Origin of the sequence: Microbacterium sp. LEMMJ01, assembly GCF_002114135.1 — a bacterium.
Taxonomy (GTDB): domain Bacteria; phylum Actinomycetota; class Actinomycetes; order Actinomycetales; family Microbacteriaceae; genus Microbacterium.
The window spans coordinates 1-54,055 of the sequence record NZ_NCTV01000007.1 but is presented as its reverse complement, the minus strand read 5'-3'; the positions used below and the strand labels follow the sequence as shown (position 1 = coordinate 54,055).

61 protein-coding genes, 1 tRNA gene and 1 riboswitch (1 of these 63 cut by a window edge) are annotated in these 54,055 nt (G+C 70.7%); of the genes, 17 read left to right on the top strand and 45 right to left on the bottom strand.

Annotation, left to right across the window (positions count from 1 at the left end; all coding sequences use genetic code 11):
• The 17 genes from thiD to infC form a co-directional block, all read right to left on the bottom strand.
• On the bottom strand, positions 1–722 hold the beginning of the coding sequence (gene thiD / locus B7W94_RS00430) for a bifunctional hydroxymethylpyrimidine kinase/phosphomethylpyrimidine kinase (RefSeq protein WP_085603562.1). 1,426 nt of this gene lie to the left of the window's left edge; 722 of the gene's 2,148 nt are visible here — the first part of the coding sequence; the start codon lies at positions 720–722; its stop codon lies off the left edge, out of view.
• Positions 719–1,567, bottom strand: a complete 849-nt coding sequence (thiM, locus tag B7W94_RS00425; RefSeq protein ID WP_085603559.1) for a hydroxyethylthiazole kinase — start codon at positions 1,565–1,567, stop codon at positions 719–721. The genes thiD and thiM overlap by 4 nt, the downstream gene beginning before the upstream one ends.
• Positions 1,558–1,651: riboswitch (TPP riboswitch) on the bottom strand. (Overlaps the previous gene by 10 nt.)
• Before the next feature lie 7 nt (positions 1,652–1,658).
• Positions 1,659–2,630 carry an NAD-dependent epimerase/dehydratase family protein gene (locus B7W94_RS00420; RefSeq protein WP_085603556.1) on the bottom strand — a complete coding sequence of 324 codons (972 nt, stop codon included), beginning with the start codon at positions 2,628–2,630 and terminating at the stop codon, positions 1,659–1,661.
• Between the two features lie 241 nt (positions 2,631–2,871).
• Positions 2,872–3,591 carry a DUF402 domain-containing protein gene (locus B7W94_RS00415; RefSeq protein ID WP_085603553.1) on the bottom strand — a complete coding sequence of 240 codons (720 nt, stop codon included), beginning with the start codon at positions 3,589–3,591 and terminating at the stop codon, positions 2,872–2,874.
• 59 nt (positions 3,592–3,650) lie between these two features.
• Positions 3,651–6,191: a phenylalanine--tRNA ligase subunit beta gene (gene pheT / locus B7W94_RS00410; RefSeq protein WP_085603550.1), complete on the bottom strand. Its 2,541-nt coding sequence runs from the start codon at positions 6,189–6,191 to the stop codon at positions 3,651–3,653.
• On the bottom strand, positions 6,191–7,231 hold the full coding sequence (gene pheS / locus B7W94_RS00405) for a phenylalanine--tRNA ligase subunit alpha (protein ID WP_085603547.1): 1,041 nt from the start codon (positions 7,229–7,231) through the stop codon (positions 6,191–6,193). Before pheS ends, pheT begins: the two co-directional genes overlap by 1 nt.
• A 49-nt stretch (positions 7,232–7,280) precedes the next feature.
• Positions 7,281–8,207 (bottom strand): amino acid ABC transporter permease, encoded by a 927-nt coding sequence (locus B7W94_RS00400; RefSeq protein ID WP_085603593.1) that lies wholly within the window; start codon positions 8,205–8,207, stop codon positions 7,281–7,283.
• The gene (locus B7W94_RS00395; RefSeq protein WP_062636670.1) at positions 8,204–8,851 is read right to left on the bottom strand and encodes an amino acid ABC transporter permease; all 648 of its coding nucleotides are present in this window, start codon (positions 8,849–8,851) and stop codon (positions 8,204–8,206) included. Before B7W94_RS00395 ends, B7W94_RS00400 begins: the two co-directional genes overlap by 4 nt.
• 84 nt (positions 8,852–8,935) lie before the next feature.
• Positions 8,936–9,850, bottom strand: a complete 915-nt coding sequence (locus tag B7W94_RS00390) for a glutamate ABC transporter substrate-binding protein (RefSeq protein WP_085603544.1) — start codon at positions 9,848–9,850, stop codon at positions 8,936–8,938.
• A 46-nt stretch (positions 9,851–9,896) separates the two neighbouring features.
• Positions 9,897–10,643 carry an amino acid ABC transporter ATP-binding protein gene (locus B7W94_RS00385; protein WP_025105274.1) on the bottom strand — a complete coding sequence of 249 codons (747 nt, stop codon included), beginning with the start codon at positions 10,641–10,643 and terminating at the stop codon, positions 9,897–9,899.
• A 262-nt stretch (positions 10,644–10,905) separates the two neighbouring features.
• On the bottom strand, positions 10,906–11,868 hold the full coding sequence (locus B7W94_RS00380; RefSeq protein ID WP_085603541.1) for a TAXI family TRAP transporter solute-binding subunit: 963 nt from the start codon (positions 11,866–11,868) through the stop codon (positions 10,906–10,908).
• A complete protein-coding gene (locus tag B7W94_RS00375) occupies positions 11,865–13,238 on the bottom strand; it encodes a sensor histidine kinase (RefSeq protein ID WP_085603538.1) in 1,374 nt (457 codons plus the stop codon). Before B7W94_RS00375 ends, B7W94_RS00380 begins: the two co-directional genes overlap by 4 nt.
• A gap of 3 nt (positions 13,239–13,241) precedes the next feature.
• The gene (locus B7W94_RS00370) at positions 13,242–13,913 is read right to left on the bottom strand and encodes a response regulator transcription factor (RefSeq protein ID WP_025105277.1); all 672 of its coding nucleotides are present in this window, start codon (positions 13,911–13,913) and stop codon (positions 13,242–13,244) included.
• 24 nt (positions 13,914–13,937) lie between these two features.
• Positions 13,938–14,750: a TrmH family RNA methyltransferase gene (locus B7W94_RS00365; protein ID WP_062764629.1), complete on the bottom strand. Its 813-nt coding sequence runs from the start codon at positions 14,748–14,750 to the stop codon at positions 13,938–13,940.
• A gap of 88 nt (positions 14,751–14,838) precedes the next feature.
• Positions 14,839–15,225, bottom strand: coding sequence for a 50S ribosomal protein L20 (rplT, locus tag B7W94_RS00360; RefSeq protein WP_025105279.1), 387 nt, complete (start codon positions 15,223–15,225; stop codon positions 14,839–14,841).
• A gap of 32 nt (positions 15,226–15,257) precedes the next feature.
• The gene (gene rpmI / locus B7W94_RS00355; protein ID WP_025105280.1) at positions 15,258–15,452 is read right to left on the bottom strand and encodes a 50S ribosomal protein L35; all 195 of its coding nucleotides are present in this window, start codon (positions 15,450–15,452) and stop codon (positions 15,258–15,260) included.
• 72 nt (positions 15,453–15,524) lie between these two features.
• Positions 15,525–16,139, bottom strand: coding sequence for a translation initiation factor IF-3 (gene infC, locus B7W94_RS00350; protein WP_102209100.1), 615 nt, complete (start codon positions 16,137–16,139; stop codon positions 15,525–15,527).
• Positions 16,140–16,396: 257 nt separating this feature from the next.
• Here infC and B7W94_RS00345 point away from each other — a divergent pair, with 257 nt between their 5' ends.
• Positions 16,397–16,795: a DUF1844 domain-containing protein gene (locus B7W94_RS00345; RefSeq protein WP_025105282.1), complete on the top strand. Its 399-nt coding sequence runs from the start codon at positions 16,397–16,399 to the stop codon at positions 16,793–16,795.
• An 18-nt stretch (positions 16,796–16,813) separates the two neighbouring features.
• On the opposite strand, the gene B7W94_RS00340 is transcribed toward B7W94_RS00345, so the two are convergent.
• The 6 genes from B7W94_RS00340 to B7W94_RS00315 form a co-directional block, all read right to left on the bottom strand.
• Positions 16,814–17,611, bottom strand: a complete 798-nt coding sequence (locus B7W94_RS00340) for an SseB family protein (protein WP_085603535.1) — start codon at positions 17,609–17,611, stop codon at positions 16,814–16,816.
• Positions 17,595–18,341, bottom strand: coding sequence for a bifunctional 1-(5-phosphoribosyl)-5-((5-phosphoribosylamino)methylideneamino)imidazole-4-carboxamide isomerase/phosphoribosylanthranilate isomerase PriA (gene priA / locus B7W94_RS00335; RefSeq protein ID WP_025105284.1), 747 nt, complete (start codon positions 18,339–18,341; stop codon positions 17,595–17,597). Before priA ends, B7W94_RS00340 begins: the two co-directional genes overlap by 17 nt.
• Positions 18,342–18,453: 112 nt before the next feature.
• Complete coding sequence (hisH, locus tag B7W94_RS00330; RefSeq protein WP_085603532.1) at positions 18,454–19,089, bottom strand: imidazole glycerol phosphate synthase subunit HisH; 636 nt, start codon at positions 19,087–19,089, stop codon at positions 18,454–18,456.
• Positions 19,086–19,703: an imidazoleglycerol-phosphate dehydratase HisB gene (gene hisB / locus B7W94_RS00325; protein ID WP_085603529.1), complete on the bottom strand. Its 618-nt coding sequence runs from the start codon at positions 19,701–19,703 to the stop codon at positions 19,086–19,088. The genes hisH and hisB overlap by 4 nt, the downstream gene beginning before the upstream one ends.
• Positions 19,700–20,794, bottom strand: coding sequence for a histidinol-phosphate transaminase (locus tag B7W94_RS00320; protein ID WP_172400031.1), 1,095 nt, complete (start codon positions 20,792–20,794; stop codon positions 19,700–19,702). Before B7W94_RS00320 ends, hisB begins: the two co-directional genes overlap by 4 nt.
• A 59-nt stretch (positions 20,795–20,853) precedes the next feature.
• Positions 20,854–21,222 (bottom strand): LysM peptidoglycan-binding domain-containing protein, encoded by a 369-nt coding sequence (locus B7W94_RS00315; protein ID WP_085603526.1) that lies wholly within the window; start codon positions 21,220–21,222, stop codon positions 20,854–20,856.
• Positions 21,223–21,505: 283 nt separating this feature from the next.
• Here B7W94_RS00315 and lexA point away from each other — a divergent pair, with 283 nt between their 5' ends.
• Entirely contained in the window at positions 21,506–22,192 is a 687-nt protein-coding gene (gene lexA, locus B7W94_RS00310; protein ID WP_025105289.1) for a transcriptional repressor LexA, read from the top strand.
• Between the two features lie 82 nt (positions 22,193–22,274).
• Here lexA and metE read toward each other — a convergent pair whose 3' ends face one another.
• Together metE and B7W94_RS00300 are read right to left on the bottom strand one after the other, a co-directional pair.
• A complete protein-coding gene (metE, locus tag B7W94_RS00305; RefSeq protein WP_085603523.1) occupies positions 22,275–24,584 on the bottom strand; it encodes a 5-methyltetrahydropteroyltriglutamate--homocysteine S-methyltransferase in 2,310 nt (769 codons plus the stop codon).
• 21 nt (positions 24,585–24,605) lie between these two features.
• The gene (locus B7W94_RS00300; protein ID WP_062764648.1) at positions 24,606–25,553 is read right to left on the bottom strand and encodes a methylenetetrahydrofolate reductase; all 948 of its coding nucleotides are present in this window, start codon (positions 25,551–25,553) and stop codon (positions 24,606–24,608) included.
• A 184-nt stretch (positions 25,554–25,737) separates the two neighbouring features.
• On the opposite strand from B7W94_RS00300, the gene B7W94_RS00295 reads away from it, so the two are divergent.
• Complete coding sequence (locus tag B7W94_RS00295) at positions 25,738–27,600, top strand: S9 family peptidase (protein WP_085603520.1); 1,863 nt, start codon at positions 25,738–25,740, stop codon at positions 27,598–27,600.
• Positions 27,601–27,610: 10 nt separating this feature from the next.
• Here the strand turns inward: B7W94_RS00295 and smpB are convergent, their stop codons facing one another.
• The 3 genes from smpB to ftsE form a co-directional block, all read right to left on the bottom strand.
• The gene (gene smpB, locus B7W94_RS00290; protein ID WP_050722832.1) at positions 27,611–28,087 is read right to left on the bottom strand and encodes an SsrA-binding protein SmpB; all 477 of its coding nucleotides are present in this window, start codon (positions 28,085–28,087) and stop codon (positions 27,611–27,613) included.
• Between the two features lie 68 nt (positions 28,088–28,155).
• Positions 28,156–29,070, bottom strand: coding sequence for a permease-like cell division protein FtsX (gene ftsX / locus B7W94_RS00285; RefSeq protein WP_025105294.1), 915 nt, complete (start codon positions 29,068–29,070; stop codon positions 28,156–28,158).
• A complete protein-coding gene (ftsE, locus tag B7W94_RS00280) occupies positions 29,067–30,173 on the bottom strand; it encodes a cell division ATP-binding protein FtsE (protein ID WP_025105295.1) in 1,107 nt (368 codons plus the stop codon). The genes ftsX and ftsE overlap by 4 nt, the downstream gene beginning before the upstream one ends.
• A 173-nt stretch (positions 30,174–30,346) precedes the next feature.
• Here ftsE and B7W94_RS18295 point away from each other — a divergent pair, with 173 nt between their 5' ends.
• Entirely contained in the window at positions 30,347–31,702 is a 1,356-nt protein-coding gene (locus B7W94_RS18295; protein ID WP_085603517.1) for a DUF2510 domain-containing protein, read from the top strand.
• 57 nt (positions 31,703–31,759) lie between these two features.
• Here the strand turns inward: B7W94_RS18295 and prfB are convergent, their stop codons facing one another.
• Positions 31,760–32,869, bottom strand: coding sequence for a peptide chain release factor 2 (gene prfB, locus B7W94_RS00270; RefSeq protein ID WP_025105296.1), 1,110 nt, complete (start codon positions 32,867–32,869; stop codon positions 31,760–31,762).
• 122 nt (positions 32,870–32,991) lie between these two features.
• Here prfB and B7W94_RS00265 point away from each other — a divergent pair, with 122 nt between their 5' ends.
• The gene (locus B7W94_RS00265; protein ID WP_085603589.1) at positions 32,992–34,233 is read left to right on the top strand and encodes an MFS transporter; all 1,242 of its coding nucleotides are present in this window, start codon (positions 32,992–32,994) and stop codon (positions 34,231–34,233) included.
• A 12-nt stretch (positions 34,234–34,245) separates the two neighbouring features.
• Here the strand turns inward: B7W94_RS00265 and B7W94_RS00260 are convergent, their stop codons facing one another.
• Genes B7W94_RS00260 through B7W94_RS00245 form a run of 4 tightly spaced genes read right to left on the bottom strand, consistent with a single transcriptional unit; the run spans position 34,246 to position 35,689 of the window.
• Complete coding sequence (locus B7W94_RS00260; RefSeq protein WP_253247342.1) at positions 34,246–34,674, bottom strand: pilus assembly protein TadG-related protein; 429 nt, start codon at positions 34,672–34,674, stop codon at positions 34,246–34,248.
• Positions 34,675–34,682: 8 nt separating this feature from the next.
• Complete coding sequence (locus B7W94_RS00255) at positions 34,683–35,117, bottom strand: TadE family protein (RefSeq protein ID WP_085603514.1); 435 nt, start codon at positions 35,115–35,117, stop codon at positions 34,683–34,685.
• The gene (locus B7W94_RS00250; RefSeq protein ID WP_025105300.1) at positions 35,107–35,508 is read right to left on the bottom strand and encodes a TadE/TadG family type IV pilus assembly protein; all 402 of its coding nucleotides are present in this window, start codon (positions 35,506–35,508) and stop codon (positions 35,107–35,109) included. Before B7W94_RS00250 ends, B7W94_RS00255 begins: the two co-directional genes overlap by 11 nt.
• Position 35,509: 1 nt before the next feature.
• Positions 35,510–35,689 carry a hypothetical protein gene (locus tag B7W94_RS00245; protein ID WP_085603586.1) on the bottom strand — a complete coding sequence of 60 codons (180 nt, stop codon included), beginning with the start codon at positions 35,687–35,689 and terminating at the stop codon, positions 35,510–35,512.
• Between the two features lie 106 nt (positions 35,690–35,795).
• On the opposite strand from B7W94_RS00245, the gene B7W94_RS00240 reads away from it, so the two are divergent.
• Together B7W94_RS00240 and B7W94_RS00235 are read left to right on the top strand one after the other, a co-directional pair.
• Positions 35,796–35,975 carry a hypothetical protein gene (locus tag B7W94_RS00240; protein ID WP_085603511.1) on the top strand — a complete coding sequence of 60 codons (180 nt, stop codon included), beginning with the start codon at positions 35,796–35,798 and terminating at the stop codon, positions 35,973–35,975.
• 10 nt (positions 35,976–35,985) lie between these two features.
• On the top strand, positions 35,986–36,258 hold the full coding sequence (locus B7W94_RS00235; protein WP_139833207.1) for a hypothetical protein: 273 nt from the start codon (positions 35,986–35,988) through the stop codon (positions 36,256–36,258).
• Between the two features lie 24 nt (positions 36,259–36,282).
• On the opposite strand, the gene B7W94_RS00230 is transcribed toward B7W94_RS00235, so the two are convergent.
• From B7W94_RS00230 to B7W94_RS00215, 4 genes are read right to left on the bottom strand one after another with little or no spacing between them, the layout of a single operon-like run.
• Positions 36,283–36,579, bottom strand: a complete 297-nt coding sequence (locus B7W94_RS00230) for a DUF7882 family protein (RefSeq protein ID WP_085603505.1) — start codon at positions 36,577–36,579, stop codon at positions 36,283–36,285.
• A 40-nt stretch (positions 36,580–36,619) separates the two neighbouring features.
• Positions 36,620–37,558, bottom strand: a complete 939-nt coding sequence (locus tag B7W94_RS00225) for a type II secretion system F family protein (RefSeq protein WP_085603502.1) — start codon at positions 37,556–37,558, stop codon at positions 36,620–36,622.
• A complete protein-coding gene (locus B7W94_RS00220) occupies positions 37,555–38,412 on the bottom strand; it encodes a type II secretion system F family protein (protein WP_085603500.1) in 858 nt (285 codons plus the stop codon). The genes B7W94_RS00225 and B7W94_RS00220 overlap by 4 nt, the downstream gene beginning before the upstream one ends.
• Positions 38,409–39,131 (bottom strand): ATPase, T2SS/T4P/T4SS family, encoded by a 723-nt coding sequence (locus B7W94_RS00215; protein WP_367379559.1) that lies wholly within the window; start codon positions 39,129–39,131, stop codon positions 38,409–38,411. Before B7W94_RS00215 ends, B7W94_RS00220 begins: the two co-directional genes overlap by 4 nt.
• Before the next feature lie 164 nt (positions 39,132–39,295).
• On the opposite strand from B7W94_RS00215, the gene B7W94_RS00210 reads away from it, so the two are divergent.
• From B7W94_RS00210 to B7W94_RS00195, 3 genes are read left to right on the top strand one after another with little or no spacing between them, the layout of a single operon-like run.
• A complete protein-coding gene (locus B7W94_RS00210; RefSeq protein WP_273190858.1) occupies positions 39,296–40,414 on the top strand; it encodes a tyrosine-type recombinase/integrase in 1,119 nt (372 codons plus the stop codon).
• On the top strand, positions 40,404–40,739 hold the full coding sequence (locus tag B7W94_RS00205) for a helix-turn-helix domain-containing protein (protein ID WP_056207187.1): 336 nt from the start codon (positions 40,404–40,406) through the stop codon (positions 40,737–40,739). The genes B7W94_RS00210 and B7W94_RS00205 overlap by 11 nt, the downstream gene beginning before the upstream one ends.
• Positions 40,740–40,744: 5 nt before the next feature.
• The gene (locus B7W94_RS00195) at positions 40,745–42,691 is read left to right on the top strand and encodes a hypothetical protein (protein WP_253247341.1); all 1,947 of its coding nucleotides are present in this window, start codon (positions 40,745–40,747) and stop codon (positions 42,689–42,691) included.
• A 7-nt stretch (positions 42,692–42,698) separates the two neighbouring features.
• On the opposite strand, the gene B7W94_RS00190 is transcribed toward B7W94_RS00195, so the two are convergent.
• From B7W94_RS00190 to B7W94_RS00165, 6 genes are all read right to left on the bottom strand, one after another.
• Positions 42,699–43,010: a DsbA family protein gene (locus B7W94_RS00190; protein ID WP_056207192.1), complete on the bottom strand. Its 312-nt coding sequence runs from the start codon at positions 43,008–43,010 to the stop codon at positions 42,699–42,701.
• 10 nt (positions 43,011–43,020) lie between these two features.
• Positions 43,021–43,545: a signal peptidase II gene (locus B7W94_RS00185; protein WP_082483053.1), complete on the bottom strand. Its 525-nt coding sequence runs from the start codon at positions 43,543–43,545 to the stop codon at positions 43,021–43,023.
• Entirely contained in the window at positions 43,542–44,150 is a 609-nt protein-coding gene (locus tag B7W94_RS00180) for a cadmium resistance transporter (protein WP_056207194.1), read from the bottom strand. Before B7W94_RS00180 ends, B7W94_RS00185 begins: the two co-directional genes overlap by 4 nt.
• The gene (locus B7W94_RS00175) at positions 44,150–46,066 is read right to left on the bottom strand and encodes a heavy metal translocating P-type ATPase (protein ID WP_056207196.1); all 1,917 of its coding nucleotides are present in this window, start codon (positions 46,064–46,066) and stop codon (positions 44,150–44,152) included. Before B7W94_RS00175 ends, B7W94_RS00180 begins: the two co-directional genes overlap by 1 nt.
• Positions 46,063–46,422 carry a Cd(II)/Pb(II)-sensing metalloregulatory transcriptional regulator CmtR gene (gene cmtR / locus B7W94_RS00170; protein ID WP_056207198.1) on the bottom strand — a complete coding sequence of 120 codons (360 nt, stop codon included), beginning with the start codon at positions 46,420–46,422 and terminating at the stop codon, positions 46,063–46,065. Before cmtR ends, B7W94_RS00175 begins: the two co-directional genes overlap by 4 nt.
• 93 nt (positions 46,423–46,515) lie before the next feature.
• Positions 46,516–46,992, bottom strand: a complete 477-nt coding sequence (locus tag B7W94_RS00165; RefSeq protein ID WP_085603494.1) for a Flp pilus assembly complex ATPase component TadA — start codon at positions 46,990–46,992, stop codon at positions 46,516–46,518.
• A gap of 101 nt (positions 46,993–47,093) precedes the next feature.
• Between B7W94_RS00165 and B7W94_RS00160 the strand changes: the two genes are divergently transcribed.
• The 6 genes from B7W94_RS00160 to B7W94_RS00135 all read left to right on the top strand — a co-directional run bounded on the left by B7W94_RS00160 (position 47,094) and on the right by B7W94_RS00135 (position 50,787).
• Complete coding sequence (locus B7W94_RS00160; protein WP_085603491.1) at positions 47,094–47,486, top strand: hypothetical protein; 393 nt, start codon at positions 47,094–47,096, stop codon at positions 47,484–47,486.
• Positions 47,487–47,580: 94 nt separating this feature from the next.
• Positions 47,581–48,378, top strand: a complete 798-nt coding sequence (locus B7W94_RS00155; protein ID WP_085603488.1) for a glycosyltransferase family A protein — start codon at positions 47,581–47,583, stop codon at positions 48,376–48,378.
• A complete protein-coding gene (locus B7W94_RS00150; protein WP_085603485.1) occupies positions 48,375–49,217 on the top strand; it encodes an endonuclease/exonuclease/phosphatase family protein in 843 nt (280 codons plus the stop codon). The genes B7W94_RS00155 and B7W94_RS00150 overlap by 4 nt, the downstream gene beginning before the upstream one ends.
• Positions 49,214–49,795, top strand: coding sequence for a hypothetical protein (locus B7W94_RS00145; RefSeq protein WP_085603482.1), 582 nt, complete (start codon positions 49,214–49,216; stop codon positions 49,793–49,795). Before B7W94_RS00150 ends, B7W94_RS00145 begins: the two co-directional genes overlap by 4 nt.
• Positions 49,796–49,862: 67 nt before the next feature.
• Positions 49,863–49,944, top strand: a tRNA-Leu gene (locus tag B7W94_RS00140).
• 78 nt (positions 49,945–50,022) lie between these two features.
• On the top strand, positions 50,023–50,787 hold the full coding sequence (locus B7W94_RS00135) for a DedA family protein (RefSeq protein WP_085603479.1): 765 nt from the start codon (positions 50,023–50,025) through the stop codon (positions 50,785–50,787).
• A gap of 12 nt (positions 50,788–50,799) precedes the next feature.
• Here the strand turns inward: B7W94_RS00135 and ku are convergent, their stop codons facing one another.
• Positions 50,800–51,612, bottom strand: a complete 813-nt coding sequence (ku, locus tag B7W94_RS00130; RefSeq protein WP_025105313.1) for a non-homologous end joining protein Ku — start codon at positions 51,610–51,612, stop codon at positions 50,800–50,802.
• Positions 51,613–51,669: 57 nt separating this feature from the next.
• Between ku and ligD the strand changes: the two genes are divergently transcribed.
• Positions 51,670–53,649 carry a non-homologous end-joining DNA ligase gene (ligD, locus tag B7W94_RS00125; RefSeq protein WP_085603476.1) on the top strand — a complete coding sequence of 660 codons (1,980 nt, stop codon included), beginning with the start codon at positions 51,670–51,672 and terminating at the stop codon, positions 53,647–53,649.
• Between the two features lie 12 nt (positions 53,650–53,661).
• Here the strand turns inward: ligD and B7W94_RS00120 are convergent.
• Positions 53,662–54,055, bottom strand: a 394-nt coding sequence (locus B7W94_RS00120; protein ID WP_441338621.1) for a cation transporter dimerization domain-containing protein, incomplete at its 5' end; no start/stop codon positions are given.

Below are 54,055 nucleotides of genomic sequence, written 5' to 3'. Positions count from 1 at the left end.
ATCGCCTTGAGGTCGGCCTGGATGCCCGCGCCCCCGGACGGATCACTGCCGGCGATGCTGAGCACGTGCGGCACCGCCCGCCCGAGCCAGCGTCGACGGAAGGCCGCGGCGGCTGTCCGGGGGTCGCCCGCCGCGCACAGCGCCGACACCACCGCGATCCCGGCCGCGCCGGCCGCGCGCAGCGCCACCGTGTCGTCGAGCTCCACCCCGCCGATCGCGACGCACGGCAGCGCACTGCGCGCGGCGAACGCGGCGAAGCCGTCGATGCCGAGCGGGGCCGGGTGGTCGGGCTTGGTGCGCGTGGGGCGGATCACGCCGACCCCGAGGTAGTCGACCGTGCCGGGCGGCAGCGCGGCGACCTCCTCGAGGTGCACGGAGGTGTTCGCGGTCAGCCCGATCAGGGCCTCCGGGCCGAGGAGCTCGCGCGCGCGGAGCACCGAGGCGTCCGCCTGACCGAGGTGCACCCCGTCCACCCTGGCGCCGCGACGACGGGCCTCGACGGCCGCATCGAGGCGATCGTTCACGACGAGCAGCGCGCGACCGTCGATGGCCGCGGACAGAGCGAGGAGCTGCACGACGGTCTCCTCGTCCGTCGCCTCCTTGTCGCGCAGCTGCACGATGCGGACGCCGCCGGCCACCGCTTCGCGGACGGTCGCGACCACCCCGCGTGCGCCGCACAGCGACCGATCGGTGACGAGGTAGAGGGACAGGTCGACGGTCATCGGGTCTCCTCCTCGACGCGGGCGCGGTCCCGGAGATCCGCCGGGGTCACAGCGGACAGCGCATCGAGCAGTCCGACGGCGAAGCTGCCCGGTCCGCGGGAGGTCTCCGCCGCCTGCTCGGCCGCGACCGTGTAGACGAGGGTCGCCGCGGCCACCGCCGTCAGCGCATCGGTCCCGGTACCGCGGGACGCCCCGAGGAAGGCCGCCATCACCGCGCCCAGCGCGCAGCCGCCGCCCGTCACCCGCGTGAGCAGCTCGTGCCCGTTGGCGATGCGGATCACCCGTTCCCCGTCGGTGAGGAGGTCGACCGGGCCGGAGACGGCGACCACGGAGCCGTACCGGTCGGCGAGCTCGCGCGCAGACGAGGCCGCCGCCTCGGTGCCGTCCGTCGCATCGACGCCGCGGCCGCCGCTGCTGTGCCCGGCGAGCGCGAGGATCTCCGACGCGTTGCCGCGGATGGCGGTCGGGCGCCGCGCGGCCAGCTCGTGGGCCAGCGCCGTCCGCACCGGGAGCGTGCCGATCGCGACGGGGTCGAGCACCCAGGGCGTGGCGGCGGCGAGCGCTCCGGCCACGGCTTCCCGACTCGCCTCCCGCTGCTCCGGGGTCGGCGTCCCGAGGTTGACGAGGAGCCCCGAGGCGGCACCCGCGAACGGTCCGGCTTCGCCGACGATGTCGACCATCGCCGGCGCCGCGCCGAGCGCGAGCAGCACGTTGGCGGTGAACCCCGTCACGACGGCGTTCGTGAGGCAGTGCGTCAACGGCGGCGCAGCCCGGACCTCCTCCCGCAGCCTTCCCGCCGTGACGGCGAGGTCGAGGACGGATTCCGGACGCACAGGATCGCTCATTGCGACATCCCTTCGCTAGTACGAACTAGATCAGGTTCGACGGGTGTGATCTCAGCCGCGGATGCGGCACCCCGTGTCACTGCCTCGCAGTCTAGCGAGCGAAGGCGTCGAGCAGCGCCCGCTCCTCCGTCCGCGTGAGTCCGGCGCGGCGCTCCCGGTCCACGCCCCGTTCGCGCTCATCCGCCACGACGCGTTCCAGCGTCTCTTCGAGAGGCCGGATCCTGCCTCCGCTGCGCCGGTACCGCGCGTTCGAGCGGGTCATGAATCCGCTCATGTCGGGCGGCAGCCACAGCGGGAGCGAGCGCGGCCCCGCCCAGTACGCGACACCCTCCGCGACGAGACGCTCCTCCGTGCCGACGATGACCGGACCGGTGTGCCCGGTGGAAGCGCGCACCGTACGCAGCACGTCCTCCAGGTCGCGCACGTCGCCGATCGCGTTGACGGCGCCGGTGACAGTGGCGGACATGACGAAGGCGGCGACGTCCTCGACGTCGATGACCTCCGCCGTGCGCCCGTCGAGCGGCGGGAGCAGCACCGGCTCGTCCAGGGCCCGGAGGAACGCCGCGGCCCAGTAGCCGAAGCGATCGCTCGGGTCGCCGTCGCCGACGATGAGGCCGGGACGGACGAGGAGCGCGCGGTCGCCGAGGCTCTCCTGCACGGCGTCCTCCGCCGCGACCTTCTGCCGCGCGTAGTCGTCGTCCTCACCGGCCTGCGCCGCCGGGTGGCGCGGGGCCGACTCGTCCGTCCCGACCGTCTCGTCGTCGCGGTACACCGACATCGACGAGATGTACGTCCACCGGGCGGCACGGTCGCCGAGTGCGCGGACCGCCCCGGAGACGTGATCGACGCGGGAGGAGACGTCGACGACGTGGTCCCAGTCCGTCCGCGAGACGACGTCATAGGCGTCCTCGTCGTCGCGGTCGGCGAGCACGAGGGTCGCTCCCGGTGGCGCCGGGCGCCCGCCGCGGGCCAGGCAGGTCACCGACGCCCCCGCCCCCAACGCGTGCGCGGCGATGCGCCCCGACAGCCATCCGGTTCCCCCCAGGATCAGCACATCCGTCATGTGCCCATGTCATCAGGATCGACGACTCGGGGAAAGGGCCTCCGCTCAGAGCGGAGCGACACAGGCCACCCCGCGAGCACAGGCCCTCACGCGAGCACAGGCCCTCACGCGAACACCGCCCACCACGCGAGCTCAGGCCCTCACGCGAGCACAGGCCATGGGCGCTGCTGTCGCCTGATGCTGCGCGAACGCCTGATGCCGCGCGGCCTCGGCGCCGTCGCGGAGGCCGGCCCCGAAGCGGTCAGGGGACGACGATCTCGTCGAGGCCGTCCAACACCGGGATCGTCCACGACGGGTCCGGTCGCCAGTCGATCCACTCCCGATCGAACGGCCAGTCGCCGGCATGGAACGACGCGATGGCCGCGACCGCGTGCCGCTCGATCTGCGCGGCCTGCGCGGCGGTCAGCCGTCCCTGGTCGACGGCGGCGACCAGCTCGTCCTCGTCCTTCATCGCCACGCGCCCGTCCTGTGCGATCTCGACGTCGAGGACGTGATCGGAGGTGTAGGTGGCACTGTCGGTGCGCAGGTGCGCGTTCTCGAGGTTGACGTACCAGCCGGCGAAGTCCCACGTCGTCCCGGTGACCGAGCTCCAGAACAGCCAGACCGACCACGGCACTCCCGCGGGCGCGATGCGCAGGATGCCGTTGCCCCACCACTCCTCGACGATCCGGCGCCGGGGCTCCCGCCACCGCCGATCGAGCGGGACGGTCCGGACGCGCTCCCCGTCCCGCGTGCCCTGACCTTCCTGCTGCGTCCCGGCGGCGAGCCACGCGACGAGACCGCGCTCATCGTCACGGACGACGCGCATGGGGGTGACGGTCGCCGCCTCCCCCGTGGTCCACCCCGGCTTGCGGTAGTGCCAGTCGAGCTGCGCACCCGGCGAGAGGAACGGCCCCTCCCCGAGCGATCGCGCTCCGGCGGGGACCGAGGGTGGCGTGGGCTGCAGGAGGAGGCTCGTCATCCGGCCACGCTATCGCGAGAGCGCACGGCTCCCCGGAAAGGAGCCGTGCGCTCTCCCGATCAGTCGCGGAGGGCGGCGCCGAAGCGCTCCGCGGCGACGGCGACGCCCGCCATCTTCACCTCGGAGGCCTCCGCGGCGGTCAGCGTGCGGTCGTCGGCCCGGAAGCGCAGGGCGAACGTCAGCGACTTCGATCCCTCGGGCACGCCCTCGCCGCGGTAGTCGTCCACGAGCCGGACCGACTCCAGCAGCGCGCCGGCGCCCTCGATGAGAGCCGCGCGGACCTCGCCCGCCGGCACCTCGGCCGGCAGCGTGAGCGAGACGTCCTGCGTCGCGGCCGGGAACGTGGACAGCGACGCCGCCACGATGCGTCCTCCGGCGAGCGTGAGCAGCCGGTCGAGGTCGAGTTCCAGCACGGTGGCGCGGCCGGGCAGGTCGGCCTCCTCCGCGACGGCGGGATGCAGCTCGCCGACATAGCCGATCTCCTCGCCGGCGGCGACCAGCGCACCGGTGCGTCCGGGATGGAGCGCGGCGCGCTGCGTCTGCACGACGTCGATCTCGATGCCCGCGGCGGCCCCGATCACGCGGACCGCGTCGAGCGCCTCGACGAGCCCGGCGGCCTCGGCGGCACGCCCCGGCTGACGCGGCGACACATTGCCGGTCAGCAGCACCGCGACGTGGCGCTCCTGCGGGGGGATGGAGGCGTCGAGCTCGGCGAGCACCTCATCCGACGGCCGGACACCCAGCGGCGGGACCTCGGCGGTGCCGTACTCCACGCCGGGCTCCGGGACGAACACGGCCCCGGTCTCGAACAGCGCGAGATCCGTGAGCCCGCGCGAGATGTTGCGGTGCGCGGTCTGCAGCAGACCCGGGATGAGCGAGCGCCGCAGGAACGGCACCTGGCCGTCGAGCGGGTTCGCGAGGCGGATGCTGGGCAGGTGCTCACCGGACGCGGAGCCGTGCAGATCGTTCTGCGCCTCGGTCGTGAACGGGAACGCCGGAGTCTCCACGAACCCGGCGGCCGCGAGAGCGTTCGCCACGCGGCGACGCCCCTGCTGGTGGGCCGTGAGGCCGCGGCCGGACGGCGGCGTCGGCAGCACCGCGGGGATGCGGTCGAGTCCGTGGATGCGGGCGACCTCCTCGGCGAGCGTCCACTTGTCGGTGAGGTCCGGGCGCCAGGTCGGCGGGATGACCGTCCACCCGCCCTGGGTCCCTTCGCCGTCCGCCTGGGTCCCTGAGCCTGTCGAAGGGCTGACCTCCGCCCCGATCGTCGTGAGCGCCCCGGTGATCTCGTCGTCGGTGTAGTCGACGCCGATCAGCCCCTGCACGAAGCCGCGCGGGAGCTCGATCTCGGCGACGAAGACCTCGGCGAAGAGCGCGCCACCTTCCTCCGTGAGCGTGCCACCGGCGAGCTCGACCATGAGGTCGGCCGCGCGCCGTGCCGCGACGAACGGGATCAGCGGGTCGACGCCGCGCTCGAAGCGCTTGGACGCCTCGCTCGGGAGCTTGTGCCGGCGGGCCGTGCGGGCGATGGTCGTCGCGTCGAAGGTTGCCGCCTCGATGAGCACGTTCCGCGTGGTGTCGCTCATCTCGGTGGTGCCGCCGCCCATGACACCGGCGAGGCCGATCGGACCGGAGTCGTCGGTGATGAGGAGGTCTTCGACGTGCAGCTTCCGCTCCACGCCGTCGAGCGTGGTCATCTTCTCCCCCGGCGTCGCGCGCCGGACGGTGATGCCGCCCGTGAGCTTGTCGAGGTCGTAGCCGTGCAGCGGCTGCCCGAGCTCGAGCATGACGTAGTTCGTGATGTCGATGAGCACCCCCAGCGACCGCATGCCGGCGAGGCTCAGGCGCGCGATCATCCACGGCGGGGTGGGCCGCGACGGATCGACGTCGCGCACGACCCGGGTGACGAACTCGCTCGCGCCGACCTTGCCGCGCACCGGCGCCTGGTCGTCGACCACGGCCGTGTGTCCGGAACCGGGCTGCAGCTCGGCGAAGTCACGCTCGGCGGGGTCGCGGAAGGCCGCCCCCGTGGCGTGGGAGTACTCACGGGCGACGCCGCGCACCGAGAACGCGTAGCCGCGGTCCGGCGTGACGTTGATCTCCACCGCGACGTCGTCGAGGCCCAGCAGCGCGATCGCGTCCGTGCCCACGGGCGCATCGATGCCGAGGTCGCTCAGCACGACGATGCCGTTGTGCTCGTCGCCGAGACCCAGCTCGCGCGCGGAGGCGATCATGCCGTCGGAGACGTGACCGTAGGTCGTGCGGGCGGCGATCGGGAACGGACCGGGAAGCACGGCGCCGGGCAGGGTCACGACGACCTTGTCCCCGACGACGAAGTTGTGCGCGCCGCAGACGATCCCGCGGACGCCGCCATGCTCGGGGCCGACGTCGACCTGGCACCAGTTGATCGTCTTGCCGTTCGACTGGGGCTCCGGCTCGAGCGAGACGACCTGGCCGACCACCACGGGACCCGTGATGTCGAAGCGGTGCACGTCCTCCTCTTCGAAGCCGACGGTCACCAGCGCCGCGAGGACGTCCTCGGGCGTGGCATCCGCTGCCAGATCGACGTACTCACGCAGCCACGAAAGCGGGACGCGCATCACACCACCATCCCGTACTGCTCGCTGAAACGGACATCGCCCTCGGCCATGTCGCGCATGTCCTGCACATCGCTGCGGAACATCAGGCCCCGCTCGATGCCCATGCCGAACGCGAAGCCGCTGTACACCTCGGGGTCGATCCCGGCCGCGCGCAGCACGTTTGGGTTGACCATGCCGCAGCCGCCCCACTCGATCCAGCGCGCGCCGCCCTTGAAGGTCGGGTGCCACAGGTCGAGCTCGGCGGAGGGCTCGGTGAAGGGGAAGTAGTTCGTGCGGAAGCGGGTCTTGGCCTCCGGGCCGAAGAGCTGCTTCGCGAAGTGGTCGAGCGTGCCCTTGAGGTGCGCCATCGTGATGCCCTTGTCGACGACCAGGCCCTCGAACTGCGTGAAGACGGGGAGGTGCGTGGCGTCGAACTCGTCGGTGCGGTACACGCGGCCCGGGCACAGCACGTAGATGGGGACCTCGCGGTTCAGCATCGACCGCACCTGCACCGGGCTCGTGTGCGTGCGCATGACGAGGTGGCGCGAGGTCGGGTCGACGTAGAAGGTGTCCTGCTCCTGACGGGCGGGGTGATCGACGTCGAAGTTGAGGGCGTCGAAGTTGAACCACTCGTGCTCGAGCTCCGGCCCCTCCGCGATCTCCCACCCCATGCCGACGAAGATGTCCTCGACGTGGTCCTGCAGGAGAGCGAGCGGGTGCCGGGCGCCCACGCGCGTCCGCGACGGGACGGCGGTGATGTCGACGCGCTCGGCCTCCAGGCGCGCGGCGACCTCGGCGGCGGCCAGCTCGGCCTCCTTCGCCGCGAGCGCCTGGTTCACACGACCGCGGCCCTGACCGACGAGCTTGCCGAACGCGGCCTTGTTCTCGGGGGCGACCTGGCGCATCGAGGCGTTCAGGACCGCGAGCGGCGATCCCTCCGCGACGTGCGCCGCACGGGCGGCTTTCAGCGTGGCGGTGTCGGCGGCCGCGTCGATCGCCGCGAGGGCGTCGGCGACAGCGGCTTCGACCGCTTCGGGGGTGATTTCCGGAGACTCTGACACGGGAGTCGAGTCTACCGGCGCGGGACGGGCGCCCCGCGCCGGTAGCCGCTCAGAGGCCGGAAGCGCCGGAGTTGTTGGCGTCGAACTTGCCCAGCCCGCGCTGCGCCACGATGAGCGACGTGTTCGTCTCGCCGTCGTGCTGGCGAGGGTCCGCCTCGTCCGGTCCGGCCTTGGCCGAGCGCTTCGCCCGACGCTGCAGGCGGTAGGCGATGTAGGACAGCACCAGACAGACCGCGACGTACATCGAGCCGCCGACGATCGCGGCGGGGATCAGCGGCGACCCGTAGGGCGCCTGATTGCCGATCTGGTTGATGACGTACAGCAGCTCCTGGTACGTGATGATGAAGCCGAGCGCGGTGTCCTTCAGCGCCACCACGAGCTGCGCGATGATCACGGGCATCATCGCTCGGACGGCCTGCGGGATGAGGATGAAGTACATGACCCCGGTCTTGCGCAGGCCGATCGCGTAGCCGGCTTCCTTCTGTCCGCGCGGCAGCGACTCGATCCCGGCACGGAGTACCTCCGCGAGCACGGAGCCGTTGTAGACGATGAGCGCGATGACCACCGCGTAGTACGGGGGCATCCGGATGCCGATGACCGGGAGGCCGTAGTACAGCAGCATCATGAGGATCAGGACGGGGATCGCCCGCATGATCTCGATGATCCACCGCACGGGTTCGCGCACCCAGGCGTGCTCGGAGAGGCGGCCGATGCCGAGGACGAAGCCGAGGACCAGCGAGCCGACACCGGCGACGGCGAAGGCGGAGAGCGTGCTGAGCAGGCCCTCCCCGAACCGCACCCAGACCGCCGAGTAGGTGAAGATGTTCCACTTCTCCGCGGAGAACTGGCCGGTGGCGTACAGGCGCCAGACCACCCAGCCGAGCACGGCGAGGACGACGAGGATCGTGACGGCACCGATGATCCGGTTGCGGGCGACCGCGCGGGGGCCCGGGACGTCGAACAGGACGGAACTCATCGCGCGATCCTCCACTTGTTCTCGAGCACGCGCTGCACCCAGCTCAGGAGCAGCACGAGCACGACGAAGATGACCATGACCCAGAGCAGCACGACGAGGGCGTTCTCGCCCCGCTCGCTGAGTGCCGCCCGGATCGTGCCGAGGTTGACCACCGAGAAGCCGGCGGCCACCGTGGTGTTCTTCATGAGGGCGATCAGCACGCTCATGAGCGGCGGGACCACGGACCGCGTGGCCTGGGGCAGCACGACGAAGCGCATGACCTGGCCGAAGTTGAGGCCGATGGCCCGTGCCGCCTCCGCCTGTCCGACCGGCACCGTGTTGATGCCGGCGCGGATCGCCTCCGCGACGTACGTGGCGGTGTAGATGCCGAGGGCGATCGTGGCCAGCAGCAGGGAGTTGACCCGCTCCCCCAGCAGGATCGGAAGGCAGAACGCGAAGAAGAACATCACCAGCGTGAGCGGGGTGTTCCGGATCCAGTTCACGTACACGGCGCCCACGCCGCGCGCGATCGGGACCGGGGACACGCGGGCCGCTCCGACGATGAGTCCGAGCACCACGGCGATGAGGCCACCGCCGAGGAACAGCGCGATGGTTCCCCACAGCGCTTCACCCCAGAGGTCGAGGTGGTCCGAGATCACTCCCACTGCTGTGCCTTTCGGTTCGTTTCCGCGTCAGATCGACGCCGAGGAGGACGGGGGCGGCCGACGGACCGACCGCCCCCGGAGAGATCAACCGACCGGGTCGACCTCGGGCTGCTCGGCCTTCACACCGGAGGCGCCGAGGTTGTTGTCGAAGATCTGCTGCCAGATGTCGCCGCCGTCGGTGAGCTGCGTGTTGAAGTACTCGACGAGCGCGTCGTCGCCCTTCGCCACGCCGATGCCGTAGCGCTCCTCGCTGAACGGCTCGCCGACGACCTTGAGGTTGTCGGGGTCCTGCGCCGCGTAGCCGATGAGGATGGCCTCGTCGGTCGTGACCGCGTCGACCTGACCGTTCTTGAGGTCCTCGACGCACTTGGAGTACGTGTCGTACTCCTTCGTCTTCACCTCGGGGTAGTTCTCCTTGATGTTCTGGATCGGCGTCGAACCCGTCGCCGAGCAGACCGTCGTCGAGGAGTCGAGGTCGTCGACGCTCGCGATGTCGCTGTCGGCGGCGACGAGGAGACCCTGACCGGTGACGAAGTAGGGACCGGCGAAGGCGATCTGCTCCTTGCGCTTGTCCGTGATGGAGTAGGTGCCGACGTAGTAGTCGATGTCACCGTTGACGATGGCCTGCTCGCGGTTCGCCGAGGCGATCGCCTGGAACTCGATCTTCTCGGGGTCGACACCGAGGGACGCCGCCATCCAGCGGGCGATGTCGACGTCGAAGCCGGTGCGCTCGTTCGTCACGGGGTCGAGGTAACCGAGACCGGGCTGGTCCTCCTTGACGCCCACCTTGACGGTGCCCGACGAGGAGATGCGGTCGAACGTGGGGCTCCCCTCGATCGTGACGTCCTCCTCGACGGTCCAGGGCGTGCTGCTCGAGGCGTCGCCCTCGTCGCTGCCCGACGTGCCGGTGCTCGACGGCGTGCCGCTGTTGCAGGCCGTGAGCGCGAGCAGCGCCACCGTGGCGATCCCGAATCCGGCCAGTGTCCGTGTGCGTCGCATGTGCGTCTCCTTCGTGTGCTGTGCTGTGGGTGCTGGGTCTGGGAAGTCAGTGCGTGAGGAGCTTCGAGAGGAAGTCCTTGGCGCGGTCGCTCTTCGGGTTCGTGAAGAACTCCTCGGGCTTGGCCTCCTCGACGATCCGGCCGTCCGCCATGAAGACGACGCGATCGGCCGCCTTGCGGGCGAAGCCCATCTCGTGGGTGACGACGATCATCGTCATGCCCTCCTGGGCGAGCTCGACCATGACGTCGAGGACCTCGTTGATCATCTCCGGGTCGAGCGCGCTGGTCGGCTCGTCGAAGAGCATGACCTTCGGCTGCATGGCGAGGGCCCGTGCGATCGCGACGCGCTGCTGCTGGCCGCCGGAGAGCTGCGCGGGGAGCTTGTTCGCCTGCTGCGCGACGCCGACGCGCTTGAGGAGCATCATGGCCTCCGCCTCGGCGTCGGACTTCTTCAGGCCGCGGACCTTGATCGGGCCGAGCGTCACGTTCTCGAGGATCGTGAGGTGCGCGAAGAGGTTGAAGGACTGGAAGACCATGCCGACGTCGGCCCGCAGGTGCGCGAGAGCCTTGCCCTCCGCGGGCAGCTCCTTGCCGTCGATGCGGATCGAGCCGCTGGTGATGGTCTCCAGACGGTTGATCGTGCGGCAGAGCGTCGACTTGCCCGAGCCGGAGGGGCCGATCACGACGACGACCTCCCCCGCGTTGACGGTGAGGTCGATGTCGCTGAGCGCCTGGAACTCGCCGTAGTGCTTCTGGACGTTCTCGACGACGACGAGCGGGGTTTCAGAGGTCATCATTTCTCCAAACTAGCCACGCGATGCGCGCGGTTCCAGGCACCACGGTGAGGTTTACACGTTCGTAATCACCTGATCGCGGCGCCAATGCATCCTCGCAGGGGCACCCCACGGCCCGCCCCCTCGGGCCGCGGGATCGCCCTGCTGCCACGCTCCCAGCGACAGCAGGCAGCAGGTGTCCGATCGTGTGCGATCGACCTCACCCTGGCAGAGCCGGCGCACGGCTGTCAGGGATCTTGAGGATTTCTTGAGGGGGCGCCGGTCACCGGCGCAGATCGCGGTAGTACTGCTCCGCGCCGGGGTGCAGGGGCACCGGTCCGGTGAAGATCGCCGACCGGCGGTCCAGCAGCGCCGCCGCCGGCACATCGGCCGCGAGCGCGGTACGCGCCGCGAACAGGCCCGCGACGAGATCGTGGACGACGCCGGGCGGGGTGCTGCCGGCGGTGACGAGGTAGTTCGGCACCGCCATCGTCGTCACGGAGACGTCGAGTCCGTAGGTGCCCGCAGGCACGTCGGCGGGCCGATACGCGTGGGAGTACCGCTCGTTGACAGCGTTCACCCAGTCCTGCTCGACCGGGAGCAGGCGCACGTCCACGGTCTCCGCGAGGTCCGCGATTCCGGGCGTCGGCAGCCCGCCCACCCAGAAGAAGCCGTCGATCTCGCCGCGCTCCATGGCGGCGATGGAACCGCCGAGGTCGAGCTGCGGATCGTCGATCGCGTCGGCGGCGACGCCGGCCGCGTGGAGCACCCGGGTGGCGATGACGTTCACCCCCGAGTTCTCGGCTCCGAGGGAGATCCTCCGCCCGGAGAGGTCGGCCAGGTCGTCCAGGGCCGAGTCGTCGCGCACGACGATCTGCAGGTACTCGTCGTAGAGACGGGCGATCGCCTGCACGTCCAAGGCCTCGGTGAAGGCACCCGTCCCCGCCACCGCGTCCGCCGCCGCATCACCCTGCGCGAAGCCGAGGAGGGCCTCCCCCGCGTTCACGCGCAACAGGTTGTCCACCGATCCCGCCGTCACCTCCGCCGTGAGGTCGACGTCGAGCTCACGCGACAGCTCGGCCGCGAGGCGGCTGCCGTAGTCGTGGTAGACACCGGTGGGGCTGCCGGCGGCGAGCACGGCGACGGTCTCCGTCCAATCCGCGGAGCGCGGGCTGCACGCGCTCAGCCCGACTGCGGTGACGAGCGCGAGCATGCCGGCGACGACACGCCGCCCCCACGCGCTCATGCCGCCGCCTCCGCCGGGAGGACGAGGGCCACGAGGAGCCCGCCGCCGTCGGCCCCCTGTACCCGCAGCTCGCCCCCGACCGTCGCGAGGAGGTCGGTCGCGATCGCCAGCCCGAGCCCCGTCCCCGGCATGTCGCCGCTGTCCGCGCTCCGCCAGAAGCGATCGGCCGCCGCCGACGCATCCTCCGGCGACAGTCCGGGGCCGTGGTCGCGCACGGTGAGACGGCATTCGTCACCCGCGCGCTGCGCGCCGACCTCGATGGACGAGCCCTCCGGCGAGTACTTCACCGCGTTGTCGATCGCGGCGTCGAGCGCGCTCTCCACGATGGTGCGGTCGGTGATCGTCATGACCGACGACTCCCCCGTCCGGCGCAGCATGATGGCCCGCTGCGCCGCCACCTCCTGCCAGGCCTCGACCCGGCGGCCGGCGACGGCGGCGAGATCGATTGCCGACATGGTGGAGTCGGTGCGACCGCCGCGGGCGAGCCCGAGGAGGGTCTCCAGGATGCGGGTCATCCGCCGGCCCTCCTCCCTGGTCTCCTCCACGTCGTGGTCCCACTCGCGTCCCAGACCCGTCGCGAGGTGCTCGACGCGCAGCAGCAGCGCGTTGAGCGGATTCCGCAACTCGTGCGAGGCGTTCAGCGCGAACTCCTGCTGGCGGGTCATGACGCGCTCGATCTCGTCGGCCATGCCGTTGAACACCCGCGTCATGCGCCGCAGCTCGGGCGGTCCGGTGCCCTCGGCCACCCGCGCGTCCATCTCCCCCCGCTCGATCGCCGCCATCGTCTCGTCGAGGCGGCGCACCGGGGAGAGCACCCAACGGGCCAGCCCGGCGACCAGGAGGATGCCGAGCGCGCACAGCAGCACGACGATGAGGCCGAGCACGAGCGTCTGCCGGAGGATGACGGTCTGCGGCGTCTGGGTGCCTCCGGTCACGAGCACGGCGCCGATCACGTCGCCGTCGTCGAACACCGGCTCCACGAGCGCCGCATCGGACACGATCCAGGCGGAAGAGGTCGGCTGCTCGGCGCGGCGTCCGGAGAGCGCCAGCCGCACCCGCTGCGCATCCCCCTCCGACAGGACCGTGTCTCCGTGGTCCCCCGCCGCCCACGGGCTGCCGGTGAGATCGAACACGGTCACCTCGATCCCGTAGACCTGCTGGAAGCGGCGGACCTCGGCGTCCATCACCGCCGGGCTCCCGGAGCGCAGCGCCTGTCGGGCGCTCGTCGCGAAGTACCCGAGGTCGCCGAGCTGCTCGGCGTAGAACGACTGCTGGACGCTGCGAGCCGCGCTCCACCCCGTCACGCCGCCGAGCGCGACGAGCACCACGATCAGCGGCACGAGGAAGACGACGGTCAGGCGGCGGCGCACGTGTCAGGACCCCGCGAGCCGGTAGCCGACGCCGCGCACGGTCTCGATGAACGCGCGGTCGCCGCTCTTCTTCCGGATGGCCGCCACATGCACTTCCAGCGAGTGGCCGAAGCCGCGCCAGTCGGTGTTCCAGACCTCGCGGATGAGGCGCTCCTTCGGCACCGCGACACCCGGATACCGCGCGAGCACGCCCACGATGTCGAACTCCTTGCGGGTGAGCGCCAGCGGCACCCCGCCGACCTGCACCTCCCGCGCGACGAGGTCGATCTGCACCGCGCCGCCATGCAGCAGCACGCGGGTGTCCGGCTCCGTCCGCAGCGGCCGCGACCGCCGAGTGACCGCCTCGATCCGCGCCAGGAGCTCGTGCACGTCGTAGGGCTTCACCACGAAGTCGTCGGCGCCGGCGCGCAGTCCCTTGATGCGCTCGGCGACCTGGTTGCGCGCGGTGACGATGACGATCGGCACGTCGGAGCGCCCGCGGATGCGGCGGCAGAGGTCGATGCCGTCGACATCCGGCAGCCCGAGATCGAGCAGCACGACCTCGGTGTCGGCATCCAGGTGTTCCAGCGCCGCGTTCCCATCGGCCGCGTGCACGGTGGCATAGCCCGAGCGCGCGAGGAAGGCCTGCAAGGCCCCCGCCACCCGCTCGTCGTCCTCGACGATCAGAATCCTCATCTCCCCGCGCCCCGCCTCACCCGGTCAGCCGGCCGGAGCCGCGCGTTGGGCGAACGCGCTCTCGTACAGGCACACGCTCGCCGCGGTGGCCAGGTTCAGCGACTCCGCGCGCCCGAAGATCGGCAGCCGGAGCACCCGGTCGGCCCTGGTCAGAGCCTCGTCCTCGAGTCCGCGCGCCTCGTTGCCGAACAGCCACGCGGTCGGCTCGCCGAGGACGCCGTCGGCGCGTGCGGCGAGGAGGTCGTCCCCCTTCACATCCGCCGCGAGGATCTGCATTCCCGCCTCGTGCGCACGCCGGACGACCTCGTCGAGCTCGCCGCCCACCGAGACCGGGAGGTGGAAGAGCGAGCCGGTCGTCGCCCGAACCACCTTGGGGTTGTACGGGTCGACGGTGCGGCCGGTCAGCACCACCGCGTCGGCGCCCGCCGCGTCCGCCGCGCGGATGATCGTGCCCAGGTTGCCGGGGTCGCGCACCTCCTCGCAGATCGCGATGAGGCGCGGCGTGCCGTCGAAGATCTCGCGGACCGAGGTCGGCGTCTGGCGGACCACCGCGACGAGTCCCTGGGGCGTCACCGTGTCGGCCATCGCGTTGAGCACGTCCTCGCTCACGTACTCGACCTCGACGTCGGCGTCCGCCGCCTTCGCGCGGATGTCCGCGTGCTTCTCCCAGCCGTGCGGAGTCGCGAAGAGCTCGACGATCGCCTCCGGGCGGTACGTCAGCGCCTCGCGGACGGACTGCGGACCTTCCAGCAGGAAAAGACCGGTCTCGGTGCGGGCGCTGCGCTTGGTCAGCTTGGCGACGGCACGGACTCGGGGGGAACGGGGGTTCTCCAGCACGAACTCAGTCTACGGTCAGCCCGACACCGTCCGGATACGCGGAACGGGCGCCTTCCCGGAGGAAGACGCCCGTTCGGAAGCGAGATGCTTACGCCGCCGACTTGGGCGCGTTGACGTCGGAAGGCAGAGCCTTCTTCGCCGTCTCGACCAGCGTCGCGAACGTCGCGGCGTCGTTCACCGCGAGGTCGGCGAGCATGCGACGGTCGACCGTGACACCCGCGAGGCCCAGCCCCTGGATGAAGCGGTTGTACGTCATGCCGTTCTGGCGGGCCGCAGCGTTGATGCGCTGGATCCACAGACGACGGAAGTCGCCCTTGCGCTTGCGGCGGTCCCGGTACGAGTAGACCAGGGAGTGGATGACCTGCTCCTTGGCCTTCCGGTAGAGGCGCGAACGCTGACCGCGGTAGCCGGAGGCGCGCTCGAGGATGACCCGACGCTTCTTGTGGGCGTTGACCGCCCGCTTGACTCTTGCCATTTTCCTGTGTTCCTATCCTGCGATCGGGCGCGTCAGCGACCGAGAAGCTTCTTCGCGACCTTGAAGTCCGCCTTCGCGAGCACCTGGTCCTGGTTCAGACGACGGGTGCGACGGCTCGACTTGTGCTCGAGGTTGTGGCGCATCCCGGCCTGCTGCTTCTTCAGCTTGCCGCTGCCGGTGATCTTGAAGCGCTTCTTAGCACCCGAGTGGGTCTTCTGCTTCGGCATCTTCTCTTCCTTCGTATGGCGCCTTCTCAGGCGACGGTGTCAACCCGCGGTGCGGGAGTTCTGGGGGCGGACCTACTCCGCCTTGGCGTCCGCGGAGGCGTCCGCGTCGTTCTTCGCGTCGCGCGCGGCCTGCTTGTTCGCGGCGCGCACGGCGTTCTGCTCCTGCTTCGCCTCGGACTTGCTCTTGTGCGGCGCGACGACCATCACCATGTTGCGGCCGTCGATGGTCGGGTTCGACTCGACCGTGCCGAACTCGGCGACGTCCTCGGCGAACTTGCGCAGCAGACGGACACCCTGCTCCGGGCGCGACTGCTCGCGACCGCGGAAGAGGATCATGGCCTTGACCTTGTCGCCGGCCTTGAGGAAGCCCTCGGCGCGCTTGAGCTTCGTCGTGTAGTCGTGCGCCTCGATCTTCAGACGGAAGCGGACTTCCTTGAGGATCGTGTTCGCCTGGTTGCGACGCGCTTCCTTTTCCTTCTGCGCGGCCTCGTACTTGAACTTGCCGTAGTCCATGATCTTGACGACGGGCGGCTTCGAGTTCGGGGCGACCTCGACGAGGTCGAGATCGGCTTCCTGGGCGAGACGCAGCGCTGCCTCGATGCGGACAACGCCGATCTGCTCACCCGCGGGGCCGACGAGGCGGACCTCGGGGACGCGGATGCGCTCATTGGTACGGGGATCGCTGATGCGGAGCTCCTTAGACGATGTGATTCGGCCACCGCGATGCTGTCTGCATCCCGGGCGAAATCGGAGTCGTCCCCCACCCACCGGCTCTCAGACGCCGGCTCCGCACCCTGTCTACCGGTCCTCTCGTGACGAGCGGAGCCGGCGGAGTGCAAGACCCGGTAGCCTGGAACGGCAAGCGCGGGTGGGAAGTGAATCCTCTTTCGTTCCGGAGCACGACGCTCCGGAGCCCGCCAAAGTCTAACAGAAAGCAAGGCGAAGTGACGAACCAGGCATCGGACGAGGCGGCCCGCGAGCGCGAGGAGCGATGGGCTCGGCAGGAGGAGGCAGCCTCCTCGGCCGTCCGTGACATCGCCGACGTCCCGGCCGTCGAGGTGATCACCACCGCCGCCGTGCACCTCATGAGCGCGGCGGCCGTGAAGCTCGGCCTCGCGGACGACCCGGACGCCGCGGCCCAGCTCGACCTGGACGAGGCGCGCAAGCTCATCAATGCCCTCGCGGGGCTCATCACCGCCGGCGCCCCGGAGATCAGCGACATGCACGCCCGGTCGCTGCGAGACGGCCTCCGGTCGCTGCAGCTCGCCTTCCGCGAGGCCTCGACGATCCCCGACCCGATCGGCAAGGGGCCGGGCGAGAAGTGGACCGGCCCGGTCACCTGACCCGGCCGACGCTCCGCCTCAGATGCTGCGGCGGAGCTTGACCGTCAGCGAGTCGGCGAGGACGGCGATCCGGTCGTCCGCCGCCCAGCGCTGAGCGAGCCGTGCGAGAACGGCATCCAGGACCTCTCGCTCCAACCCGTCGACGAGCTCCAGGACCACGATGAGCTCCGGTCCGCGGAGGCGCGCGTCCGGGTCACCCGGCGCGACGGAGACGTCGATCACGGCGAGCTCGTGGGCGATGCTCTCCCGGAGGGCGGTGACGACCTCGGGAGAGAGGTAGCTCGGCTCCCACGCGTGTCCCTGCGCCACGGCCCAGACGGCGGGGCGGCGGATCACGAACTCGGTGTCGGACGTGGGGTCCAGCACGATGAGATCGGTGTCCTCCGACGACGCGGCCAGGGCCGCACGGACGGCCTCGACCGGGATGGGACGCGCCGACGGGTCCCAGCGCTGCATCGTCTCGACCGAGGAGAACACCGGCTGGACGCGGCGCCCGTCCGGTGCGGCCACGGTGACGATCGAGAGCTCCTGCGTCTTGTCCACCGCGAGACCGCTGGGCGCCACGCCCTCCTCGCCCTTCTCCGCTATCAGGGGCACGAGCACCCGGGCGGAGCGGAACGCGTCGACGACCTCGGCCTGACTCCCCTCGCCCGCACGGAAGCGGTGCAGCGCGGCGAGCAGAGCGGGGTCCGCCGAGCCGTCGTCGGCCGCGTGCGGATTCGACTCGAAGCTGCGCCCCTCCCAGGGGACGCCGGCGGAATCGGCCCGGTTGTGCGACTCCGGATCGCAGGCGTGCGGATCAGTCTCCGGCGACATCCAGGGCCTCCGCGAGCGTGAAGGCGCCCGCGTACAGAGCCTTCCCGACGATGGCGCCCTCGACGCCCAGGGGCACGAGGTCGCGCAGCGCGGCGATGTCGTCGAGGTTCGAGATGCCGCCGGACGCGACGACCGGCTTCGGCGTGCGCGAGGTCACCTCGCGCAGGAGTTCCAGGTTCGGGCCGCGCAGCGTGCCGTCCTTGGTCACGTCGGTGACGACGTAACGGCTGCAGCCGGCGTCCTCGAGGCGCTCGAGCACCTCCCACAGGTCGCCGCCCTCCTTCGTCCAGCCGCGCGCCGCGAGGGTCGTGCCGCGGACGTCGAGGCCGACGGCGATCGCCTCGCCGAAGCGGCTGATCACGTCGGCCGCCCACTCGGGGTTCTCCAGAGCGGCGGTGCCGAGGTTGATGCGGGCGGCGCCGCTCTCCAGAGCGGCCTCCAGGCTCGCATCGTCCCGGATGCCGCCGGAGAGCTCGACGTTGACGTTCTTGAACTGCTTGATGACCTTGCGCAGGATCGGCGCGTTGCTGCCGCGTCCGAACGCCGCGTCGAGGTCGACGAGGTGGATCCAGGAGGCCCCCTGCGACACCCACTCCCCTGCCGCGTCGAGCGGGTCGCCGTAGCTCGTCTCGGTCCCGGCCTCCCCCTGCGTGAGACGGACCGCCTTGCCGCCGGCGACATCGACCGCGGGAAGGAGCGTGAGCGAGGGGGACTGCGCGAAGTCGTTCATGGGGTCCTTGGTTCGGGTGGGTCTGCGGCCCGAGCGGGCACGAGAGACGAGGGTAGTCCGCCGGGGGGCGCGGGACAAACCGCGTGACGCCGGGCGCCGACGCGGCTGGGGGTCAGAGGCTCTGCACCCAGTTCCGGAGCAGCTGGATGCCGGCGTCCCCGGACTTCTCCGGGTGGAACTGCGTCGCCGAGAGCGGGCCGTTCTCGACGGCCGCGAGGAAGGGGCCGCCGTAGGTCGCCCACGTGAGCACGGGCTGCGGGAACGGCGGGATCACGTCCAGCTCCCAGGACTGCGCGGCATAGGAGTGCACGAAGTAGAAGCGCTCCTGCTCGATGCCGCGGAACAGGACGGTGTCCTCCCCCGGCTCCACCGTGTTCCAGCCCATGTGCGGCAGGACCGGGGCGTCGAGCTCCGTCACAGCACCCGGCCACTCGCCGAGGCCCGCGGTGTCGTGCCCCCGCTCGACGCCGTGCTCGAACAGCACCTGCATGCCGACGCAGATGCCGAGTACCGGTCGGCCCCCCGCGAGACGACGGCCGATGATCTCGTCGCCGCCGTGGGCGTGCAGGGCGTCCCGCACAGCCTGGAAGGCGCCGACACCGGGCACGACGAACCCGTCGGCCTCCAGCGCCTCGGTGCGGTCGCGGGTCAGCACGGCATCGGCTCCCGCGGCGACGAGCGCCTTCACAGCGGAGTGGACGTTCCCGGACTCGTAGTCGAAGACGGCGACCCGCGGCGCGGCGCTCACAGCGCCCCCTTGGTCGACGGGATGCCGTCGACGAGAGGATCCAGGGCCTTCGCCTGGCGGAACGCTCGCGCGAACGCCTTGAACTCGGCCTCGGCGATGTGGTGCGGGTCGCGCCCGCTCAGCACCCGCACGTGCACGGTCAGCGCGGCGTTGAAGGTGATGGCCTCGAAGACGTGCCGCACGAGGGATCCCGTGAAGTGCCCGCCGATCAGGTGGTGCTCGAAGCCCGCGGGCTCCCCCTCGTGCACGAAGTAGGGGCGGCCGGAGATGTCGACGACCGCCTGCGCGAGCGCCTCGTCCAGGGGGACGAGGGCGTCGCCGTACCGGGAGATGCCGGACTTGTCTCCGAGGGCGGCCAGGATCGCCTGGCCGAGCACGATCGAGACGTCCTCCACGGTGTGGTGCGCGTCGATGTGGGTGTCCCCGGAGGCCCGCACGGTGAGATCCGTCAGCGAGTGCTTGGCGAACGCCGTGAGCATGTGGTCGAAGAACGGCACCGAGGTGTCGATACGGCTCGCACCGGTGCCGTCGAGGTTCAGCTCGACCTCGACGGTGGACTCCGACGTGCTGCGCACGCGGCTCGCGGTGCGTGCGGTGGGCGCGGGGATGGTCATGATGCCGATCCTATCGAGGCCAGGGCGTCCAGGAACGCCGTCGTCTCCGCCTCCGTGCCGGCGCTCACCCGCAGGTGGCCGGGGATGCCGACGTCGCGGACGAGCACACCGCGGTCGTACAGCTGCTGCCACGTCGCCTGCGGATCCGCGACGCCGCCGAACAGCACGAAGTTGGACCACGAGAGGTGCGGGGTGTACCCGAGGGCTTCGAGCGTCGCCGTGATGCGGTCCCGCTGCTCCACGATCTCCTGCACCATGCCGAGCATGACGTCGGCGTTGCGGAGGGCGGCGACCGCGGCGGCCTGCGTCAGAGCGCTGAGGTGGTACGGCAGTCGCACGAGCCGGAGCGCGTCGATGAACGCCGGGTCGGCCGCGAGGTAGCCGACGCGGGCGCCGGCGAAGGCGAAGGCCTTGCTCATCGTTCGGGAGACGGCGAGGCGCGGCCGTCCTTCCAGGAGGGTGAGGGCCGACGCCGCATCCCGTGGCGCGAACTCCTGGTAGGCCTCGTCGACGATCACGACGCCGCGGGCCGCCTCGTAGACGGCCTCCACGACGTCGAGCCCCAGCGGGGTGCCGGTCGGGTTGTTCGGCGAGCAGAGGATCACGATGTCGGGGTCGGCCGCGCGCACCTGCTGCGCCGCCTCCTCCGGGGTGACCGTGTAGTCGGGCTGACGGGTGCCCGCGATCCAGGACGCGCCCGTCCCCTTCGCGATGAGCGGGTACATGGAGTACGTGGGCGCGAATCCGAAGGCCGTGCGTCCCGGCCCGCCGAACGCCTGGAAGATGTGCTGCAGCACCTCGTTGGACCCGTTGCCCGCCCAGATCTGCTCCGGCGTGAGGCCGTGACCCAGGTAGTCGGCGAACGCCTCCCGCAGCGTCGTGAACTCGCGGTCCGGGTACCGGTTCACGTCTCGGATCGCCACGGCGATGTCATCGAGGATGTCGCTCGCGACCTCGTCGGGAACCGGATGCGTGTTCTCGTTGACGTTCAGCGCCACCGGCAGCGGGGCCTGCGGCGCTCCGTACGGGGTGAGTCCGCGCAGATCGTCGCGGAGCGGGAGATCGTTGAGGGAGAAGGTCACCCTTCCCATCTTAAGAGGAGCAGGGAGAGCCGAGGTCATCGTGACGATTCGGCCGGGAGGACTCGGCGTCAGTCGGTGTACCGCGCCGGCAGTGCGAGCTCCTGGCCGACCTGGAGCTCCCCGCCGCGCAGCAGGTTCATGCGGGTGATCTCACCGATGACATCCCGCGGGTCGGCCTCGGGAGCGATGCTGCTCGCGATCGACCATAGGGTGTCGCCGGGCATGACCGTGACGGTCTCGACGGAGACGGCCGGCGCATCCGCGCCGGAGGCGGTCGCGCTGCCTCCGCTGAGGGCGGCGAAGGCGATGCCCGCCACGAGCGGGACGGACGCGAGCGCGAGCAGAGTGCGACGGCCGCGTGCCGTGATCCGCAGCCGGGTGGCCGGACGGGCCGATGCCGGGAGGGCGGTCGCGGTGCTGAGGCTGATGCTGCTCATGTCTGCTCCTTACTGTCCCGGTGCCGGAGCCCGGGGAGGTTGGCGTAGCTTTCGCATCCGCGCCTCGGCCGGGAGCCGTGGATGCGAAGCTACGTTCCGAAGATATCTTCGAGTTCGAATATCTGTCAAGCTGTCTTCGAAACCACGCCCCGCGAATCAGCCGACACGCTCGAACAGATCTTCCAGATCGGCGCTTTTCTCGGATACGGTTTCGATAAGGACACCCCACCACGGGCCACCGACATTCGAAGCGGCACGTCGGATCACGCAGTGAAGGAGCACCATGAGCGACACCTCAGCCCTCGAGTCCGAGGCGCCGCGCACCCGCCGTCGCAAGAGCCTCAGCCCGAAGCAGATGGCGATCCTCGAGGTCATCCAGGCCTCGATCGCGCAGAACGGCTATCCGCCGAGCATGCGCGAGATCGGCGACGCCGTCGGGCTCAAGTCGCTGTCCAGCGTCACCCACCAGCTCGGTCAGCTCGAGCTCAGCGGCTACCTGCGTCGCGACCCGGGCAAGACGCGTGCCATGGAGGTCCTCATCGACCTTCCCGGCACGGGCGCGGAGAACCCGGCGGACGTGGCGACCCCCGTGGGCGATGCCGCCCTGGTCCCGCTGGTGGGGCGTATCGCCGCGGGCGTGCCGATCACGGCGGACCAGCAGGTCGAGGAGATCTTCCCGCTCCCCCGGCAGCTCGTCGGCAAGGGCGACCTGTTCATGCTCAAGGTCTCCGGGGAGTCGATGATCGACGCCGCCATCTGCGACGGCGACTGGGTCGTCGTGCGCTCGCAGAACACGGCGGAGAACGGCGAGATCGTGGCCGCCATGCTCGACGGCGAGGCCACCGTCAAGGTGCTCCGGCGTCGCGACGGCCACACGTGGCTGCTCCCCCGCAACTCCGCGTTCGAGCCGATCCTGGGCGACGAGGCGGTCGTGCTCGGCAAGGTCGTCGCGGTCATGCGCGCCGTCTGAGTCACCGCATCGTCGGTGAGACGAGAACGAAGGCCCTCCCGGGCGCACCGGGAGGGCCTTCGTGTGTCCGGGGACGACCGCGTCAGGCGGTGACCACCACGTCTTCGCGCACGCGCCGCGTGGCCTCGACGATGTTCCGCAGCGACGCCGTGGTCTCGGCGTATCCGCGGGTCTTCAGACCGCAGTCCGGGTTCACCCAGAGCTGACGGAGGGGGATCTCCTCCACCGCACGCCGCAGCAGGGACTCGACCTCCTCCACGGTGGGCACGCGCGGCGAGTGGATGTCGTACACGCCGGGGCCGATGCCGTGGTCGAAGCCCACCTCGGCGATGTCCGCGACGACCTCCATGCGGCTCCGGGCCGCCTCGATGGACGTGACGTCCGCGTCGAGCGCACGGATCGCGTCGATCACGACGCCGAACTCCGAGTAACAGAGGTGGGTGTGCACCTGGGTCGCCGCCGCAGCGCCGCCCGTGGCCAGACGGAACGAGGCGACGGACCAGTCGAGGTACGCCGGCTGGTCGGCCTGCTTCAGCGGGAGCAGCTCCCGGAGCGCCGGCTCGTCGACCTGGATCACCTGGATGCCCGCGGCCTCCAGGTCGGCGATCTCATCGCGGAGCGCGAGCGCCACCTGGTTCGCCGTCTCCCCCAGCGGCTGGTCGTCGCGGACGAAGGACCACGCGAGGATCGTGACGGGGCCCGTGAGCATCCCCTTCATGTGCTTCGCCGTGAGCGACTGCGCGTACGCCGACCAGCCGACCGTGATGGGCGCGGGACGCGAGACGTCTCCCCAGAGGATCGATGGGCGCGTGGCTCGCGAGCCGTACGACTGCACCCATCCGTGCTGCGTGACCGCGAAGCCGTCGAGGTTCTCCGCGAAGTACTGCACCATGTCGTTGCGCTCCGGCTCACCGTGCACGAGGACGTCGAGACCGAGGTCCTCCTGCAGGGAGACGACCGCGGCGACCTCACGGCGCAGGAACTCCTCGTAGTCGTCCTCGGGGATCTCGCCGCGGAGGAACTGGGCGCGGGCGCGGCGGATGTCGCCGGTCTGCGGGAAGGAGCCGATCGTCGTCAGGGGCAGCGCCGGCAGGCCGAGGGCGTTCTGCGCCTCCTCCCGCTCCTGGTACGGGGCACGGGCGAAGTCGGCGTCGCTCAGCGCACGGGAACGCACCGCACCGTCGCGCACACCGGGAGCGGTCAGGCGGTCCTGCAGCGCAGCAGTCGCGGCGTCCAGCTCGGCCCCGATCGCCGTGCGCCCTTCGGACAGGCCGCGGGCGAGGGTCACGATCTGCTGCACCTTCTGATCCGCGAAGGCGAGCCAGGACACCAGGCGCGCGTCCAGCGCCGTCTCGTCCTCCACGTCGTGCGGCACGTGCAGCAGCGAGGTCGAGGTCGATGCCGCTACCGGGGCCCCGAGCGCGCGGAGCGCCTCCAGAGAGTCGAACGCCGCGGAGAGGTCGCCGCGCCAGATGTTGTGACCGTCGATCACACCGCCGACGAGGGTCTTGCCCTCGAGGCCCGGCACCGCGTCGGGCACGGTGCCGCGCACGAGATCCACGGCGATGGCCTCGACGGGGGCGGCGGCCACGGTCGCGAACGTCGCGCCGAGGCTCGCGTACGGGGCCGCGACGAGGATCGAGGGACGCTCTTCGGCGTTCCCGAGCACCGCGAGCGCGCGCTCCGCGGCGGAGGCGAGCTGTGCGGTCGTGGCCGGCAGGGACTCGCTCACGAGGGCTGGCTCGTCGAGCTGCACCCACTCGGCGCCCGCGGCGCGCAGACGGGCGAGCAGATCGACGTAGACCGGCAGGACGTCCTCCAGCCGCGAGAGCGGCTCGAAGCCCTCCGGCGCGTCGTCCGACGCCTTCGCGAGCGCCAGCAGCGTGACCGGTCCGACGACCACGGGACGCGTGACGAAGCCGGCGGCGACGGCCTCGGCGACCTCGCGCACCAGGCGGTCGCTGGCGAGGGTGAACACCGTCTCCGGACCGATCTCCGGCACGAGGTAGTGGTAGTTCGAGTCGAACCACTTCGTCATCTCCAGCGGCGCCCGCTCGCCCTCACCGCGGGCAACGGTGAACAGGGCGGAGAGGCCGATCGACCCGTCGGCCTCGCGGAGGTCGTCGAAGCGGGCAGGGATCGCGCCGACCGTGACGGCGGCGTCGAGGACCTGGTCGTAGAAGGAGAAGGAGTCCGGGATGGACGAGTCCGTGCGGCCGAGGCCGAGCCCCGCCAGGCGCTCGCGGGTCGCCGCGCGCAGGTCCGCGGCCGTCCGCTCCAGCTCCTGCTCGTTGATGCGGCCGGCCCAGAACGCCTCGACGGCCTTCTTGAGCTCGCGGCGACGGCCGATGCGGGGGTAGCCGAGGATGGTGCCCTCGGGGAATGCGGTCATGGTGTTTCCTTTCGGCGGGGACTAGTGCCGGAGCGCCGGGACGATGCCGGCTTCGGCGAGGACGGTCAAGACGGTCTCGTGCTGGTTGAAGGCGTACAGATGCACGCCGGGGGCCCCGCCGGCGACGACGTCGGCGGCGAGGCGCGCGGCCCAGGAGATCCCGATCTCCCGGCGCCCTTCGGCGGTCGGCTCGACATCGAGGGCGATCGCGAGCTCGCTGGGCAGGTCCTCCCCGGTCAGCTCCAGCACCCGGGCGAGCCGGGCCGGCGACGTGATCGGCATGATGCCGGGGAGGATCGGGATGGTGACGCCTCCGGCGCGGGCGCGCTCCACGAAGGCGAGGTAGTCATCGGGGTGGAAGAAGAGCTGCGTGATGGCGAAGGTCGCCCCCGCAGCCTGCTTGGCGAGCAGCGCCTCGACATCCTGCGTGCGGTGCGTGGCCCGGGGGTGCCCCTTCGGGAACGCGGCGACCGCGATGTCGACCTTCTGCCGCGGGGCGACGAGTGCGGCCCCGGGGAGACCGGGGACCGGAGACTCCTGGTACGGCGCGCGCTCGGCCTGGACGCGATCGATGAGCTGCACGAGCTGGGCGGCGCTCTCCAGGTCGCCCAGGAACGGCTCGCTCTGCCCCGCGGGTGGGTCTCCGCGCAGGGCGAGGAAGCGGAGGATCCCGGCGTCGAGGAACTCCCGGATGAGCGCGGTGGCTCCGGCGTAGGTGTTGCCGACGCAGGTGAGGTGAGCGAGGGGTTCGACGTCGGTGTGCTCCCGGATGAATCGCAGCACATCGAGCGAGCGGCCACCGGTCGAGCCGCCGGCGCCGTAGGTCACCGACAGGAACTCCGGGCCGGCCGCGGCGAGACGACGGACGGTCTCGTGCAGGGCCTCCTGGCTCGACTCCGAGCGCGGCGGGTAGAGCTCGAAGGAGAACGGCACGCGGGAGGCGCGGGAGGCGTCGAACGTGGAAGACATCTTCTCTCCAGGGGACAGGGGCCGGGGTCCGCGCACGACGAAGAGCACGTCGTTCGCGGGCGGGTGCCGGGCTCGGCTGTCGCTCCACGCCCGGGATGAACCGGGCGTTTCCAGAAACCTAGAACACGCCCTCGGCCCGCCGCACGAGTGTGACGTCGTGTGTCACCGCCCGTAGGCTCGAGGCATGTCCTCACCGTTCGGCTCCTGGTCCTCCCCCTTCACCGCCGCAGCCGTCGCAGGAGCGGCACCGCGCATCGACGGGGCCCGCTTCGTGGGCGACGAGGTGTGGTGGGCCGAGTCCGTGCCCGCCGAGGGCGGACGCGTCACGGTGCGCAGCTCGACAGGAGCGGAGATCCTCCCGCCCCCCTGGAACGCCCGCTCTCGCGTACACGAGTACGGGGGCGGTGCCTGGACGGTCGACGACGACACCCTGTACTTCGTCTCCGGCGCAGACCAGCGCGTGCACCGGATGGATCGGGGTGCCGAGCCGCGCCCCCTCACCGCCGCCGGCCCTGCGTACGGCGGGCTGCGCATGCAGAGCGGCCGGCTGCTGGCCGTGCGGGAAGACCTCTCGACCGACCCGCACCGCCGCGCGATCGTGGAGATCCCCGTTGACGGCTCAGCCGCCGAGGACGCCTCCGCGATCCGGGTGACCGTCGAGGGTCCCGGCTTCTTCGCCCATCCCGCGCTCTCGCCCGACGGCAGCCGCGTCGCCTGGGTCGAATGGCAGGCGGACACCATGCCCTGGGAGAGCGCCACGCTCGCGATCGGATCGGCGGCCGGCGGGACGATCACCCGGGTCCCCACCTCCGCCGCCCTGCAGCCGGAATGGATCGGCGACGACACGCTCGTGTTCGCCGACGACGGCTCGGGACGCTGGCAGCTCCAGCACCTCGCGCTCGACGGCGTCCAGCCCGGTGCCTCCCGCCCGCTCACCTCATCCGACGCGGACACCGGCTACGGCCTGTGGGTGCTCGGCAACCGCTGGTTCCAGCCGCTGGCGGACGGCCGCCTCGTGGCCGTCCGCACCGACGGCCGCGACGAGGTGCAGCTCGTGTCCCCGGGCGGCGAGACGCGCGCGATCGCGGTCCCGGCCGACGGGCATCTCAGTGTGGACGACGTCTCCGGCTCCCGCGTGCTGCTCAGCGGAGACGGCTCGCGCGTGACCTCCGGCATCTGGTGCCTCGACGTCGACAGCGGGGTCGTCGAGACCGTCACCGGCGGCGCTGCGGTCGACGAGGACTGGATGCCGGCGGCCCAGCAGCTCGTCGTCGAGGGGGCGCACGGCCCCGTGCACGCCTTCGCCTATCCGCCCGCCGCGCCCGGAGAGCCCCGCGGCGCCGACGGCGAGCTCCCGCCCTACATCGTGCTCGTGCACGGCGGGCCCACCGCCCATGTCACGGGAGCGGCCTCCGCCTCGATCGCCTTCTTCACGAGCCGGGGAATCGGGGTCCTCGACGTGAACTACGGCGGGTCCACCGGTTACGGTCGGGCGTACCGCGACCGCCTGCAGGGACAGTGGGGCGTCGTGGACGTGGACGACGTGATCGCGGCCGCCCGCGGGCTCGCCGACGCCGGGCTCGCCGATCCCGCGCGCATCGCCATCCGCGGCGGCTCGGCGGGCGGCTGGACGGTGCTCTCGGCGCTCGTGCGGGGTGGCACGTTCGCCGCGGGCATCAGCCGCTACGGCGTCGCGGATCTGCGGATGCTCGCCGCCGAGACCCACGACTTCGAGGCGTCGTACCTCGACGGCCTCGTCGGTCCGCTCCCCGCCGCCGAGGACGTGTACATCGAGCGCTCGCCTCTGACCCACGCCGACCGCATCGACGTGCCGGTGCTGCTGCTGCAGGGCGGGGAGGACCGTGTCGTGCCGCCGTCCCAGTCGGAGGCCATCCGCGACGCGCTGGCGGCGAACGGCATCGACCACGAGTACGTGCTGTACCCGGGCGAGGGTCACGGGTTCCGCAGCGCGGAGACCATCGTCGACGCGCTGGAACGCGAGCTCGCGTTCCTCGGCCGGGTGTTCGGCTTCACGCCGAGCCTCTGAGCGCGGGCGGCTACTCGCCCACCCGGTTGCGTAGCCGCATCGCCCGCTCGGCCTCACGGGTGTCCTGGCGTTCGCGGAGGGTCTGACGCTTGTCGTACTCGCGCTTGCCCTTCGCGAGCGCGATCTCGACCTTGGCGCGACCGTCCGAGAAATACAGCTTGAGCGGGATGAGCGTGTATCCGCCCGCGGAGACGGCGTGGGCGAGCTTCGCGATCTCCTCCCGGTGCAGGAGGAGCTTGCGGATGCGCTTGGCCGAGTGGTTCGTCCAGTGCCCCTGCGAGTACTCCGGGATGTGCACGGCGTCGAGGAAGACCTCGTTGCCCTTCACGAACGCGTACCCGTCGCTGAGGTTCGCGCGCCCCTGACGGAGCGACTTCACCTCGGTGCCGGTGAGCACCATCCCCGCCTCGTACGACTTCTCGATGTTGTAGTCGTGACGCGCGCGACGATTGGTCGCGATGACCTTCTCCCCGCGTTCCCTGGGCATGATGATCTCCTGTGCTGTGGTGCCGTGGACGGCTCGGCAGCGGATCGGCCGAGCAGCCTTTCAGGGTATCAGGTGCGCAGCCACCGTCGGATCGCGAAGCCCGCCGACAGGGCCGCGAGGACCACGCCGATCCCGACGAGGACCGGGACGACGAGCGCCGCATCCTGCATGGTCACCCAGGTGGTGATGAAGGGCACGCGGCCGCGCAGGTAGCCGTTCACGCCGAAGTGCATTCCCGCGACGACGGCGGCACTGGCGAGGGCGGAGCCCAGCAGCGCGGCGAACACGCCCTCCAGCACGAACGGGGTCTGGATGAAGCGGTTCGACGCGCCCACGAGGCGCATGATGCCGATCTCCTTGCGCCGCGCGTAGGCCGACAACCGGATCGTCGTGCCGATCAGCAGCGTCGCGGCGATGAGCATGAGCACGGCGATGCCGACGGCGATGTAGGTGGCCACCGTGAGCGCGGAGAACAGCGGTTCGAGGTATTGGAGCTGGTCCTGGACCTGCTCCACTCCGGCCTGGTCGCTGAACGCCTCGGCGAGCACCTGCGACTGGCCCGGGTCCTTCATGGTCACGAAGAAGACCTCGAACGCCTGGTCGGGCGAGAGCACGCTGGCCTGCTCCTCCCCCACCTGCTCGACGAGCTTGGCGTACGTCTCCTCCTTCGTGTCGAAGGTCATGGAGCTGATGAGCGGCGACAACGCGTCGCCCTCGAGCTGGGCGCGCACGGCGGCCACCTGCTCCTCGCTCGCCGCGCCGTCCACGCAGGTGTCCGACTCCGACACCGCGGAGCACATGTAGACGGCCACCTGGGCGCGCTCGGACCAGTACCCGCGCATGACGCCGATCTGGGACTGCATGAGGATCGCGGCGCCGACGAACGTCAGCGACACGAATGTGACGAGCACGACGGAGATCACCATCGAGATGTTGCGCCGCAGGCCGACGAGGGCCTCGGTCAGGATCAGGCCGATTCTCATGAGGTCGGGCCCACTTCCTCGTCGTCCTGGTCCGACAGGCCGAGGCGGTCCGCCACGCCGAGCTCGGCGACGTCCACCTCCGGGATCACGATCGGACGCGTCCCCGGCGCCCCGGGGGCGGGGCGCGCGGCGGCGGACGGCGGCGCGGCCGGGGGATGCACCACGTCCGGCGGTTCGACCACGCCGGGCTCCCGTGCGGGCTCCGGCGGCTCGACCACCTGCGGGGCCGGGTCGGCGGCGGGCTTGGTGACCGCGGGAGACGCGGCCGCGGCCCGGCGCTGGGCGTCCAGCTCCTCGGCCAGTGCGGCGCGCACCACGGAGAGGTCGGCGGTCTGGCGCTGCACCTCCTGCACGGCGGTGAGGGCGGCGGCGGCCGCGGCACCGCGGACCTCCTCCGGCACCAGGCGCGGGATGTTCGAGGTGTCGCCGTATCCGCCGTGCACCTCGTCGCGGACCATCTCGCCGTCGCGGAGCTCGATCACGCGGCGGCGCATCTGGTCGACGAAGCCGGCCTCGTGCGTGGCCATGAGCACCGTCGTGCCGCCCGCGTTGATCCGGGCGAGCAGCTGCATGATGTCGACGGAGGTCGCGGGGTCGAGGTTTCCGGTGGGCTCGTCGGCCAGCAGCACCTGCGGACGGTTGACGAGCGCCCTGGCGATCGCGACGCGCTGCTGCTCCCCGCCGGAGAGCTCGTGCGGCATGCGCTTCTCCTTGCCGTCGAGTCCGACGAGAGCGAGCGCCTCGGGAACGGCCTGCTGGATGAAGCCGCGGGACGAGCCGGTGACCTGCAGCGTGAAGGCGACGTTCTGATAGACCGTCTTGGACGGCAGCAGCCGGAAGTCCTGGAACACCGAGCCGATGTGCCGACGGAAGTACGGCACCTTCCGGTTCGCGAGCGCCCGCAGGTCGCGGCCGAGGACGGCCACCCGACCGCTCGTCGGCACGTCCTCGCGGAGGATGAGGCGCAGACAGGAGGACTTGCCGGACCCGGAGGCACCGACGAGGAAGACGAACTCCCCGCGCTGCACCTCGAAGTCGACACCGGACAGGGCGGGCTTCGACGTCCCGCGGTAGCGTTTCGTGACGTTCTCGAACCGAATCATGGCGAATCGAGCCTAAGCGCGCCACCGCCTCCGGCTCGGCACGACACCCCGCCGCGCAGCACGCCGCCCTGCGATTCCTCCGCCCCCCGGCCCCACCGGCGTCGTCGCCCGCTGCTATACATGGAGTGTCGATTCGCGTGCCCCACGCGAGCGCACACACGGAGGGGATCCCCATGACGACACCTGCTGGTTGGTACGACGACGGCTCCGGGCGCCTGCGCTGGTGGGACGGCCAGCAGTGGACCGAGCACTTCGCGCCGGAGACGACGGCGACAGGCGACACCACCGCGACGGCGACCGAGGACACCACCGCGACGGCGACCGAAGACGCGGGCGCGGAGGGCACCCCGGCGGGGAGCCCCGCCGCGGCGACCGACGATGGCGCTCCCCTCGGACAGGAGCCGACGGCGTCGGCGGAGACCGTCGCTCCGGAGCCCGTCGCCGCTGAGCGCGAGATCGCTCCGGACGAGCCCGCGACCGAGTTCATCGTCGCGCCTGAGCCGGCACAGGACTGGACCGCACCGACCAGCGGCGCGCACGACCTCCCCGGCGCGGCGCCGATCGTCCCGCCGGCCGGTGCCGGTCAGGACGCGTACCAGGGCCAGGGCGGCTACCCGGCACCGGGCGCGTACCCGGGTGCGCAGGGCGCCGGCGGATACCCGGGCCAGGCACCGGGCGCTCAGGGAACGTATCCGGGGCAGGGGGCGTATCCCGGCCAGGGCGCGTACCCCGGTCAGGGCGCGTACCCCGGTCAGGGCGCGTACCCCGGTCAGGCGCCGGCTCCCGCGGCGCCGAAGAAGGTCTCGGTGCTCGGACTCGTCGGCCTCGGGCTCGCCGCGCTCGGCCTCCTCCTCGCGTTCATCCCCGTGACGCTGCCGTTCGCCTGGTTCCTCCTGGCGGCCGGATTCATCGTCTCGCTCATCTCCCTTTTCCTGAAGGGCACCAAGTGGCCGGGGATCACGGGGCTCGGGGTGTCGGTGCTCGGCGGCATCGTCGCGATCGTCGTGAGCATCTTCTTCGTGCTGGCCGTCGCGAACACCGTGCGTCCGGTCACGCTTCCCGACTACGACGAGGGCACGACTCAGAGCCCGGCGCCGGAGACCGACGGCACCGGCGACGCGGGTACGGGTGAGGTCGCCGAGGGCACGCTGGGAGAGCCGGTCACCGTGCCGCAGCTCGAGGGCACGGCCGAGGTCACCATCCGTTCCGCCACGTTCGGCCCGACCAACGGCACGGATTTCGAGCCCGCGAACGGCGGCTACCTGGTGATCGATGTCGCCTGGGAGACGCTCGACGGGACGACCTACGTCAACCCGCTCTACTTCTCCGTCGAGACCGCAGACGGCGCCGAGGGCGACTACGACATCTTCGGCGAGGCGACGCTGGAGTCCAGCGAGCAGGACGCCGGTTCCACGGCGGAGGGCACCGTCTCGTTCGACGTCGCCGAGAGCCCGTCCTACGTGGTCGTCATCACGGACGAGATGCTGCAGGAGGTCGCGCGCGTGACCGTCGAGGCGTCGGCTCGCTGACCCGTCCGCACCGCACGACGAAGGCCCCGGGAGCTCCCGGGGCCTTCGTCGTAGGGGTCAGTCCTCGTCTTTGCGCTTGCGCCAGCGGATGCCCGCCGAGATGAAGTCGTCGAGGTCGCCGTCGAACACGGCGGCGGGGTTGCCGGACTCCTGGCCCGTACGGAGGTCTTTCACGAGCTGCTGTCCGTAGAGGAAGTAGGAGCGCATCTGATCGCCCCAGCTCGCGGTGATGTTGCCCGCGAGTTCCTTCTTCTTGGCGGCCTCCTGCTCCTTCTGCAGCAGGAGGAGGCGGTTCTGCAGCACGCGCATGGCCGCGGCGCGGTTCTGGATCTGCGACTTCTCGTTCTGCATCGACACGACGATGCCGGTCGGGAGGTGCGTGATGCGCACGGCGGAGTCGGTCGTGTTGACGGACTGGCCGCCGGGGCCGGAAGAGCGGAAGACGTCGACCCGGATGTCGCTCTCGGGGATGTCGACCTCGGTCGCCTCCTCCATGAGCGGGATGACCTCGACGGCGGCGAACGACGTCTGGCGCTTGTCCGCGGAGCCGAACGGGCTGATGCGGGCGAGGCGGTGCGTACCGGCCTCGACCGAGATCGTGCCGAAGGCGTAGGGCGCGTCGATCTCGAAGGTCGCCGACTTGATGCCCGCGCCCTCCGCGTACGAGGTGTCCATGACCTTCACGGGGTACTTGTGACGCTCCGCCCAGCGCAGGTACATGCGCATGAGCATCTCGGCGAAGTCGGTCGCGTCGTCGCCGCCGGCGCCGGAGCGGATGGTGACGATGGCGCTGCGCTCGTCGTACTCGCCGTCGAGCAGCGTCTGCACCTCGAGCTGGTTGATGAGGTCGGTGAGCGTCTGCAGCTCCTTGCGGGCCTCGATCGCCGACTCCTCGTCACCCATCTCGTTCGCCAGATCGACGAGCACCTCGAGGTCGTCGAGGCGCTGGGCGATGCCGGTGATGCGGGCGAGCTCCGACTGACGGTGGCTCAGCGCGCTGGTGACCTTCTGGGCGTTCTCGGTGTCGTCCCAGAGGTCGGGCGCGCCGGCCTCCTCGCTGAGACGCGCGATGTCCTCGCGGAGACGGTTGACATCGACGACCTCGCTGATGTCGCCGAAGGTGTGCCTGAGCGCCTGGATTTCGGCGGAGAGATCTAGTTCGAGCATGACACCTCAGCCTAACGTGCCGCCCGCGCGCGCGGGGACGGTGGTGTCCGGTCGTCCGCGCCGACCGGAGTAGCGTGAAGGGCGTGAGCAGTGCATCCACGGTCCTCCGCCAGTTCGGGCCGATGGTGTACCTGCCGACCGTCCTCTTCTCCCTCGGCGAAGGTGCAGTCATCCCGCTCATCCCGGTCATCGCCGCGTCCATGGGGGCCGACGTCGCCTTCGCCGCCCTCGTCGCCTCGGCGCTCGTGGTCGGTCAGCTGTGCGGCAATCTCCCGGCCGGCTGGGCCGTGGGGCGCATCGGCGAGCGCTTCACGATGGTGATCGCGGGCGTCATCGCCATCCTCGCCGCCGTCGGCATGGTGTTCGCGCCGTCGCTCGGGGTCCTCGCGGCGTCCGTGTTCCTCCTGGGCCTGTGCGCCGCGGCGTTCGGGCTCGCTCGGCACGCGTTCATGACCACGCGGGTGCCGCTGGCGTTCCGCGCCCGCTCGCTCTCCCTGCTCGGCGGCAGCTTCCGTCTGGGGATCTTCATCGGCCCGTTCGTCTCCGCGGGTCTCCTGCAGCTCTTCGGCACCGAGGCCGCGGCGATCTGGTTCTTCCTCGCCTGCCTCGTGGTCATGGTCGTGCTCGTGCTCTTCGGACCGGATCCCGAGAAGACGGTCGCCCCGCTGCGGACGACGATCCGGTTCGCGGAGGACAGCGGAGAGGCCGTGACCGGGTCGATCCCCACCGTCGAGCGGGCCGGGATCTTCCAGACCATGTGGCGGCAGCGCGGAGTGCTCGGTCGGCTCGGACTCGCCGCGGCCTCGCTGTCCGCGGTGCGGTCGGCACGGCAGGTCGTCCTCCCGCTGTGGGGGCTCTCCCTGGGCCTCGACGCGTCGACCATCGCTCTCGTCGTCGGCGTCTCCGGCGCCATCGACTTCGCCCTCTTCTACGCCAGCGGTCAGGTGATGGACCGCTTCGGCCGGCTCTGGGCGGCGATGCCCGCGATGGTGCTGATGGGCGCCGGGTTCCTCGCCCTGTCGGTCACGCACGACCTCGACTCCGCGGTGCTCTGGTTCGGCATGTTCGCCGCGGTCCTCGGCGTCGGCAACGGACTGTCGAGCGGCATCCTCCTCACTCTCGGCGCGGACGTCGCCCCGAAGCACGACCCGGCCGCGTTCCTCGGGTCGTGGCGCACCCTCACCGATGCCGGCGGCGCGGTCGCCCCGCTCCTCGTCTCGGGCATCACCGCGGTCGCGTCCCTGTCGTTCGCGGCGGGAGCCATGGGCCTGATCGGACTCGTCGGCGCCGCCGGGTTCCTCCGCTGGATCCCCCGGTTCGTGCCCCGCACGCCGCCGCGCACGCCGGACCCGGGCGACGACTGAGTACCCGGTCGCTCAGCGCAGCGCCGTCCGGCTCGTGGCCGTCGCCTGCAGCGGCACCCCGTCCGGCACGAACGGCGAGAGCAGCGGCGGGTGCCAGGTCGCCGCGACGGTGACGCGCGCGCTCACGCCATCCGGGGTGGACGCGTCGACGACGGTCGCCTCGAACCCCGCTCCGCGGACGAGCGGCACCGCCTGCTCGGCCACCCCCGCGTCAGTGAGCGTCGCGCGCGGCACCTCCCTCTCCACCTGCAGCGTGAAGCCGTCCGCTCCGGCGAGCGCCGCCGCATCCGCGAGCCCGTCCAGCCGCTTCTGGGCGATGTAGAGATCGGTGGCGCAGATGCACACGAAGAGCACCGCGAGCGCGAGGAGGAGGTAGCCGAGCACGAGCAGCAGCACGCTCCCCTCGTCGTCTCCCTTTCCGTGCCGCTTCAGGACCGGCACGCGTCGCCTCATCCCCCGCCCCATCGCCGAGACACCTTCTGCACCGATACGGCTTCCACGGGGACGGAGGTCGCCTGGTCGAGTCCGAGCACACCCGGCACGAGCGGCAGCGGCACCCGCGTCGAGACCGTGACGACCACGGTCGCTCCCGCCGCCGGACATGCCGAGGTCCGGGGACGACACGACACGGAGACGTCGACCGCTCCGCGATCGATGCCGTACTCCGCGACGACCCCGTCCAGCACCTCCTCCCCGCGGTCGGCCGCCGCCGCGATGTCGGGTGCCGAGGCGATGGCTCGTGCGGCCTGGCGCGCCGCAGCCTCGACGCCCAGCGACTGCTCCTGCACCGAGCCCACGGCGATCACGAGGTACAGCAGCGGCACGAGCATGATCACCCCGACGGCGATGAACTCCAGCGAGCTCGACCCCGCATCATCGCGCATCGAACGACTCCGCCGGTGCGTGGGCCTCCACCTGCAAGGCCGCAGGGACACCGACGAGCCCGAACACCGGGAGCGTCGTCCGGATGCGGACCTCGACGGTCTCCTGTCCGCCCCGCCGTGCCGAGGCCACCGTGATGTCGTCGGCATAGGAGGGGCCGACCGCACGACGGATGACCTCACGCGCCCGCTCCTCCCCTTCCGCCGCCGTCGTGTCCGCGAGAGCCGCGTAGTACGCCCCCTCGACCGCGGCGTCATGGACGACGTTGCGCACGTAGATCGCGAACGCCAGTTGCAGCACCGCGAGGGTGAGCGCGGTGAGCAGGGTGCCGACGAGGAGGAACTCCACCGGGTTCGATCCGCGGTCGTCGGTCACCCCCGCAGGCGCACGCATGTCAGAGCCCCGACACCCGCTGGATGGCCTGCTCGAAGAGGGAGGTGAGCGCGGGTCCGGCGACCGCCCAGATGAGCACGACGAGGCCCGCGGTCATCAGGGTCACGAGCACCCAGCCGGGCACGTCTCCCCGTTCGTCGTCGTGGAGGGCACGGAACATCGAGCGCGAACGAGAGATCATGCCGCCAGTGTGCATCGGAGACCCACCGCGGCGCGGACGTTATCCACAGGGGCGGCCTTCATGATCGTCTACCGGAAGCCGCGGGAGCGCAATAGGCTCCAGCTTCATGGAACCCAATCCCCTGCTGCCGTCGATTCCGGTGCTGATCGCGATCGTCGTCGGCGTGGTGGTCCTCGTCTCCGTCATCGTCATCGTCATCGGTGCCCGGAGGGCGAAGCGGCGGGGTTCTGTACCCCCGTCGCGCGAATCGCACAACCCCGGGTCCGGACACCACGACGAGGGATAGCCTGTCACGCATGCGCCCCGGACCTGACGATGAGATGCAGGCGCGGGTCGAGATCGACGGGCTCACCTATCTCCTGCCTCGCGGCACCGATGTCGTCGCCCTCCGGGAGCGGATCGAAGCCGCCGCGCGCGTCGAACCCACGTTCGTCTCGTTCGCCACATCGGACGGCCTCGCGAGCGTCCTCGTCCACCCGACTTCGCGGGTGTTCCTCTTCCAGGTCAGGGCGTCCGACGACGGAACCCTCGCCGCCGACCTCGGCGGATTGCCGGACTGGGACGTCTGAGCGCCGCGGGAAGCCTCGGCAGCGTCAGGAGGTGAACTCGTCGATGAGGAGCTCGCCGCGCGCGTTCAGGCGCTCCATCATGTGGCTGACCCGGGCCGGGTCGATCGCGGGGACCGGGTCGGCGTCGAACTCGAGCACCAGCGGGATGGCCGGGTGCATCCACGCGGAGAGCCGGCCGGGGCTCTTCGTCCCCGAGGGCCACGTCATCATGAAGCTCTCCTGACGCCGCAGCTTCGTGGAGATCACGATCTTCAGATGCGCCAGCAGGGTGTCCTCGACGTCGATCGGCGGACGAGAGCTGTTGTACTCGAGACTTCCCATAGTCAAAAGGTAAGCCCCCGGGACACCTTCGGCCGACCACTCACCCGATGCCGAGGCGCAGGATGAACAGACCAGGGTAGATTGCGAACACGACGGACAACGGCAGGATGAGGAACACCAACGGCAGGAGCATGAAGATCTCCTTCCGTCCGGCCTGTTCGATGAGCGTGCGCTTGGCCTCCTCCCGCGTGTCGTCGGCCTGCGCGCGGAGGACGGTGGCGAGCGGAGCTCCATGCTCGAGCGCGGCGACGATCTGGTCCACGGCCCGGGTCAGTCCCGGCAGCTCCAGCCGAGCCGCCATGGCGCTCAGCGCGTCGGCGAGCGGCGACCCTGTCCCGACCTCCAGCACCACGCGACGCAGCTCCACGGTGAGCTCCCCGGATCCCACACCGGCCACGCGCTTCACGGCATCGAGGAACCCCTCCCCCGCCGAGAGGCAGAGCGCCAGGAACTCCAGCGTCGTCGGCAGCTCCTCGGTCAGACGCACCTTCCGCGCACGCACCCGCGCCGACAGTCGCATGTCGTACCCCACACCGGCCGCCGCTCCCGCGAGGAGCGGGATCGACCCGACCGGAAGCGACCACCGACCCATCACGACGAGAACGATGACGGCGAGCGCCCCGGCGACGATTCCGCTCACGATCACCGCGAGCTGACGACCGCGGAATGCGACGGGATCGAGTGTCGACCCCGCCTGCGCGAGCCGCCGTCGGAGAGCATCCGTCCCGCCGAGCAGACGGTCGAGCGCCCGCGCCCCGCGCGCACCGAGGCGGAACCCTCCGGCGGGCAGGGTGCCTGGTCTGGGGAAGGCAACGCGCGGCAACACCTCGTCGTCGACGACGTCCCGCACGTACGGCGCGATCCGCGACGCGAGCGACGCCGCCCGCCACCGCGGGAGGCCCGCCAGAAGCGAGAGGACACCCGCGGCGAATCCCCCGCCGAGCAGCACGGCCACGGCGAGCGCAGAGAGCCCGCTCACCCGAACCACCGACGCGGCTCGGGCAGCCGACCGATCCGGATCATGAGGCGGAACGCGACGACGGACACGACCGCGCCCACGACGATCACGGCGATCCCTTCCGGCGTGCCATAGGCCTTGGCCCCCTCCGGGCGCAGGATCAGGAGGGTGAGGATGACCCACGGCGCCACGGCTCCGAGGACGGCCGCCCCGCGGATCCACGACTGCCGCGCCTCGACCTCGCCGCGGAGCGCCGCGTCGGCACGGACCGACGAGGAGAGCGCCCGCAGCACGCCGATGAGCTCGGTCCCGCCGACCTGCCGCGCCATCCGCAGGGTCTCGATGATCCGGTCCCCGAGAGGATCAGCGAGGACGGCTTTCAGCCGGTCGAGACTGGCGTCGAACCGTCCGCTGCTCCGCAGGTCTCGGGCGAACACGTCGAACGCGGGGCGGAGCGGCGGTGGAGCCGATTCCGCGAGGGTGGCCACCGCATCGGGGAGCGACAGACCGACGCGGATCGCGGCGATCAGCAGGTCGCAGACATCGGGCCAGAGCTGGCGCCGCAGACGCCGCAGCCGCAGACGGCGGCCACGCAGGTAGGCGATCGGCGCCGTGCCTCCGGCCAGCCCGGCGAGGATCGCGAGCGCGGCGCTCCCCGTGACGAGCCAGGCGAGGGAGGCGGCGCCGAGCGCGGCACCGGCGATGCCGATCAGGAGAGAGCGGGTCTGCACCGCCGGGAACCCCGCCTCGCCCGCGAGACGAGCCAGACGACCGCGATGCGGAGCAGTAGCGGAGCGTTCTCCCGCCGGCCACAGCCACGGTGACAGGATCAGGAGCACGCCAGCCGCGAGCGTCGCGCCGAGGAGGATCGTCATGCGAGAAGCTCCGAGCCGACCGGGCCCGATCGGCCGCGGGGGCGCCCGGCTCCGAAGACCGGCGTGCTGAGCACCCGCCCCTCGATCACCTCGCCCGTCGGGGCGACGATCTCCTCGACGTATCGGCGCCCCGCCGCATCGCGCGTGCAGTGCACGACGAGGTCGACGGACGACGCGATCGCCGGGGCGACGAAGCCGCGGTCGATGTTCCGGCCGGCGAGGAGGGGCAGCAGGCACAGTTTGTCGAGCGCCTCCGCGGCGGAGTTGGCGTGGACCGTGCAGGCGCCGGGCACGCCCGTGTTCAGCGCGAGCACGAGGTCGAGTGCTTCCGCATCGCGCACCTCCCCCACCACGAGCCGGTCCGGTCGCATTCGCAAGGCCTCCTTCACCAATCGCCGCAGCGTGATCTCGCCGGTCCCCTCGAGGCTCGGCTGACGCCCCTGCAGCGCGACCACATCGGGGCCGTCCACCGCGAGCTCGAACGTCTCCTCCACCGTGATGATGCGCTGGTCCGCCGCGCAGGCGGCGAGCAGCGCTCCGAGCATCGTCGTCTTGCCCGCATGGGTCGCTCCCGACACGATCACGGATGCGCCCGTCCGCATCGTCTCCCCGAGGGCCCGCGCGGCCTCGGGGGTCAGTGCGCCCTGCATCACGAGCGCGTCGAGTGAGCGGTGCCCGGGAAGGAACTTGCGGATGTTGACCGCCCACGCCCCGCGCACGACAAACCATCGCGTGTTGCAGTGAATGCAACTGTTCACGTTTGCAAACGACGCCTATTCGTCTTGTTCGGTGCCGAACTGCTCTGACCATAACAGCGCGATCTTGCGGATGCCGAGTCCTGAGTTGACATGGTGATGCACTGTCCCATACTTTGTTGCATCTAATGCAAGACTTTGGGGCTTCTCCAGCGGCGCTTCGACTGATCACTTCAGCTTCGAACGTCGCGCTGGCGAACCCTGAGGAGCAGGTCTTCAACGCGATGATCGAGGGCTGGCGGAACCAGCAGTTGTCACGGGGGCTTCGTGATCAGACGATCCGAAATCGGACGGCGACGGTGACCCGGTTCCGTGATTTCGTGGACAAGCCGCCGTGGAAATGGACGGTGGCGGATGTGGATGAGTTCACTGCGGAGTCCGGTGGCCGGACTCGGACGCTGTCGACGATGCGCGCCAATCATGGGTCGATCCGTGGGTTCTGTGACTACCTCACGAACCCGTTGTACGACTGGATGGAGATCTGCGATCGCGAGTTCGGGGACGTCCCCTCGCAAGTGTGTCTGCCGTGGAACACAGTGGCGCACCGGTTCGAGTTCGAAGGCGATGGGAAGCGTCGCCCGTTCACGTATGACGAGGTGGAGCGCCTGTTCGACACGGCCGACGCCCGCGTTGAGCTGCTCGTGGCGTCGGGCCGCAAGGGCGCGCTCGGCGCGCTGAGGGATGCCCAGTTGCTGAAGACGGTGTACGCGTTCGGTCTGCGCCGCACCGAGGCGGTGATGCTCGATACCGTCGATCTGCACCACAACGCGAAGATGCGCCAGTGGGGGCGCTTTGGTGCGATCCATGTGCGGTGGGCGAAGGCCGCGGGCGGCGGCGCACCACGACGGCGCACGGTGCTGCTGGTGCCGGAGTTCGATTGGTGGGTGCCCGGCATGCAGCAATGGCTCGAGCAGGCCCGGGAGCGCTTCGCGCCCGGAGATGACCTCGACGCGCTCTGGGTGACCGAGCGCCGCACGCGTCTGTCCGCCGGTTATCTCGACCGAAGATTCGCGGAGCTGCGGGACGAGGCCGGCCTGTCGAAGGATCTGACGCTGCACAGCCTCCGGCATTCCTATGTGACGCACCTGCTGGAGTTCGGCTACGCCGATCGATTCGTCCAGGAGCAGGTCGGGCACATGCACGCGTCGACGACCTCGATCTACGCCTCTGTCAGTTCGGACTACAAGAACCGGGTGCTCGCCGAAGCCCTGAAGGCCCTCATCGAAGGAGAAGCTGATGACCATTGAGCTCGATACCGGATGGAATCTGCGCAGTGTGATGGCCTCGCGCGGGATCTTCCAGACCTCCAAGCTGAAGCCTCTGCTCGAGGACCGCGGCATCGACCTGTCCCGAGAGCAGGTGTATCGGCTGGTGACGCAGCCACCCCAGCGGGTGCGTCTCGACGTCCTCGCTGCTCTGTGCGATGCGCTGGAGTGTTCACTCGACGATCTCGTGACGATCACTCGCCGGGAGGCCTCGGCCCCGGTTGCCGTGGGCGAAGAAGCGACGCGCGGGTCGATTGGCGATCTCCGCCCCGTTCGCGCGACGATCCGCCGGCCGCGGACGAAGTAGCCGCGGTGGCGAAGCCTCCGCAGCAGCCGCGAGTCGCGGAAGTCGTCGACCTCGTACGCCCCCTTGTTCCCGAGATCTCGCCCGAGCGTCTCGTCGAGATCGTGCATTCAGTCGCGCCGGTGCCGCTGACGCAGCGGCTTCTTGAGCTTGCGCTGATCAAGCAGCCGGGGGTCCTCGAGGGGCGGCATGCGAACGTGCCGGTGACTGTTCAGGACCTGGCCCGTGCGCTCGTCGACGACGGAGCAGGCATGGTCGTCCTGCCGACGTGCGAGTCGTGTGGCCGCGCGGTCCGTCTGCCACACAAGACACCGAACGGTGGTCGGCACTGCTCCCGATGCGAGCGGAACGCCCGGTCGGTTTCCTGCGCTTCCTGTGGCCGGGTCCGACCCGTGCAGCGCACGATCGACGGGCAGCGCTTCTGCCGCGACTGCTGGCGAGCCGACCCTCGATCGTTCGGCGACTGCTCGCGGTGCGGTCAGCATGCGACGATCATCGTCCGCCGCCCGGAACTTGTCTGCCTGGCCTGTTACACCGCACCGATCAAGACCTGCGGTCTCTGCGGAGAGCCTGGCCGCGTCGCCTCCCACCTTGACGGGCGACGGGTCTGCGCGCGTTGCTACTACGCGATGCGCAGACCCCAGCCCTGCCCCGAGTGCGGGCGCAGGGTGTTCCTCACCGGGTTCATGAATGATCAGAAGGTCTGTGCTGACTGCGCGGGTGCGCCGGTAACGATGGCTTGTCCTGGCTGCGGCTCGATCGAGGAGATCCGCAAGCATCACCTCTGCGTCGAGTGCCGCAGGCCCATCGCGATCCAGCAGCTGCTCGCCGACGACACGGGAGAGATTCGGACGGATCTTCACCCTCTTGCGGACTACCTGCTCACGCATCACAGCAAGGCGGCGTCGCTGGAACGCTGGCTGCACAAGAGTAAATGCGCGAGCGTACTCCGCGAGCTCGCGGACGGAGCCCTGCCGCTCACCGCCGAGGCGATCATTACCCGAGCCCAGTCAGGACAGGCCGTCGCGTTCCTCCTCTCGCTTCTGGTCCGCTCAGGAGTGCTCCCGGCGCTCGACGTCGAAGCAACACGCTTCAACCACTGGCTCAACGACTGGCTCGACGACATCGACCACCCCGAGGACCGGCTGATCCTCCGCCGCTACTGCACCTGGGAGCTCCTCCGGTCCACTCGAACCCGCAGCCAATCCAGCCCCGCCGCCGGCTTCCAGAGGCAACGAGCCGCGCTGAAGTACTGTGCCGCGCTCCTTGGGGAGATCCGGGCGCAACAGGAGACACCGGCGACGTTCCCGCAGCGCCGGCTCGACGCCTATCTGACCGGTTCGCCCAGCCAACGCGACGCGCTGGCACCGTTCACTCGCTGGCTCCGAAAGCACCGGCTGAGCACCCTTCGGGTCGAATTCCGAGCCCACCGCCTCGAAGGGCGAGACTACGCCTCCGACCACCGCTGGCAGATGGCCCGCAGGTTCCTGTCCGATCCTGACCTGGACCCGAAGACCCGGGCCGCAGGTCTCCTCGTGCTGCTCTACGGAATACAACTGACCCGCATCGTCACGATCACACGGACACAGGTCAATACGAGCTCGCAGCCCGTAACACTCACCGTCGGAGCCGAGCCGATCGAGCTCCCCGAGATCCTCGGCGACGCCATCGTCGAACTTGTCGATGCTGCCCAGCACCACCCAGAAGGATGGCTGTTCCCCGGCAGGAACCCCGGCCGTCACCTCACCCCGGGCCCGCTGAGCCGCCGTCTTCGCACCGAAGGTTTGCTTGCCGGGAGCGCCCGCACGACAGCGCTCATCGAGCTCACCCGGCAATTGCATCCCCGGATCGTCTCGGATCTCCTCGGCATCACGACGGCGTCCGCTGCATCATGGTCGCGTCTCGCCGGCGGTGAATGGTCCGACTACCCGGCGCTTCGTTCCACCCACGCCTGAACGAGCATCACACGTCCGAGCCGGGGCCGGAAATCGCTTCGCGCAGCTGATCGACGGTCGGTGACCCTGCCAGCCCGGCAGGGGTGCGGAACACTCGACAGGCGAGCCCCACCGGCGCACCCTCCTCCGCGAAGGGGTCCACGCCGTTGACGAGGACGGTCGGAGACCCGTGAAACCCGAGGCGGGCGGCGTCCTCGGCGGTCTCGACTCGCTGATGGGCGACGCGGACATCCGCTCGACCCTCGACGACCTGAGCAAGCCGGTGATCGAGCACCTCCCAGTTCGGGCAGCCGTCGAAGTACTGCAGTGTGATCTCCATGAAGGTCCTCTCAGTTCTCGGTGCCGCGGATCATCAACAGCGCTCCGGCGATCGCGGCGGTGACGATCACGATGTCGGCGACGTTCCCGATGAACCAGTTGCCATAGGCGAGGAAGTCCACGACGTGCCCCCGAGCGAATCCTGGGGCACGGAAGAGCCTGTCGCCGGCGTGCGAGGCGGCGGCCCCGCCGAGCGCGCCGATGACGATCGCCCACCCAGGGCGTCGGACGCGGAACGCGAATACGATCGCAGTGACGGTGGCCGCGACGGCGATGAGAGCGAACACCCAGGTGGAGCCCTCGCCGAAGGAGAACGCCGCTCCGGGGTTGTACGCGAGCTGCAGGCCCAGCAGGTCGCCGACCAACGGGATCCGCTCGTGCTCCGACAAGGCGGCCTCGGCCCACGCCTTCGTCCCCTGGTCGACCAGGACGACGAGGACGGCGATCAGCAGCGCCCAGGCCGTGAGCCGCCAGCGCCCTCTCTGCGACTGCTCTTCCGACGCCCGCTCAACGTCAGTTTTCGCGTCCGGGGTCATGCGAGGACCTCGAAGAGGCGGACAATGACGCCGGATTCGATCAGGATGAACAGGCCCAGGCCGATGAAGACGACGGGAACGAGCCAGTGCTCGACGCGCTCGAGCGTCTCCGTGACGGCCTTGTGGGTCCCGATCAGTCGGCCAGCGGCGCACCAGACGGCGACGAGGATCAGGAACACGACGATCATGATCGCGACGTCGCCGGGGGTGCTGGTGCGGAAGATCGGCGTGTAGAGGGAGATGTTGTCCGCCCCGTTGGCGATGGTGATCCCCGCTACGCCCCACAGCCCGACCGCAGTGATCTTGTGGTCGTCGTCATCGTCGTCTCCGTTGCGGCGCAGGCCGCGCACGAGGGTCCAGATGCCGATGCCGAGCGGGATCAGGCCGAGGAACCCGACCCATTCGTCCGGGACGATCGTCAAGCCGAGGGCGGCGACCACGCTGATCACGACCAGGGTGATGAACCCGAGGTACTGGCCCGCGACGATCTGCCAGGGTCGTGGGCTCCCGCGCCGGGAGGCGAGGAAGAGAACGGTGAGCACGACGATGTCGTCGATGTTGGTCGCCGCGAACAGACCGATCGCGGAGCCGATGGTCGCGAGCATCAGCTCTCCAACCGTGGGGTGCGGGTGCGGGCGGCGCGCAGCCCGTTGAGGATCACGATGACCTCGGCGATCTCGTGGACAAGGACGACGGCGGCGAGACCCAGGACCCCGAACAGGGCGAGCGGGAGCAGCGCGGTGATGATCAGCAGCGACAGGATGATGTTCTGGTTGATGATCCGCCGTCCCCGGCGGGCGTGGTCGAACGCCCGCGGGATGAGGCGCAGGTCGTGGCCGGTGAAGGCGACGTCGGCGGACTCGATCGCGGCATCGGAGCCGGTCGCGCCCATCGCGATGCCGATGTCGGCGGCCGCGAGGGCCGGAGCGTCGTTGATGCCGTCGCCGATCATCGCGACCGATCCCGCCTTCGACAGCTCGCCGATCGCGGTCGCCTTGTCCTCAGGACGCAGTTCCGCGCGCACGTCATTGATCCCGGCCTGCGCAGCCAGTGCACGAGCGGTGCGGGCGTTGTCGCCGGTGAGCATGGTCACCTCGATGCCCTGATCCGCGAGGGTGCGGACGACTTCGGGGACTTCTGGTCGCAGTTCGTCACGGACGCCGATCGCGGCAACAGGTGCCCCGTCACGGTGCACGATCACGACAGTCATCCCTTTCTCCTCGAGAACCGCCACCCGGTCGCCGAGCCCAGCGGCGTCAAGCCAGCGGGGGCTGCCGACTATGATCCTCGCCCCGTCGACGGTGCCTTCGATGCCGTGCCCCGCCTGCTCGGTCACGCCGGCAGCCGCCGGAACACCCGGCGCTGCCGCGGTGATCGCCGCAGCGAGAGGATGCGTGCTGTGCTGTTCCAGCGCTGCCGCCCAGGCGAACGCCTGCGTCTCGGTCACGCCGTCGGCGGTAAGGACGGCGGTAACCGTCGGCTCGTTGCGGGTCAGGGTGCCGGTCTTGTCGACAGCGACGTGCCGGACAGCACCGAACCGCTCGAACACCGCACCCGACTTGATGATCACGCCGAACTTGCTCGCCGCGCCGATCGCGGCCACGACCGTCAGCGGCACCGAGATCGCCAGCGCGCAGGGAGAGGCGGCGACCAGCACGACGAGCGCGCGGGTGATCCACACCTCCGGGTCGCCCAGCAGCGACCCGATCAGCGCAACCAGCGCAGCGAGAATCAGCACGCCCGGCACCAGCGGGCGCGCGATCCGGTCCGCGAGACGCGCCCGCTCGCCCTTCTCCGTCTGCGCCTGCTCCACCAACTCGACGATGGTCGTGAGCGAGTTGTCTGTGCCCGCCGCCGTCGTCTCGACCTCCAGCGCGCCGGAGCTGTTGATCGCGCCGGCCGACACCGCATCCCCGGGCCCGACCTCGACCGGGATCGATTCCCCGGTGATCGCCGACGTGTCCAGGCTGGAACGCCCCGCACGAACGATCCCGTCGGTCGCGATCCGCTCGCCCGGACGAACGACCATGACCTGGCCGACCGTCAGCTCCTTCGCCTGCACCTCCACGGACCCGCCGTCGCGCAGCACGGTCGCGGTCTCCGGAACGAGCTTCAGCAACGCCCGCAGACCCCCGCGGGCCCTGTCCATCGCCTTGTCCTCCAGGGCCTCAGCAATCGAATACAGGAACGCCAGCGCTGCGGCCTCCTCCACGTAGCCGAGGATCACCGCGCCGACAGCGCTGATCGTCATCAGGAGTCCGATGCCGAGCTTGCCCTTGAACAGCTTCCGGATCGCACCGGGCGTGAACGTCGACGCACCCAGCAGGAGACCGATCCAGAACAGCACCAGCGCCGGGATCGCGAGGCCGGACCACTCAAAGACCAGACCGGCCAGGAACGCGACACCGGAGAACACCGGCACCATGACCCTCCGGTCCCTCCACCAGGGCCGCTCGGCCTCCTCGTGTTCCTCGCCCGCCGTGGCGGCAGGCTCATGCTCGCAGCCGCACGCCGCGCTCACGCGTCAGCCCCCGCTCCGCAGCACCCCGGCACCGTGCACGCCGAGTCCACGCACGGAGCGTGCTCGTCGACAGCCAAGGTGACATCCACCAACGCGACAAGCGCGGCGGCGAGGTGCGGGTCGGCGATCTCGTAACGGGTCTGACGACCCTCCGGTTCGCCGACCACGATCCCGCAGTCACGCAAGCACGTGAGATGGTTCGACACGTTCGAGCGCGTCAGCTCCAGCTCGCGCGAGAGCACAGCCGGGTAACTCGGGCCATCGAGCAGGGACATCAGGATCCGGGAACGCGTCGGGTCTGCCATGGCCCGGCCGAGCCGGTTCATGACATCGAGGCGTGAAGCAATGGTCAGCATGCACTGAACTATACAGTATGCGCTGATCAATCACGGATCGGCCGGTGGCCAGCCACCACCCGGAAGCCAGCCGACATCTGGTCAATTCGCGACTCAACAACAATCGGCGCTACCAGTATCGGCAATCGCGACGTGCAGCCGCGAACCGTCCGGCAGCGAGGCATCGACGAACGGCTGCCCGATGTCCACCCGCCGCCCCGTCGCCTGCAGCATCCTCTCCACCAGATCCCGAACCGTCGCCTCGTCCAGCCGCAGCGCCGTCCGCTCCGCCACCCCACCCCGCGCCGTGTGCACGACCCCGTCGCCGTTGACCCACACCTCCTCGATGCCCGGGTCGTCGAGCAGCGGCTGCAGAGCACCGAAGCCACTCACCACCGCCAGCACGTCCCGCACGCACGCCGCCTCGTCCTCGACCAGCACGCCGCCCCGCGCGAGCGCCCGATCATCGTGACGCCGCACCTCCGCCCGGGCGACCTCCCGCGCCCGCTCCGGGTCCGTCGCCGGGTCCACCCCCTCGGTCCGCAGCCGACGCCGCACGAGGTCGGCGATGATCGACGCGGGCTGCTCCATCCCTGCATCCTCGCAACGATCACCTCCCGGTCTCTTGAGTTATCCACACCCCATGCGCCGCCTTCGAACGGAGGCCGTCCGGCACCCGGTACCGTGCAGGCATGAAGCGGTTCACTGTCTCGTGCGGGCTCCTCGGCGTTCTCGTCCTGTCAGGCTGCACCGGGGGTGCCGATCTCCTGCAGTGCCAGAGCGTGGCCGCCGTCGACACGGAGCTCGAGGCCTTCTTCGCCCAGGACACGGTCGGCGGCGTGCCCAGCCCGGAGCAGACCGAGCGCCTGAAGGAGCTCGCGGACGAGTACGCCGAGCTGGACGTCGACGGCGAGGTGCAGGAGGCAGCGACGGCGGTGAGCGACGACCTGCGCGCGCTCTACGACTACCGCGTCGGCGTCCAGAACGGCGACGACGCGGACCCCGACCGCGAACAGGAACTCCGCCGGACCGCGATCGATACGTTCGTCGAGGGACAAGCCGTCTGCATCGAGAGCTCCTCCTGACGCCGCCGTATCGAGCCGCCCGCCCCGGTGTCAACCGGTACGTCCCCCGTCGTCGCGCTCCCTAGGCTGAGGAGCAGAACTGCGAGGAGACGACGTGCACCGCGCCACACCAGCCGCCCCCGAACCGACCCTGAGCGTGGTCATCCCGGTCAAGGACGACGCGGCGGAACTGCAGCGGTGTCTCCGCGCCCTCGCGCGGCAGACGCTCCCGCCCGACGAGATCATCGTCGTGGACAACGCCTCGACCGATGAGTCGGCCGCCGTGGCTGTCCGGCACGGTGCACGGGTCGTGCGGTGCGACACCCCGGGCATCCCCGCGGCGAGCGCGACCGGGTACGACGCGGCGGCGGGCGACGTGATCCTGCGGCTCGACGCGGACGGCGTCCCGGGGCCGCGATGGATCGAGACGATGGCGACCGCGTGCACACGCGACCCGCGGGTCGGCGCCTGGACAGGCGGGGCACATTTCGTCGACGGCCCCCGGTTCCTGCGCCGCCCCCTCGCGGCGGCCTACCTCTTCTCCTACGTCGTCGTCTGCGGCTCTGCCCTCGGCCACGCACCGCTGTTCGGGTCGAACCTCGCCCTCCGCCGCACGGCCTGGCTCGCCGTCCGGGCCCGCGTGCACCGCGCCGACGCCGAACTCCACGACGACCTCGATCTCGCCTTCCACGTCGGCGAGCGTCACCGCATCCGCTGGCTCCTGCACACCGACATGGGCATCTCCATGCGCCCGTTCGGCAGCGGCCGCTCCTTCGCCCGCCGGGCCTGGGTCGGTGCCAGGACCGTCCTCGTGCACTGGCCGGAGGACTTCCCTCCCGTGCGCTGGGTGCGGCTCGTGCTGCGCCGGGTACTGCACCGCCTCGGCGTCCCCGCGCCCGGAGCCCGCCGATGACCGCCCCGCTCCTCGGAACACCATCCGCCACCGAGCTGCACGTCATGACCCTCAACATCCGCCGCGACCTCGGTGCCCTCGCCTGGCCGCGCGCCGACCGCTGGGAGATCCGACGCCCCCTGCTCACCGCGCTCCTGCGCACCGAGCGGCCGGACCTCCTCGGTGTGCAGGAGGCCCTCCCCGCGCAGGCTGCCGCCGTCTCCGCCGCGCTCGGCCCGTCGTTCCGCCGCGTCGGCCACGGCCGCCTCCCCGGACCCCGCGGCGAGGGCTGTCCCCTCTTCTACGACGCCGACCGGCTGGAGCTGCGCACCTGGCGACAGGTCGCGCTCTCCCGCACCCCTGATCGCCCCGGTTCGCGCTCCTGGCTGAGCGTCGCGCCGCGGGTGGCGGTGGAGGCGTCCTTCCGCGACCGCCGCACGGACGCCCCCGTCACCGTGCTCAACACCCACCTCGACGCCTTCTCGCCGTGGGCGCGGCTCCGTCAGGCGCAGGCGGTGCACGACCTCGCCGCCGCCTCTGCGACACCCGTCATCCTCCTCGCGGACTTCAACGCCGCCGCGGGCTCGGCACCATGGCGTGCCCTGGAAGTCGACGACGTCGTCCGCGATTCGTGGACGGCCGCCGTGACCCGCCGCACCCCCGCCTGGAGCACGTTCTCCGGCTACCGGTCGCCCCGCCGCGGACGCCGCATCGACGGCATCCTCACCTCCCCCACGCTTTCCGTGCGCCGGGTGGGCATCGACGCCCGCCAGTATGGAGGGGGCTGGCCGTCGGATCACCTCCCCGTGCACGCCCTGATCGATCTCGCCCCCGCTGCCGCACCCGAGGAGCCCGCATGAAGGAGGACTTCCTCCGCCCGCCGCAGTCCGTGGCGGAGTGTGGCGCCGACGCCGTCCGGGTGATCGGCATCCTCAGCGTCCTCGTCGCGGCGATCTGGTCCACCCCGACCGACGCCGGCATCCTCGCGCTCGCCCTTCCCGCCCTCATGCTCCCCCGCGTCCTCGGGATGCGCGGCGGCGTCGACCTCGCGATCGGCCTGATCGTGCTCATCGCGGCCGCGAGCAACGTGTTCGACCTGTACCGCACACTCACCGGGTGGGACCTGGTCGTGCACTTCGTCTGCACAGGCGCCCTCGCCGCCAGCGCCTACCTCGTGCTCTCCCGCCTCGGCATCGTCACCGCGCAGGAGTCGCCGGCGTTCCGGCCCCGCATCCCGATCGTCCTCTGCACCGTCATCGGGCTCGCAGCCAGCGCCGTGTGGGAGATGATCGAGTGGGCGGGACGCACCTTCATCACCGACGAGATCTTCGTCACCTACGAGGACACCATCGGCGACATGGCGATGGGCGGACTCGGTGCGCTCGCGGCGGGAGTCCTCGTTGCCGTCGTCCGGCTGGAGCGTCATCGCCCTGCGTGACGGCGTGGAACTGCGGGACGATCCCCAGGGTCGAACAGCGCGCGGGTCAGTAGACTGAAGCCACCGCGCGGGAGTGGTGGAATTGGCAGACACGCAGGATTTAGGTTCCTGTGCCCCAGGGCGTGTGGGTTCAAGTCCCACCTTCCGCACGACGGGTGCTTCGGCGCCCGCATCGCTCCACCGCCGACACCTCACGACCGACGGGAATCCCGCCAGTGCTCGAAAGCATGCTGCACGCCCCCACCGCGCTCATCCCGTGGCTCGATCCGCAGACGATCATCGGGGCGGCGGGTCCGTGGGCGCTCCTCGTGGTCTGCTTCATCATCTTCGCCGAGACCGGTCTGCTGGTCGGCTTCCTCCTGCCCGGTGACACGCTGCTCATCATCGCGGGCCTGCTGACCCACACGAGCAACGTCTTCGGCGTGAACATCTGGGTCGTCTCGCTGCTCATCGCCCTCTCGGCGTTCATCGGCGGCGAGGTCGGCTACGTCATCGGGCACAAGGGCGGCCCCGCGGTGTTCGAACGCAAGGAATCCGGCCTGTTCAGCAGGAAGAACGTCGAGCGCACCAACGCGTTCTTCGAGCGCTTCGGCGGCCTCACCGTGATCCTGGCCCGCTTCGTGCCGATCGTGCGCACGTTCGCTCCGGTCGCCGCCGGCGTGGGCCACATGCCCTGGCGGCGCTACTCGCTCTACAACTTCATCGGAGCGATGATCTGGGGCTTCGGCCTCACGATGGTCGGCTACCTCATCGCCTACATCCCGTGGGTGCGAGACCTCGTCGTCGAGTACATCGACATCATCCTGCTCATCGCCGTCGGCGGCACGGCGATCGTCACCCTGTGGCACTACCTCACCGAGCGTCACAAGGCGAAGAAGGCCGCGGCCGCGGGCGAAGACGTCGTGACCGACCATGAGGAGGCGGAGGAGCTCGTCCTCGACGCCGACGTGTTCGACCGGGCCCCCGACCTCGACGGCGACGGCAAGCACTGACCCCGTCGCGGGTCAGCCCGCGTTCTTCGAGCGCTTCTCCTTGGAGCGGGCCACGCTCGCGCGCAGCGCCTCCATCAGGTCGATGACCTCGCCGCCGTCCGCCGCCTTCTCGCCGTCGCCGCCGAACGTCTCGGCCACATCGAACGTCTCCCCGGCCTCGATCTTCGCGTCGATGAGGGTGCGGAGCTCCTTCTGGTACTCGTCGACGAACTCCTCGGGGTCGAAGTCGGCCGAGTAGCTGTCCACGAGCGAAGACGACAGCTCCAGCTCCTTCTTCGAGATCCGCACGTCCTCATCGAGGGACGGGAACTCCGCCTCCCGGACCTCGTCCGACCACAGGAGCGTCTGGAGCACGAGCACCTTGCCCCGCACGCGCAGGGCGGCGAGCCGCGTCTTCTGGCGCAGCGTGAACCGCACGATCGCGGTGCGGTCGGTCTGCTCCAGGGTCTTGCGCAGCAGCACGTACGCCTTGGGCGACTTCGAGTCGGGCTCCAGGTAGTACGGCTTGTCGAGTGTGAGCGGATCGACCTGTTCCGAGGGCACGAACTCCACCACGTCGATCTCGCGGCTCTTCTCCGCCGGCAGCGCGGCGAGGTCGTCCTTGGTGAGCACGACCGTCTGCCCGTCGTCGACGTAGGCGCGGTCGATGTCGGAGTAGGCGACCGTCTCGCCGCACACCTCGCATGTCCGCTGGTAGCGGATGCGGCCACCGTCCTTGTCGTGCACCTGATGCAGCGGCACGTCGTGGTCCTCGGTCGCGGAGTACACCTTGACCGGCACGTTCACCAGCCCGAACGTCAGGGCGCCCTTCCAGATCGTCCTCATCACACCAGTAGACACCAGCCCCATCCGTCACGACCACCCCTTGACTACGCTGGCTCCATGGTGGGAGAGGCGCAGGTCGTACAGGTCGATGGCCGACGACTTCGCGTGACCAACCTCGACAAGGTCGTCTATCCGGAGACGGGCACGACCAAGGGCGAGGTCATCGCCTACTACACCGCCATCGCGCCCCTGCTCCTGCCGCTCCTCGACGGCCGCCCGGTCACCCGCAAGCGCTGGGTCGAGGGCGTCGGCACCGCCGCCGCCCCGGAAGACTCCTTCTTCACGAAGCAGCTCGAGCCCGGGGCTCCGGACTGGATCCCGCGGCAGGACATCCAGCACTCCGACGGCCCTAAGGCGTATCCGCTGGTGGAGGACGTGCCCACGCTCGTGTGGCTCGCGCAGGTCGCGGCGATCGAGCTGCACGTACCGCAGTGGCGGTTCACCCCGGAGGGTCTGCCCGGACGCCCGGACCGTCTCGTGCTCGACCTCGACCCCGGACCCGGTGCCGACCTCGCGCAGTGCGCCGAGGTCGCCCGGATCGCCAGGACGCTCCTCACCGGCATGGGCCTCGACCCCCTGCCCGTGACGAGCGGCAGCAAGGGCATCCACCTCTACGCGTCCCTGCCCGGCGAGCAGACCAGCGCCGAGGTCTCCGCCGTGGTCAAAGAACTGGCCCGCATCATCGAGAACGACCACCCGGACCTGGCGACGAGCGTCATGTCCAAGGCCGTGCGCGGGGGCAAGGTGTTCCTCGACTGGAGCCAGAACAACGGCAAGAAGACGACGATCTCCCCGTACTCCCTGCGCGGGCGCGCCCGCCCCGGCGTCGCGGCGCCGCGCACCTGGGAGGAGCTCGACGACCCGGGGCTCGCCCACCTCGAACTGGACGACGTGCTCGCACGCGCGGCTGCCGGGTTCGACCCCCTCTCGTCGCTCCGCCCCGACGCTCCGGCACTGCCCTCGAACGTGCCCGCCTCGCCCCCGGCTCCCGCGATCCGGGCGGCGGCCCCCGCCCCCACCCGCCGCGGACGGCCGCTCGCCGCGCCCGCACCGTCACCCGCCGGGACCACCCTCCCCTCCCTCGCCCCGATGCTCGCCGAGAACGGCACCCCCGCGATCGCTCGAAACCTCAGCACCCCGTCCTGGGTGGAGGTGAAGTGGGACGGCATCCGTGCGATCGGCACCTGGCGCGACGGGCACATGTCGCTGCACGCCCGTCGCGGCACCGACATCACCGCCCGCTACCCCGAGCTGACGGCCGACGGCGCCCCGTTCCTCCCGGTCGATGAGGCGATCGTCGACGGGGAGATCGTCGCCTTCGACAGCGCCGCCCGGCCGAGCTTCTCCCTGCTGCAGAACCGCATGCACCTCACCCGGCCCCGGGAGATCGAGCGCGAGGTGGTGCGCACACCGGTCGTGTACATGCTGTTCGACCTGCTCCGCCTCGACGGCCACGACCTCACCGGGATGCCGCTCCGCGAGCGCCGCACGCTCCTGGGCGACATCGTGGCGGGAGTCGACGCGCCCATCCAGGTCCCACCCGTCTTCGACGACGTGGACGCGGCGCTGGCGGCGAGCGAGGAGTTCGGTCTGGAGGGCGTCGTCGTGAAGGATCCGGCGTCGCGGTACCGCGCCGGCCAGCGCTCGCCCTCCTGGCTCAAGCTCAAGAACACCCGCATGCAGGAGGCGGTGATCGTCGGCATCCGCCCGGGAAAGGGCGAGCGGGAGGGCACTCTCGGCTCTCTCCTCCTCGCGGTCCCGGAGGGCGGCGACCTCCGCTACATCGGCCGCGTAGGCACCGGATTCACCGACCGGATCCTTCGCGATCTCCTCGCGCGCCTGAAGCCGCTGCACGTGCCGCGGGCACCGCTCGACGGCGTGCCCCGACCCGATGCCTCCGACGCCCTGTGGGTGCGACCCGAGCTCGTGGGCGAGGTGGAGTTCGCGAACTGGACGCCGGACGGCATCCTCCGGCACGCGCGTTGGCGAGGTCTGCGCCCGGACAAGACCGTCGACGAGATCACCGTCGAGGCGTGAGCGGCGCGCCGCTCACGCGTGGTGCGGTTCGCAGTCGCTCTGCTCGGCCGGTTCGATCTGGAACGTGGAGTGCGCGACGTCGAAGTGATCCGCGAGGCACGCCTGCATCTCCGACAACAGGGCCGCCGAACGGCCGTCCGCCAGCAGGTCCGGTCGCACGCTGACGTGCGCGGTGAAGACGGGCGCCCCGCGGGTGAGCTGCCACACGTGCACGTCGTGGACCCCGACGACGCCGTCGTAGCCGAGCAGGTGGGTGCGGATCTCGCCGACGGCCATGCCCTTCGGGGCCGACTCGGCGAGCACGGAGAACACCTCCTTGAGCAGCACGAACGCCCGCGGGATGATCATCGCCGCGATGAACAGCGAGGAGCGCGCGKCGGCCGGCCTCCAGCCGGTCACGAGGATC

What these genes read in the sequence shown, in the direction of transcription:
- B7W94_RS00230 (WP_085603505.1), bottom strand. Translation starts at nt 36,579, where the DNA reads ATGGGAAGTCTCGAGTACAACAGCTCTCGTCCGCCGATCGACGTCGAG.
- smpB (WP_050722832.1), bottom strand. Translation starts at nt 28,087, where the DNA reads ATGCCCAGGGAACGCGGGGAGAAGGTCATCGCGACCAATCGTCGCGCG.
- B7W94_RS00210 (WP_273190858.1), top strand. Translation starts at nt 39,296, where the DNA reads ATGCAAGACTTTGGGGCTTCTCCAGCGGCGCTTCGACTGATCACTTCA.
- B7W94_RS00165 (WP_085603494.1), bottom strand. Translation starts at nt 46,992, where the DNA reads ATGGAGCAGCCCGCGTCGATCATCGCCGACCTCGTGCGGCGTCGGCTG.
- B7W94_RS00415 (WP_085603553.1), bottom strand. Translation starts at nt 3,591, where the DNA reads ATGACGAGCCTCCTCCTGCAGCCCACGCCACCCTCGGTCCCCGCCGGA.
- metE (WP_085603523.1), bottom strand. Translation starts at nt 24,584, where the DNA reads ATGACCGCATTCCCCGAGGGCACCATCCTCGGCTACCCCCGCATCGGC.
- rpmI (WP_025105280.1), bottom strand. Translation starts at nt 15,452, where the DNA reads ATGCCGAAGCAGAAGACCCACTCGGGTGCTAAGAAGCGCTTCAAGATC.
- B7W94_RS00250 (WP_025105300.1), bottom strand. Translation starts at nt 35,508, where the DNA reads ATGCGTGCGCCTGCGGGGGTGACCGACGACCGCGGATCGAACCCGGTG.
- B7W94_RS00315 (WP_085603526.1), bottom strand. Translation starts at nt 21,222, where the DNA reads ATGAGCAGCATCAGCCTCAGCACCGCGACCGCCCTCCCGGCATCGGCC.
- B7W94_RS00145 (WP_085603482.1), top strand. Translation starts at nt 49,214, where the DNA reads ATGAAGGAGGACTTCCTCCGCCCGCCGCAGTCCGTGGCGGAGTGTGGC.
- B7W94_RS00400 (WP_085603593.1), bottom strand. Translation starts at nt 8,207, where the DNA reads ATGAGTTCCGTCCTGTTCGACGTCCCGGGCCCCCGCGCGGTCGCCCGC.
- priA (WP_025105284.1), bottom strand. Translation starts at nt 18,341, where the DNA reads ATGAACGACTTCGCGCAGTCCCCCTCGCTCACGCTCCTTCCCGCGGTC.
- ligD (WP_085603476.1), top strand. Translation starts at nt 51,670, where the DNA reads ATGGTGGGAGAGGCGCAGGTCGTACAGGTCGATGGCCGACGACTTCGC.
- rplT (WP_025105279.1), bottom strand. Translation starts at nt 15,225, where the DNA reads ATGGCAAGAGTCAAGCGGGCGGTCAACGCCCACAAGAAGCGTCGGGTC.
- B7W94_RS00245 (WP_085603586.1), bottom strand. Translation starts at nt 35,689, where the DNA reads ATGATCTCTCGTTCGCGCTCGATGTTCCGTGCCCTCCACGACGACGAA.
- B7W94_RS00160 (WP_085603491.1), top strand. Translation starts at nt 47,094, where the DNA reads ATGAAGCGGTTCACTGTCTCGTGCGGGCTCCTCGGCGTTCTCGTCCTG.
- B7W94_RS00190 (WP_056207192.1), bottom strand. Translation starts at nt 43,010, where the DNA reads ATGGAGATCACACTGCAGTACTTCGACGGCTGCCCGAACTGGGAGGTG.
- B7W94_RS18295 (WP_085603517.1), top strand. Translation starts at nt 30,347, where the DNA reads ATGACGACACCTGCTGGTTGGTACGACGACGGCTCCGGGCGCCTGCGC.
- B7W94_RS00180 (WP_056207194.1), bottom strand. Translation starts at nt 44,150, where the DNA reads ATGCTCGCGACCATCGGCTCCGCGATCGGTCTGTTCGCGGCGACCAAC.
- lexA (WP_025105289.1), top strand. Translation starts at nt 21,506, where the DNA reads ATGAGCGACACCTCAGCCCTCGAGTCCGAGGCGCCGCGCACCCGCCGT.
- B7W94_RS00385 (WP_025105274.1), bottom strand. Translation starts at nt 10,643, where the DNA reads ATGACCTCTGAAACCCCGCTCGTCGTCGTCGAGAACGTCCAGAAGCAC.
- B7W94_RS00320 (WP_172400031.1), bottom strand. Translation starts at nt 20,794, where the DNA reads ATGGGAAGGGTGACCTTCTCCCTCAACGATCTCCCGCTCCGCGACGAT.
- B7W94_RS00300 (WP_062764648.1), bottom strand. Translation starts at nt 25,553, where the DNA reads ATGTCTTCCACGTTCGACGCCTCCCGCGCCTCCCGCGTGCCGTTCTCC.
- B7W94_RS00135 (WP_085603479.1), top strand. Translation starts at nt 50,023, where the DNA reads ATGCTGCACGCCCCCACCGCGCTCATCCCGTGGCTCGATCCGCAGACG.
- ku (WP_025105313.1), bottom strand. Translation starts at nt 51,612, where the DNA reads ATGAGGACGATCTGGAAGGGCGCCCTGACGTTCGGGCTGGTGAACGTG.
- B7W94_RS00370 (WP_025105277.1), bottom strand. Translation starts at nt 13,913, where the DNA reads ATGAGGATTCTGATCGTCGAGGACGACGAGCGGGTGGCGGGGGCCTTG.
- B7W94_RS00205 (WP_056207187.1), top strand. Translation starts at nt 40,404, where the DNA reads ATGACCATTGAGCTCGATACCGGATGGAATCTGCGCAGTGTGATGGCC.
- B7W94_RS00340 (WP_085603535.1), bottom strand. Translation starts at nt 17,611, where the DNA reads ATGTCGCCGGAGACTGATCCGCACGCCTGCGATCCGGAGTCGCACAAC.
- B7W94_RS00240 (WP_085603511.1), top strand. Translation starts at nt 35,796, where the DNA reads ATGGAACCCAATCCCCTGCTGCCGTCGATTCCGGTGCTGATCGCGATC.
- B7W94_RS00380 (WP_085603541.1), bottom strand. Translation starts at nt 11,868, where the DNA reads ATGAGCGCGTGGGGGCGGCGTGTCGTCGCCGGCATGCTCGCGCTCGTC.
- B7W94_RS00185 (WP_082483053.1), bottom strand. Translation starts at nt 43,545, where the DNA reads ATGACCCCGGACGCGAAAACTGACGTTGAGCGGGCGTCGGAAGAGCAG.
- hisB (WP_085603529.1), bottom strand. Translation starts at nt 19,703, where the DNA reads ATGACCATCCCCGCGCCCACCGCACGCACCGCGAGCCGCGTGCGCAGC.
- B7W94_RS00390 (WP_085603544.1), bottom strand. Translation starts at nt 9,850, where the DNA reads ATGCGACGCACACGGACACTGGCCGGATTCGGGATCGCCACGGTGGCG.
- B7W94_RS00420 (WP_085603556.1), bottom strand. Translation starts at nt 2,630, where the DNA reads ATGACGGATGTGCTGATCCTGGGGGGAACCGGATGGCTGTCGGGGCGC.
- ftsE (WP_025105295.1), bottom strand. Translation starts at nt 30,173, where the DNA reads ATGATTCGGTTCGAGAACGTCACGAAACGCTACCGCGGGACGTCGAAG.
- B7W94_RS00235 (WP_139833207.1), top strand. Translation starts at nt 35,986, where the DNA reads ATGCGCCCCGGACCTGACGATGAGATGCAGGCGCGGGTCGAGATCGAC.
- B7W94_RS00265 (WP_085603589.1), top strand. Translation starts at nt 32,992, where the DNA reads ATGGTGTACCTGCCGACCGTCCTCTTCTCCCTCGGCGAAGGTGCAGTC.
- ftsX (WP_025105294.1), bottom strand. Translation starts at nt 29,070, where the DNA reads ATGAGAATCGGCCTGATCCTGACCGAGGCCCTCGTCGGCCTGCGGCGC.
- thiM (WP_085603559.1), bottom strand. Translation starts at nt 1,567, where the DNA reads ATGAGCGATCCTGTGCGTCCGGAATCCGTCCTCGACCTCGCCGTCACG.
- cmtR (WP_056207198.1), bottom strand. Translation starts at nt 46,422, where the DNA reads ATGCTGACCATTGCTTCACGCCTCGATGTCATGAACCGGCTCGGCCGG.
- pheT (WP_085603550.1), bottom strand. Translation starts at nt 6,191, where the DNA reads ATGCGCGTCCCGCTTTCGTGGCTGCGTGAGTACGTCGATCTGGCAGCG.
- prfB (WP_025105296.1), bottom strand. Translation starts at nt 32,869, where the DNA reads ATGCTCGAACTAGATCTCTCCGCCGAAATCCAGGCGCTCAGGCACACC.
- B7W94_RS00295 (WP_085603520.1), top strand. Translation starts at nt 25,738, where the DNA reads ATGTCCTCACCGTTCGGCTCCTGGTCCTCCCCCTTCACCGCCGCAGCC.
- B7W94_RS00220 (WP_085603500.1), bottom strand. Translation starts at nt 38,412, where the DNA reads ATGACGATCCTCCTCGGCGCGACGCTCGCGGCTGGCGTGCTCCTGATC.
- B7W94_RS00255 (WP_085603514.1), bottom strand. Translation starts at nt 35,117, where the DNA reads ATGCGCGATGATGCGGGGTCGAGCTCGCTGGAGTTCATCGCCGTCGGG.
- B7W94_RS00150 (WP_085603485.1), top strand. Translation starts at nt 48,375, where the DNA reads ATGACCGCCCCGCTCCTCGGAACACCATCCGCCACCGAGCTGCACGTC.